The organism is Bacillus sp. HMSC036E02 (assembly GCF_001836235.1).
In the GTDB taxonomy this organism is placed as follows: domain Bacteria; phylum Bacillota; class Bacilli; order Bacillales; family Bacillaceae_G; genus Bacillus_A; species Bacillus_A cereus.
The window spans coordinates 10,761-68,431 of the sequence record NZ_KV827802.1 but is presented as its reverse complement, the minus strand read 5'-3'; the positions used below and the strand labels follow the sequence as shown (position 1 = coordinate 68,431).

Sequence of the window (57,671 nt, the reverse complement as noted above, 5' to 3'; positions counted from 1 at the left end):
TTCAAATATATGGATTACTATAGCTTTTTATGTGATAATTGCAATATCAATTATATATGCCATCTACAAGTATATTAGGAAAAAATTGACGAAAACAGAAATAGTACAGGAGAAAGAATTGGTTACAAAGCACACTGCGGTAAGAAGCATAAAGAATGAAAAAGTCATTCATCAGTTAGAACAGCCGTTACCGACAGATAAGATAAGAAAAACGTTAGTTGAATGGGAAAGAACATTACCATTTCATGAACAGAGAAGATCTTATGAAACGATGCAACAATGGTTAAAAAGAATTTGTAGAACAAGGGATATTATCTCGTTATATGAGTCTGTTCGTTATGGTGAAAAGACGTATACGGATTTAGATGTGGAAGAAATAATGAAGTGGGTAGAGGGAGATGGGAAGGTGGATACATAAATATTCACCTTTTCTTTTTTATATGGAAATTTGATTAACATGAATTATTTTCTTATATGAAACCGTATTTAAATAGATAAACAAAATTAACTTTATTTACTTATACTTCATTACATGTTAACCTATACTTAATTTTTATAAATTATAATTAATTTTTGATTTTTTAAGGGTGTGAAAATGTAATGAAATCGGTATTAAAAAGCATACTTATTTCCTTTGTTTTTTCAGCAGTAGGTATGTGTTGGTTACTGTACGTATTATTCAAAGGGGACGGAGACTGGTTATTGTCTTGGATAGGTGTATTAATGGCATATTTATCTTTATATACTTTAATAGATTTATATTGTAAAAATACATACGATAAAAAAATAAATAAATGGCTTATAAAAACAGCGGTGACTAGTTTTAGTTTTTCTGTATTAGGAATCTCATTTTGTATCATACATGAGCTATTAACACCATGGAGTCTTAGTTTAATGGTGTGGTATTGGTTGCTAATGTTAGTATTATTTTTAACAACTATAATATCATTAATCAGTTTAGTATTTGTTAATCGTAAAAATCACAATTTCACCGTTGGATATAGAATGCTCATACTTCTAAATGTATTTCTTACACTAGGACCAGTATTATGGCCGCTATTACTTTCTATTATTGGAAATGGTATGAATGCTAGTGCGGGCTGGTAAAAAGGAATATAAATTAGTTGTGTAAAGAATAGGATGAAAAGTTGATATAGAATTTTAAATGTTTAAGAGAACATGTTTACATAAAAAATAAAAACATGTTCTCTTTTTATTTGCATGCATAACTCTTCCTCAGTTTACCGTATTTAAATTTAAACGTAAGTATTTCGTAAGGAATGGATAAGAAAAAAGAGAGATTTATCATATAGGATGAAAGTATAGCTTGAATCAATCCGATATTAATGGAGGAGAGAAAGCCTTATGAAAAAATGTAATTCAATTAAGTTAGCAAGTTTTGCAGTTTTATTAGCGGGTACTGCTCTATTCACACCTGGCTTTACTGTGACTGCAGAGTCAACTCAAAATATTTCTAGTTCGTCACAAGTACATGATCAAAAGAATCGTAATGGCTGGAAACAAGTAATGCAGGAAACAGTACAGCTTGGTGCTGTAGGAATATTAGCTAAGGCGTCTAATAATGGAAAAACTAGTAGTTTTACTGCTGGCGTGGCGGACTTAAGTACAAAGAAACCGGTGAATTCGGATTATCGCTTTCGGATTGGCAGTGTGACGAAGTCGTTTACTGCCACGACTATTCTTCAATTAGTAGGAGAAAAGCGCTTACAACTTGACGATCCAATTGAAAAGTGGCTACCGGGTCTCGTGCAAGGAAATGGGTATGATGGTAATCAAATTACGATACGACAACTTTTGAATCATACAAGTGGTATCGCTGAATATTTAAAGTCAAAAGACGCGGACATAATGAATTCGAAAAAAACGTATACAGCAGAAGAAATAGTGAAAATAGGCCTTTCGCTGCCTCCAGATTTCTCGCCGGGTAAAGACTGGTTGTATTCAAACACAGGATACGTAATACTAGGAATGCTTATTGAAAAAATAACTGGAAATAGTTATGCGGAAGAAATCGAAAAGCGAATTATTGAACCTTTGGACCTATCAAATACGTTTTTACCAGGAAATTCACCCGTCATCCCAGGAAAGAATCATGCTCGTGGATATGTGAAAATGGAAGGAACAGGCGAGTTGAAAGATATTACGTATTATAATCCAAGTTTAGCTAATGCAGCTGGAGATATGATTTCTAATGCGGATGATTTAAATAAGTTCTTTTCATCTTTACTCGGTGGTAAGTTACTGAAGGAACGCGAGCTAAAAGAAATGCTTACTACAGTTCCTATAGAAGGAAAAGGGGTTGGTGACGCATACGGTCTTGGAATCTATGAGACTAAACTTCCAAACGGTGTTTCAGTTTGGGGGCATGGAGGAGGAATTCCTGGATTTACAACTTTTGCTGGGGGAGTAATTGGAGGCAAACATACATTGGCTATCAGTCTCAACTCTATAGGTGGGGTCGATATTGTTCCGCAGTTTAATAAAATGATGCAAATTGAATTTAATAAATAGATGAAAAGAAAGTGAATGGAATTTTGTTATAGTTATATTTAAAAGAGGTGCTTTTTTAAGTTCGCAACTATGGACAGTAGTTGCATTTATGATATGGCATCAAGTGTATTTCAAAGTGAAAATCAATCTTAATGCTTACGATAAAAATAAAAAGGATGTCAGTTACATGACATTCTTTTTATTTTGGATAAAAAAGGTATATAGTTCTGAAAATTGTTGTTTTTTAAATTATTAAATATAATAAAGGATATAGGGGCGCCAATAGGGGAGTTATGAATGGAAAATACTTTAGTTAGTTAATTATTTCTCGTTTTAATCAAAATGATTATGAGTTGATTTGGAGTTGAATACAATGGGAGAAAATCATTATAAATGGAGTAATAAACAATTACGAGAGCATGTTGAAGTAATAGATGGTAAAAGAAGTCCGCACATTTTATGTAAGAACGCAACTTATTTAAATTCCTATATGCGCGAGTGGATGCAAGCAAATATTTGGATCTATGATGACCGGATTGTTTATGTAGGGGAAAAGCTGCCAGTGCAACTGCATGAATGTGAAGTCATTGATTGTGATGGAAAGTATGTAGTTCCAAGTTACATAGAACCTCATGCACATCCATATCAATTATATAATCCTGAAACTTTAGCGAATCATGCGATGCAGTTTGGGACAACAACTTTTATTAATGATAATTTAACTTTATTTTTCACATTACAACGTGAAGAAGCATTTCGTTTATTAGATGAATTTGAAAAGATTCCAGCAAGTATGTATTGGTGGTGCCGTTTTGATGGACAGACTGAATTGCAAAACGGGGAAACTTTATTTAATCGTGAAGAAATAATAGAATGGCTTAAGCATAAAGCAGTTCTTCAAGGCGGCGAGCTAACAGCATGGCCAAAACTATTACATGGCGATGATGAAATGTTAACTTGGATGCAGGAAACGAAGCGATTGCAGAAGAAAGTAGAAGGACATTTTCCAGGTGCATCTGAAACGACTTTAGCGAAGTTAAAACTGTTAGGTACAGATTGTGATCATGAAGCGATGACAGGGCAGGAAGCTTTCACTCGTCTTATGCAAGGTTACACTGTTTCCCTAAGAAATTCTTCAATCCGCCCAGATTTAGAAGTTTTACTGAAAGAATTGTTGGAACTAGGCGTAAAGCAGTTTGATAGATTTATTCTTACGACAGACGGCTCACATCCTTCGTTTTATGAGAATGGAATGACAAACGTTATGATTTCTACCGCGATAAAACAAGGAGTGCCAGTAATAGATGCATACGATATGGCAAGTTATAATATTGCTCGCTATTATAATATGGAACATGTACATGGTTCGATTGCGACAGGTAGAATTGCTAATATCAATATTTTAGAAAGTAAAGAAAACCCAGTACCAATTAGTGTCCTTGCAAAGGGGAAATGGGTGAAGCGTGACGGTGTAAATACACATGAGGCATTACATATAGACTGGAGTAAACATAAAGTAACTCCATTATCATTAGATTGGTCAATTGAAAAAGAGGATATGATTTTCTCTAATAAAACGGGGATACACTTATTAAATAACGTTATTACAAAACCATACACTAGTGAAATCAATATAGACTGTGATGAATTGTCCACAGATCATGATGAATGTTTCCTTATGATGATTGCTCGTGATGGCAGTTGGCAAGTGAATATAGCTGTCAAAGGTTTTGCAAAAGAACTAGGTGGGCTTGCTAGCTCTTATTCTGGTACAGGTGACATCATTCTTATCGGAAAAAGAAAAGAAGATATGCTTACAGCTTTTCGTAGAGTAAAAGAGCTCGGTGGTGGAATGGTCATAGTAGAAAACAATGAAGTGTTACACGAAATAGCATTACCATTGCTCGGGATTATGTCTAATTTAAAAATGAGAGAATTAATACAGGAAGAGAAACAGATGGTGAAATTACTACAAGAGCGTGGCTACGCGTATGATGATCCAGCATTTACAATTTTATTCTTTTCTGCGACGCACTTGCCTTTTATACGAGTAACACCTATAGGATTATATGATGTGAAAAGTAGTAAGGTAGTTGCCCCGCCCGTGAATTTGATAAAGCAATATTAAAAAGAAAGATCCTATAAAAATTTTATTTTATAGGATCTTTCTTATTATTAGCATAAGAATATTGTAAGCCTCAAATGATATAGTATCTAAATCATTTGAGGTGATATGTAAATATGAAAAAAATATTTTACATTTTAAGCGTATTTATTCTGTGTGTATCGATACAACACGTTGTACATTCCCAATCAGATGCACCAGAGTTATCTTCGGATTGTCTCGAAGAAAGAAAAGTTAGAGATGAAAAGTATGTGAAGAATATAATACAGGACATTAAATCCACATTTAATTTAAATATTGATGAACATAGTTTTTGGGAAGTAAGTAAAAGAGATCTGGAGGCTGCTCATTTGATGTATGGTGGAAAGGAAAATGATTCTTATTATACTTCGCTAACTAAAATTTATGACAGTGGTGGATTTAGCGAACAGCCCAGCCTATTTGTGAGGGCGCAAGAAGCATTTTTACTTTATAAAGAAAAAGATAATATCAATGTAATGAAACGCCTAAAACTAGACGTTGAAAAAGGGGAATGGCTCGTTATAAAAACGAAAAAGAAGAAAGGGAAAAAAGTGAAATTTAAGCCGTTGCAATGTGAAAAAGATTATATGAAAAAGAGAAATGAATAACAAAATACTTATTCATGCTGTTTTTATTCAACGATATTTTGCTGTTGATTTGAAATAGAAAAAGGTAAACAAACATATTAGCTTTATGGAATATGTTTATTTACCTTTTTTTGAGAGATTTAATAATTGGGGATTATTTACTGCCTAATGAATTTATAACATTCAATGAATTTGTTCTTCATTAACATTAGATTTTGTGTCAAATGATTTATACATTGCCGAAACACCTATGTATATTTTATTCTACAGTATTTATAAAAGAATGTTGGCTATTCATAAGAAATATGATTGGCACGGTTTTTGCTTGTATTACATGTAAGGAAGGGAGATTGTATGTAAGGAATCTGTACTCGTAATAGTATAAAACAAGCTACTATTGCATTATTAATCATAGTTGTATTTATAGGGGAACTGTAAATACATACAAATAAGTGGTTTTTTTGATTTTAAAATTCTGAATTTTCATTTAAATAATTAGGGGGCAATGGTATGGTTAAATATTCGAAAATTTCTAAGTGGATTCTTGGTGTTGGACTAGTGACAATAACATGTAATGGTTTGCAAATTCAAGCAGAGACAAAAGAGAAAAACGTGAAGAACGTATTACAAATGGAGCCGGTAGGAATACAGAAATCTGTTAATGAATTGGCGCACCCTTCAAAAGTACAAGAAAATGCATCTTTTACAAAACGGTTAAAATTAGCGGATTTATCGCAGCGTCCACTAGCACCAACCGATAATATTAAACCGTTAGCTGAAGAAAAAAAGTATTCAATGGCTGAGTTAAATCAATTAAATAACAAACAATTAACTGATCTTCTTGTGACAATTAAATGGTATCAAATTCCGGAATTATTTCAGTTTAATAGTGATAGTCTTAAATTCTATCAAGATGATAGTCGAATGCAAGCAATTATTAATAAACTAGCAGAACAAGGACAAGCTTATACGCAAGATGATTCAAAAGGGATTGAAACATTAGTAGAAGCTCTACGTGCAGCGTTTTATTTAGGTTTTTACCATGATGAATTAAGCAAACTAAATGAGCGTAGCTACCATGATAAATGTTTACCAGCTTTAAAAACAATTGCAAAAAATCCAAATTTCAAACTTGGTACATCAGAACAAAATAAAGTAATTGCATCATATGGAAAATTAATTGGAAATGCATCAGCAGATGTTGAAACGGTTTTATATGCAGGTGAAATTTTTAAACAATATAACGATAATCTTGCAACTTTCATTGAAGACCGAACAAAAGGAGACGCTATATATGAGTTGATGAAGGGAATTGACTTTGATATTCAGACGGATATGTACACGACTGGAAAAGAGCCAAAAGATACGATGTGGTTTCGAAATATTGATAACTTTATTAATGAAATAAATCGTTTTGCACTACTTGGTACAGTAACAAATAAAAACGGATGGTTAATTAATAATGGAATTTACTATGCTGGCCGATTGGGCAAGCTTCATAGCACGCCCACAAAAGGACAACAAGTTGTTACAGATGCAATGCGAATTTATCCATATTTAGGAGAGCAATACTTTGTTGCGGCAGAACAAATTACTACAAATTATGGAGGAATAGATGCGAACGGCAAAACTGTAAATTTAGATCAAATTCGAGAAGAGGGGAAAAAGAAATATTTACCGAAAACGTATACGTTTGATGATGGTGCAATTGTCTTTAAAGCTGGGGATAAAGTTAGCGAAGAGAAAATTAAACGTCTATACTGGGCGGCAAAAGAGGTGCGTTCTCAATTTTATCGTACAGTTGGTAGCGATAAACCACTTGAAAGTGGACATGCTGATGATGTGTTAACGATGGTTATTTATAATAGCCCAGATGAGTATCAATTTAATCGTCAACTGTACGGATATGAAACGAATAATGGTGGGATTTATATTGAAGGGACAGGGACTTTCTTTACATATGAACGTACACCAGAGCAAAGTATTTATAGTCTGGAAGAATTGTTCCGCCATGAATTTACGCACTACTTACAGGGAAGGTACGAAGTTCAGGGATTATGGGGCCAAGGGGAAATGTATCAAAATGAACGTTTAACATGGTTTGAAGAAGGGAATGCAGAGTTCTTTGCAGGTGCAACGCGATTAGATAGTGTAGTACCACGAAAAAGTATAATTGGTGGGTTATCTAATGATCCTGCAAAACGTTATACAGCATCACAAACATTAAATGCGAAATATGGAACGTGGGATTTTTATAATTATTCGTTTGCACTGCAATCATATATGTATAATAAGCGCCCAGAAATGTTCGATAAAGTACATGATTTAATTCGCGCAAATGATGTTTCAAGTTACGATGAATACCGTGCTACATTAAGCAAAGATAATAAGTTAAATGAAGAATATCAATCTTATATGCAAATGCTTATTGATAATCGTGATAAGTATACAATTCCACAAGTATCAGATGAGTATTTAACTCAGCATGATCCAAAATCGCTTTCGGACGTTACTTCAGATATTACGAATGAAGCGAAATTAAAAGATGTGAAAGTAACAAAGAATAAATCACAATTCTTTAATACATTTACACTACAGGGGACATATACAGGAAGTGCGGCTAAAGGAGAAGTTGAGGACTGGAAAGTGATGAATGAAACAACAAATGATATGTTGAAACGTCTTTCAGGAAAAGAGTGGACTGGATATAAAACATTGACTGCTTATTTTGTAAATTACCGTGTAAATAATGCTGGGCAATTTGAATATGATGTTGTGTTTAGCGGAGTGAACACGGAAGAAGGTACGGCTGTAGAAAAAGAACCAAATAATTCATTTGAAACAGCAAACCCACTATCTTTGAATATTTTGTTAAGAGGAACCTTGAGCGATCAAGATCAGGGGGATAAATTTGTTATTGATGTAAAGGATCAAAAAGATTTACAAATTTCGGTTACGAACGAACAAAATCTTGGATTGAACTGGGTATTATATTCTGAATCAGATTTAAATAATTATGTAGCTTATGCAACAAAACGTGATGGGAACAAATTGCTTGGAAATTATAATGCAAAGCCAGGGAAATATTACTTAAGTGTATATAAGTATGGTGGTGGAACAGGGAATTATACGGTACAAGTAAAATAGTTTACTATAGTTTGTTTTGAAAGGCTACTTATTACATTTTTTAGCGAAATAAAGTATGTAATGTTAAACATTAAACTAATTCAACATATCCCTGTTCTAATTATAGAACAGGGATATGTTGGCTTTATATTTTTAAATTAAATAACCTCATTGGATTTTGATAAGAAAATAATTAATATACATCTGAATTCTCATTCGTAAAGCATGTTTTAATCTTCTTAATGCTCTTTCATTTTTGTCTCAATGCTTGTTTTCAAATCAGTTGATACTTGATTGAAATACCCCAAAACGATCTCCCTAATATCATCGGATATAACTTTCAAATCACTAGCTAAGTTTTCAGCGAGATATTCTTTTTCTATTGGCTGTAACTTCGTATAAAATTCACCAGCTTGTGTAAAGTCATCCTGTTTCGTTATAGAAGCTCTTTCAAGTTTACCTTCAACGTACCTTCCTTCACCGGTTGTAATTTGATTAGCAGGTGTCCAATCTTGCTGCTGGTTAATCGTTAATTTGCGAAATTCTGGACCAATTCTTCTTCTTTGTGAATCACTGTAAATGTTAGCGCGCCCTTGCAGCATTTTATCATCTGATAGTTCTGCACCATCCAGTAAATTAGAAGGAGAGAATGCGACTTTTTCTACTTGTTCCATAAAATTTTCAGGATTTTTATTTAATACCATTTTCCCGACTGGTAGGAGAGGATACGTCTGTTCATCCCATACTTTTGTGTCATCTAAAGGATCATAAGAAAGGTGCGCTTCATCTTTCGGATCCATGAGCTGGACGTATAAACCATACTCCACTGGTTTACCATTTTCAATAGCATCATATAAATCTTTCCCGCTATAATCAGGATTTTCGGCAGCTAGTTTAATTGCTTCTTTACTAGTAATGTACTGTACACCTTCAAACGGGTACCAATGATACTTTACATACTTTCGATTACCTTCCGCATTTCTCCATACATATGTATTAACACTATGTCCTGGAATGTGGCGAAGACTTTTGGCCGTACCATTATTAGAGTATAAACGGACAACAAAATGAATAGATTCAGGTGCTTTAGCGACAAAACTCCAAAATCTATTAGGGTCTATTAAGTTATTTTTAGGTGAAGGCAATAATGCTTGAATCGTTTCAGGGAAACGCATCGGATCACGGACAGAAAAAACAGGAATGTGATTACATAAAAGGTCAAAAATGCCTTCTTTTGTATAAAATTTTGTAGAAAAACCGCGTACATTTCTAGCGGTATCCGGTGTTCCTTTCGTACTAACAGCTAACGAAAATCGCACCATAACAGGAACTTTCTCATTAGAATTTTGTAAAAAACTTAATTTAGTATGTTCAGACATCGAATATATCGTTTGAAAATAACCGAACGCACCAAATCCTTTTACATGAACAGGTCTTTCTAAAATTTTTTCATGAATAAATTCTTGTAACGTCTCGTGAAGTACACTATCTTGCTCTAGAACAGGTCCACGTGAACCAACTGTTTGTGAGTGAAGGGTAGCTTGTTCATTACGTTCGCCTTTTTTATTAAAGTGATTCCCTAGTAAAGATTGCCCCTGTTTATCATAGTTTTCATTCATCGATATAGCCTCCAAATTTATTTCGTCTATTGTTACTAAATATGATTTTATAGTCTCGATTATGTATGACATACAAAGTTCAAAGCAGTAACATACCGCTAGATGAAAAAAACACATATGTAGTGGACCTGTTGAAATAGAAGAAATTATGGAAAAATGAATATCGGGAAGAGAAAGCACACGTTTTAATAAAAAATGTGGAAGAAAACCACTATTAAAATTTCAATCTTAAAACTTAATTTATAAACGATTATATAAAGAATGAATGTTAAAAAAGGAAAAATAACTAGGAGGAATTTAACATGTCGGATTGGTTTCAATTAGATAAAGAATATATGATGTCTACATATTGTCGTACAGAGGTTGCAATGGAAAGAGGAGAAGGATGTAAACTATATGATGTAGATGGTAAAGAGTATTTAGATTTATTTTCTGGCGTAGGAGTAAATGTATTAGGATACAATCATCCTAAAATTGTACAAACGACAATGGAACAAGTTACAAAATCGTTGCATCTGCCGTTTCATTTTTTAAATCCAGTTGCGATTGAATATGCAAAGAAATTAGTGGATTGCTCATTAAAAAACGGAAAGGTCTTTTTTACAAACTCTGGTACGGAAGCGACAGAAACAACTTTGAAATTAATTGATAAATATAGAGCTAATACGAATGAAGAACGTGAAGGAATTGTAGTGCTGAAGAATAGTTTCCATGGGCGTACGTTAGGGGCACTTCATTTTACGAGACAAGAAAGTGTATATCAAAATTTCCCTAAAACATCGATTCCTGTATATGAAGTAGAGCGCGAAAATATAGACCAATTAGAGGAGACTATTATTAAAGAAAAACCAATTGCGATTATGCTAGAGCCTGTTTTAGGAAGTGGAGGAATTTATCCTTTATCAAGTGAATATTTACATGGTGTTCAATATTTATGTGAAAAATATAATGTACTTCTTGTCGTTGATGAAGTTCAAAGTGGTATGGGTAGAACGGGAAAACTATTTGCTTATCAAAATTTTAATATTACACCAGATATTATTCAAATTGGTAAAGGAGCAGGAGGCGGGATACCGCTAGGAGGAATTATTGTAGGCAAAAAGTTATGTGATGTATTTTCACCAGGAGATCACGGGACAACGTTTGCTCATTCATCAATGGGAACGGCTTTAGGGTTAACGGTATTAAACACATTGATTGAAGATGGTTTAATGCACGAAGCGTATGAAACGTCACTATATTTAAATGATAAATTACAAGAAATTCAGAAAGAAAACTCTTATTATATTCAGGAAGTACGTCATGCTGGCATGATGTTTGGAATTAGTCTGAATGATACGAATGAAAATGTGAAGAAATTACAGGTTGAGCTAATGAATAAAGGAATGTTAGTCGATGTAACACAAGGGAATATTATTCGATTACTTCCGCCGTATATTATTACAAAAGAAGAAATTGATACATTTATTACTCAATTTATTACTTGTATGGATAAGGTTGCTACTGTAGTAAGTGCTTAAAAATTAAAAGCTATATTTTATATAAAGTGCACTCTAATTGTTGGGGATAGTTTACAATTGGGGTGCATTTTTTATAGTTGAATTTTGTAAAATACAGTCGTTTGTATATGATAACGGAAAAATAGAAGGAATTTCGTTATATTTGAGTGGTGAAGAAAAGGGAAAGTAAGTATAAAGATAGTAGATAAAGCGGGTGGTTTAAATAACTAATGATAGAACGTTTTGAAAATAATAGCATACGAATATATAAATAATAAGAATGAGGTGATATATTGGAAAATAATGATATTCAATTTACTTCTTTACAAATGAGAACGGATAAATATGGTTGGGCTAGTATTCAATATACAAATAAAAAGCAGGCTATCTTATATACTCGAAACGGAGGAGTAGAATGGGATGTTGTCAATCCTCTTAATTCAATTGTATTATGTGGGTATCCAATAAACGCTCGAAGCTCTTGGGCATATGGTTTAACAAAAAAGAATGACGATTTATTGCCAGCTATATTTTATACAGTTAATAGAGGAGAAAGGTGGAGTGAGTTTATTTTACCGGTTGAAGAAGATTGGGAGAAATCGACTGATGTTCAAGTACAATTGCATGCTACGAATATGGATAGTATATGGATTGTATTATCTAGAAAGCTTGCATCAAATAAATTTGAACATAATTTATACTATTTGAAAACGAAAGGGAAAGTTTGGAAAGTGATAAAAAATATAAGTATTAGTGATAGTATTTCAGGGATAACATTTATAAACGATCTAATTGGGTTTATTTCACTACAAAAACATTATGAAACATCAACGGTATTTAAAACAATAAATGGTGGGGAAAGTTGGCATCCTATAAAAGATATTCCAAGTCTTGAAGGAATTAATAATGGGACTGCTATGGCTTATAAAGCAATCTATAAAAATAACTTATTAGTAATACCAACTAAAATGAATGATGATGTATTTTTAATGAATTACTCATTTGATAAGGGGAATTCGTGGCATATTTCAAATAAAACAATAAATACTAGTAAAGTGGCTGTTTCGTTTTTTAGTTCCTATTATGGCTGGGTTATAAATAGTGAAAATGGGAGTGTGTATCAAATAATAAAAAAAGGAGCAAAATGGATTAAAGTATCAAGCAATCCATTATTAAAAAATGTATTTTGTTTGCATTTTTTTAATCGGCGTAAAGGTTGGGCGTGTAATAAAAAAGAAATATTTACTACAAAAGATCGCGGTATAACATGGAAAAAGGTAGTATATAAAATTAATAATATTGATAAATTTATTTAAAAAAGTCCTAAAGAAATTAGGACTTTTTTTGTTTTTTATGGTGAGAGTTGTAACAAACAATGATAAGAGAAAGGAGGTAAGTGCAGAACTTATATTTTTAAAAATAGACGGTTGTTTTTACACAGTATAATTCACTTTTGAATATGTTAATAAAGTAGCAAATTCATAGGAAATGGTAATACTTAATATTTTATGTCACATAATGTGTAAAGGGGGCGTGTAATGAAATCGTTAACGGTTATTATTTTGTACAGTGAAAGAGAGCAAATGTTAGAAGAGTCAATTCAATCTATATGGAAGTTAAATCCTCTTGAAATTATAATTTTCGTTCCTAACGATAGAAGTAATTTGTATGAAATAGCAAAGAAACATAAATGCCATATTGTTTTGATGGATAAATATAGTACGTATTATGATGGGTATGAAGCTTCTGTAAAGGCAGCAAAAGGAGATGTATTGTTATTTTTAGATAGTAATTTTTTATTATCTTCAACTGAAATGAAGAATTTTATTGAGCCAGTTGTTACAAATCAGGCGGATGTAGTATTAAACAAAATAGATAAATTTATAGAAGTTGGTAAATGTCCGAATATGGATATTGTTTGGAGAAAAATGTTAAATGAAATTTTAAGTCGACCAGATTTAAAAAGCAATTCAATACTTTCATTACCATATGCACTTACGAAAGAAGTAGTGGTAAACATCGGCTTTAATTATATGGAAGATATCGTTCTAGCTCATATGAACATAGTGAATCAAGGCTGGCGGATTAACAATCAATATGCAATAAGAACGTTATCTAAAGATGAAATGTTAGAAGAAGAAGGGTATTTATTTAAAAAAGAATTATTAGAAAATGAAAAAGAGAAAGTGGAAAAATATTTAATTGGTATATCCAAATGGATAGAGAAAAAGGGAAGAAGAGTAGGATTTACTGATGCAGGAAAAAGAAGAGATATTATTCAAAGATTAGGTGAAAGCAAGCAGTATCCTTCGTATCATCGAGGCTGGGGAATGCATTCTTCAATTTATAACGGGAAACAACTTTCTGTCATTATACCAGTACAAAATGAAGAAGAGACTATAGAACAAGTAATACTTGAGGCGAGAAAAATAGAACCACTAGAAATAATTGTCGTTGTAAATGGTTCGACAGATCAAACGGCTAATATTGCTAAAAGACTTGGTGTTACTATTATTGAATATAACGAACGACTTGGTCATAATGTTGGACGTGCTATTGGAGCGCTTGAAGCTACAGGAGATATTCTTTTATTTATTGATGGTGATTTTAGTGTTTCAGGAAGTAATTTGCATCATTTTACAAAAGCAGTTTCAGCTGGTGTAGACATAGCATTAAATGATTTGAATCCGATGTTACATCCTCCGTTTTATGTTGTAGACGTCGTAAAATATATGCTTAATTTAGCATATAATCGTCCAGAATTAAGCAATGGCTCATTAGTAGCAATTCCACATGCTATGAGTAGATCATGTTTAGATGCAATAGGCTGGGAAAGCTTACTATGCCCTAGTCTTGCACAAGTAAAAGCTATATTACAAGGGTATAGAGTAGAATGTGTACATTACGTTGATGTTGTAAAACCGAATAGAATTCGTTTAATGGAGAATGTAAGTCACAATGGACATCCTCCAGCAGTATTAAGAATAATTGGTGATCACGTTGAAGCTCTCTCTTACTTAATAGAACATCTTGAAATAGATGGAAAGGGTGATTAAACTGTTAGACCAGTACAAAAAAATTAACATTTCATATGAACAATTATGGCAAATGGATTTTCAAATTACAGAACCATTTATACTCAAGGTTGATTGGGATAAAGTAACGTATGAATTTTTAATTCGTATTAAGCCCGATGCTTCTAACACTATTGTTTTTGGATCCGGAGCAGGTGGGTTTCAAGAACAGCCAATTGGTCCACCTATTTTTCATCGACATTCTTGGATGGATGAATTTGAAGATACTGTTATATATTATAATGACCCTACGTTATATCTTGGAAAATTATCTTTAGGCTGGGGACAGGGAGAGTTAAATAGATTTTATTTACAAGATATAGCAAATATTTTAGAAATAGTATTTGTAAAGTTAAAAGTTGATTCGAAAAATGTGTTGTTTTATGGCAGTTCCGGGGGAGGATTTATGTCTTTAATTTTAGCTGGATTCGTTAAGGGCTCCACAGCTTTAATTAATAATCCTCAAACAAATTTATTAAAATGGATACCTGTACCAATAAATCTAGTTTTCGATTTGTCTTATCCAAATTTATCAAGAGAAGAAGTTGAGGAGAAATTTGGCGAAAGAATTAATGTTGTGAAATTTTTTAATCACATTAAATATGTACCGAATATTTATTTTTTGCAAAATTTCGCGTGTGAATTTGATGTGCAAAATCATTTGCTACCATTTATTTCCGAATTAGAGCAACTTGATAAAGACACGGAAGTAAATCAAATTATAATTGACTTATATTTTGATAAAAAAGCAGGACATGCAGCTGTAGGGAAGAGTGAAACAATTGAATATATAAAAAAAGTAAAACCTAATCAGACTGTAAAAGAAGAACAAAAAGAAGTGGACCTATCAGTCGTTATAGTTTTAGGAGAAGAAAAATCAAAATTGAATCAAATTTTAAATAAAGTGCAGCATATAAAACCAATAGAAATTATTATTGTAGCTGATGATAGAATGAGTGCGATACAATCTATACCAACATTTGTTGAAAGTAACGTTGTTGTGATTGAGGAGAAAAGTAAACGGAAAGCACCAGTTCATGGGGCAAAAATCGCCAATGGTGATGTAGTCTTATTTTTAGATGGGGAAGATGTTATTTTTTCGGTAGAATTAGAGCGATTTATAGAACCGATACTGAAAAAGGAACAGGATGTAATCTTAAATAACATAGACTCCGTATGTTTTGAAAAGATGAGAGTAGAATGGCCAAGTATTGCTATGGTGTATAGAAAAATAGTAAACGATGTATTGGGGCGTATGGATTTAAAATATGATTCGATGTTATCTATGCCATATGCTATTACTAAAAAAGCAATTGAAGACATTGGATATGATATCTTGCAGAACCCTATTCTGTCCCAAGTCACTCTTATTGAGAAAGGGTGGCGACTACAATCCTCGTCAGCCATCACTAACACCTCCTTGAATAATATGCCCGCAAACGAAACCTCTTTCTATAAAAATGAATTAACTAAATTAGAAGTATATGAGATTAAAGAAAATATAAAAGCTTTGGAGAGTTGGTTACAACGAAAAGATGATAGAGGTAACTATACAGATGGAGGAAGAAAAAGAGAAATTATAGAGCAGTTAAAAAAACAAAAGAATTATTCACGTTTCCATAAAGGATGGGGAATGAATTCATCAATTTATAATGGAAAACAGTTATCAATTATTATACCAGCACAAAATGAAGAAGCAACGATTAAAGAAGTTATTCTTGAGGCAAGAAAAATTGAACCGAAAGAAATAATTGTTGTCATTAATGGGTCAACAGATCAGACAGAAGTAATCGCTAAGCAATCAGGGGCAACAGTAATTGTTTATGAAGAAAGATTAGGGCATGATGTAGGACGGGCAATTGGTGCACAAGAAGCCACAGGGGATATACTTCTCTTTATTGATGCTGATTTTGCTATTCCAGCAAAAGATCTTCATCCGTTAACGCAAGCTGTTGCGGATGGTGTTGATATGGTTTTAAATGATTTAAATTTAAATCTTAGATTTCCTCTATATATTGTAAGTTTATATAAATATATTTTGAATATTGCTTGTAACCGTAAAGATTTAGGGGTAGGATCTACAATTGCTGTTCCCCATGCTATTAGTAGAAAATGTTTAGAGGGAATTGGCTGGGACACTCTTCACACAGCGTGTGTTGCACAAGTAAAGGCAATATTAGAAGGGTATAAAGTCGGATGTGTCCATTTTGTAGATGTAATGAAACCAAATCGTATTCGGCCACAAGAGCATTTTGCGACGATAGGACATCCACCAGCTGTATTGAGAATTGCTGGGGATCATTTAGAAGGACTTTCATATTTATTGAAGAATAAGGATTTTAAAGATTTATTTTAAAAGGTAAATTTGTCTATTGAATGAGTAACTTAAACATTTCATTTATGCAACTTGACGATATTTAGTATTGCAATGAAACTAAAATCAAAAATTTTTATTATTTTTAGCTCAGGTACAAGTGAAGAGCATGTTTCACTGACTGATAGTAAATGAACAAGTAACTAAAAGGTAAAGGCTTCTTTATATATGAAGAAGCTTTTATCTTTTTTATTTTAAGTATGGAAGGTAAAGGGTAAATAAAGTTGTATTTTTATTTTTGGATAAATAGACATTAGATATAAGAAAGAAGGGAATATTTTGTCTTGCATCAATAAAAGTTGTTTTAATATTTCTTTAGAAACTAAAGTCAATCCAAATGGTGGGGCAGAAATATTCGTAAGGTGCAATGATGAATGTTTATCTAATTTTAATGTAATACCGTTTATTATATGTGTTTCTATTTCAGTAAAGGATGATTTGAGTTTTTTAGTTGATTTAGATAGTTTAATAAAACGTTAATTGCCTATAAAACGAATAGTAAAATAGCATCTAATTTACAAGACTTAGTAAGAGAGTCGTGTCCGAATTTGATTAACTGCATATATTGTTAAAAGAAAGGAGGGAGAGTTATGGCATGTACTACGAATAATGTTTGTTTAGATGTGTGTCTTAAAATTACAATTACCCCTGGTAGTGGAATTGATGCAGTAGTCGATTGTGGAGGCACATGTGGGACAAGTCCTACTATTGTAATTAGTCCTAGTGGATCAATTGTTATTACTTTACCATTAGTTGCATGTTTCTCAATTGCACTAAAAGATGATTTAAGTGTTGACTCTTCATTAACAAGCCTCTATTTTCAAACTTCTTAAGAAAGATACAGAAATGAAAAGCCTGCCTGCTACTTTTCTTTTGATCTAATGTGAAAATAAAAAAGATGGTTACAACCATCTTTTTTATTTTGCTATATATTTAAAATAAATTCATATATTATTTGGTGGTAAGAATATACAATTAAAAGCATTCAGTGTTTCTTTTTTGTTCGATGAGGTAAGAAATTGCTTCTATATGATCACCAATGATTTGTTGCGTTGCTAATGAAAGGTAGCCTTCCTGCGAGAAGTGTTTTTCTGGTCGAACTCGATTTATCTTGTCAACGTCGATAGAATGAACATTTTGTACATGCAATCCTGCTAAAATTGTTTTAACTTGACTTAAGGTTGGTGAAAGAAGAGAAGCAAACCCAATTGTATCAATGCATTTTCGACTAAAAGCATGAGGGACAGCAGTTGTGGAGCCCATACCTAAATCTTTTCGATTACATGCTAAATTAACAACATGCTTACATGCAGTTACGATAGTATAAGGAACACGATACATGTAGTAGTGCTCTAATTTATTTAAAGCTAAATCGGTTCCATTTTGAACAGATTGTACAAATGGTAATAAATCAGAACTAGGAATTAAGAAATCACCATCAATAAATAATAATATATCACCTTTTGCAAAATATGCACCAACGGCACGTCCGGTATCAATGCCGAGTGCTTCTTTGTAAGTAATAACTGTTGCACCGCAATTCTTCGCCAATTCCTCTGTTTTATCTGTTGATCCATTAACAATAATGATGATTTCTAAAGGTTTTAATTTCTGCACCTCAAAAATGATAGATTCTATCGTTTTTTCTTCATTTTGAACAGGGATAATGATGGATAATTGTTTATTTCCATAAGTATTTGAATAAAACTCTTTACCTGTAATTATTTTGGATATAGCTCTTTGTTCGCCGTTTTGAAGTTCTAAAATAATATCCCGCCTTCGATTATTATCAGTATAGTTTCCTCTTGAATCTTGTAATATATTTACCCAATTTTCAATTGCTTCTAGGTGATAACGAATGAGTTGTTTTGAGGGGAAGGAGGGAATTTGCGGTATAGAAATTTTAAAATGATTGCTAATGCGAAAATTATTTTTAATAATTTTCATTTGTGCTAATATCGGATTTAATAAACTTTCTGGAGTAATTGCTTCAAGAATTTCCTTTGTTACCGCGTAGGGAGGAAATAATAGTGAGTTAACATGTAAATCTGGACGATGAAAGAAATGATTCGTAACTTGCTGCCAAATCATTTCTATAGTTGGCTTTTGCTTTTGATAAAAAAAATCATCTAAATTGTTTAATACTAAGTCAGCTGATTTATCTAGTAATGGTTGAAGAAATTGTTTAAGTAAGGAAGGGGGGATATTGTAATTTGCATCTAAAAATAAGAGGTACTTACCTTTTGCTTTTTTGGCACCAATTACATAACAATTATTTGATTCTGTCGGTTCTTCTAATGTGATAATTTTACAATTGTAAGATTGTGCAATATCAATGGAATCATCGATACATCCGTTAATAGTAAGGATAATTTCTAAAGGCTGTAGTTGTTCACAGGCTTTCAAAATTTCAGGTAAAACTTTTATGTTATGCTGTATACGAATAATAATAGAAATCGGATTTTTACACATAAGTAGTCTCCTTTTTAATCAGAGGTAGTTATTAATAAGGTTAGATAAAATAGGAGATATATATTTTATTATATACGTAACGACTATTTAGTTTTATCAGACTTAGAATTTTCATTACTTGAATTGGAACCTTTATTTATTCCAGACACGAGTAAATTATTGAGAACGCTAAGGTCTAATTGCATAGGGATTGAGTTTTCGGATGAAGTTTTCTCATTTTCTTTTTTTGTAGTTAATATAGTCTTTATATTTTTTATTTCTTTATATTGTTTTAAGGTAATGAAAAATCCAGAAATAATGAAGAGAAAAGAAACAGTAGTAAGTAAAAGTATTATTTCCAACATAAAAGAGCCTCCTTTAAAACTATAATAATATTATAGTTAAATGTAATAAAACAGAATTCGAGTTAATGAGTTCACTTTTTAAATATATGCAAATCTTAAGTAAAAGTTACTGATTTCTAAGTTAGAGGAAGCAATTATAGAAACGTTATAAATATAAATAAATGAAAGTTTCATTTGTAGTGTAAAGGTATATATTATATAAGCTAAACGTCATTTTATAACAAGTTAAACAGGGTTTAATTTTATATAAAAAGAGCATTTAATTGGACAAATAATTAATTATGTGAAATAATAATAACAGATAAGGAGACGTTGTTTTTCCTTAAGTGCTTCGAATTAATTTTATTCAATAAGAGAAGGTGTGCTTAAAGAAGTTAAATTAAATAAGGAGCTGTTTTATTATATGCAACAAAATAATGATTTAAATTTTGAACCTCAAGACGTTAATATTGTCAATCCTAAACAAGCCAGGAAAGCAGTAATTGCTACTGGTATAGGGAACGCAATGGAGTGGTTTGACTTCGGATTATACGCGTATTTAGCGGTAATTTTAAGTCAATTATTCTTCTCAGGTGTTGATAATAGTGGATTGCAACTTGTACTTACATTCGGTACATTTGCAGCAGCCTTTCTCGTTCGACCAATCGGAGGTGTATTCTTTGGTAGAATAGGAGATAAGTACGGCCGAAAAATCGTGTTAAGTACTACTATTATTTTAATGGCACTTTCTACATTATTCATCGCATTACTACCAACCTATGAACAAATTGGTGTATGGGCACCAATACTACTTTTAGTTGCCCGAATGATTCAAGGCTTCTCTACAGGCGGCGAATATTCAGGAGCAATGGTTTATATCGCAGAATCTTCTCCAGATAAAAAGCGTGGTATACTCGGTAGTGGTCTTGAAATTGGAACACTCTCAGGTTACATTGCTGCATCGGTAATTGTTACCATTTTGACGTTATTGTTAACAGATGAGCAAATGCTCAGCTGGGGATGGCGTATTCCGTTCTTAATAGCTGCACCAATTGGTTTGGTCGGTTTATACTTACGCCGTCATCTAGATGAATCTCCAATCTTTGAAGAGATGGAAAAAGCACAAGAGGAATCTGAAGACAATGAACAATTTTCATTTATGGATATTATTAAATATCACAAAAAAGACTTCTTATTAAGCACAGTAATTGTCGCCTTCTTTAATATTACAAATTATATGATTCTTTCGTATATTCCTTCTTATCTAACTCAAGTACTTAAAGTCGAAGAAACAACAGGCTTATTAATTATTTCTATTACGATGGCACTTATGATTCCACTAGCACTATATTTCGGTAAATTAAGTGATAAAATTGGTAATAAACGCGTTGTGCAAATTGGTTTACTTGGTTTAACTGTATTTGCAATTCCAGCATTTTTACTAATAGGTAACGGACATATTGCAGCTATATTTGCAGGTATTTTCGTACTAGGTTTCTTCTTAAGTGTATATGAAGGAACATTACCTTCATTATTACCATCACTCTTTTTCACTGATGTACGTTATCGAGCACTTTCGATCTCATTTAATATTTCTGTATCGATATTCGGTGGAACAACACCGCTCGTATGTTCATACTTAGTTCATGCAACTGGTAACCCGCTCGCACCGGCATTTTATTTAGCAGGTGTAAGTATTATTGGATTAGTTGTATTTAGTGTACTATTCGTTACGACTTCAGGGCGTGCGCTAAAAGGTTCATATCCTACAGTAGAAACGAAAAAAGAAGCACACCTAATCGCTAAAGAAGACCCTGAAGAAACACTTTGGTGGCATGAAGAGTCATTAGAAATTGAAGCAGGGAAGAATGCTTCCATTTAAAAAGCAACGTAGAAGTATAAAAAGACTCCTATGAATATAGGAGTCTTTTTGTTACGTTATTTCTTTCGTTTCTTCAAACTTTTCTGATAGGCATAAAGCTTATGAACCTCTTCCTTAAATTCATGCAGAAGTACAATGCTTTTACCATTTGAATAACGCACCGTGTTATAAGCATCTATAATAATATCACTTTGAATATTTACATCTTCTTTATCATTTATTCTTTCTAGCCAAGCCTCAACAGTTTCTCCCCGTTTTCTATTTAAAGGAGGGGTTAACTTACTCTCTAGCTTGAAAATTTCCTTCCGAATTTCGTTATGCGGCGGTTTATTTCGTTTAAAACGATTTTGGCTCATTCCTTCTTTATCAGTAATGATAGTAGATTCGAAGGCGGGCATATTTGGTAAACTTAAATGTTTTCGTTTTTTTACTATTTTCCAAACGACGTAAATAGCGATAGCTGTACAGACTATTATTGTAGCGCTATTTATGAGTATTGGATCAAAATCAGGAAATTTTTTTCCGTCTTCAATTTTGGGTTTTAAGAGATGTCCTTTATTTGCCCAAACATCTTCAGTATCTTTTAATTCCGCTGCTTTAATTAATGGCATTAAAGCATAGCCGACGCCTAATGCGACTACTTCCGTTATAAAACCAAAAATAAGTCGAATGAAAGGAAATACTTGAACAATTAATATACTCATTAAGCCAATCGTAATGATAGAAGCAAAACGTAATAGTTGTTGTTTGCGATTTGCCCCGGTTAACCAAAATGTAATCATAAGATGCAAGGCTAACATTAATAGTTTCCACAACGGTGGAAAGGGTGCATAAAATATAGCTGAAACGACAAACCATACAATACCACCTAAAGATTTTTGAACTGGATATCCAGGTCCGACCACATGTACGATAAAGAAAAATAGTGGTAATATGATTGTGCCAAAAAGAGAAAAAGGTAAAAATAAAGAGAAAAGAACGATTTGAAGAACTAAAAGTATTACAAATCCTGTTGTTTTTTTCTGCATAAATTTATGAATAAGAAATACTCCAATATAGCCTGTTGTTAAAAATATTGCAATACTAATTAGTTCATCTCTTTCTGTTAATAATGAAAGCAGGAGGAGCAGAATGAAATCATGAATGTGATATAGCCAAGTTTTCAACTGGTTCCACCATCCCTTCACTAGTAATGAGAAACGTTGGCTGCGAGAGAAGAGGGAGTTCATTTCTTTGTAAACCAATGTATATCATTGTAGACGATCGTTCTCTCTTTCTCTTTACATAATGAAGGAATCCTTGTTTCGGAAGTAACGTACTATCATCTGAAATACGGGCTAATTCTTCTAAAGCTTTTGCATATTGTGTTTGTCCTTCATTTAACGGTACATGTAATGCACCGCCTTCTGCTAATACACTAATAAACAATTCAAACGGAATTTGGTGCTTCGTTGTGTACTGGAAAATGTATGTTGCATATGAAATAAGTTCTTCTACATTATCTTTCCAACCAAATCCACGATCGGCAGCTAAAGAAAGACAAATCGTCCAACTATAATTTTTTACAGGTTCATATTGCTTCGCTTGTAATTGTTGCATTTTAGCAGATGCCTTCCAATGAATAGAGCGGAAAGACTCACGCTCATATCGCTTTACACCGATAATAGATGTTTCATCATTGTAAAAAGAAAAATTCGTTCGATAAAATCCATTCAAAAGTTGCTGAAGTTCTTGCAAACCTGCTACTTCTTTAGGAGAAGGATACACAATAATTTCAGTCCTTAATTTATCAAAAACAGGTAAATGTACAGTTAATAGATGAAATGGATCTTTTAATACACATTCAAACTGTTCAATTTGAAACACACCACGCTTCGTTGCGGTTAATGTTAAACCCCATTTTTGTGCCGAATGTGCAGGTTGTGAAAATGGGAAAGAGAATAATGTTTTTGATATTTGTTCAATGCCTTGCTCTTTATGCGGTATAAGGGACGAATTTAAATGAAAGTAACAAACACCATTAACGAGCGGTATGCTGGCTCCATTTTTTAAATGAATAAAAAACTGTCCAGATTCCTCAGGAAAAAGCCGTGTAGTTTGTTTCTCATTTATGATTTGAAACTTCTTCTCTATGAAAGCGACATATTTATAAATAAAAATCGCAAATATATAATAGAAGAAAAAGAGAAACATAAGCATTCGTTGCGGGAAAAAGAATGTGAAAAGTAACGCGATTGGAACGGTTAGTTGAATAATATGGAGTTGAAAAAATAAAGGCACAGTTACAACACGCTGTCCATTCATGCTTGCTCAATCTCCACAGGTACGTCAACTTCTTTTAAAATACTTTTCATAATATCATTTTTTGTCGTACGCAGGGCACCTTCCATTGATAAGACGATACGGTGATTCCAAACAGAAGGAACTAACAATTGTATATCTTCTGGTGTGCAATATTCTCTCCCATGTAAAAAGGCTAAAGCTTGAACAGCACGTACTAAAGCTAATGTGGCACGTGGGCTTACACCGTTAGCGATATAATCATGATTTCTTGTAGCATGAGCAAGTTTAATAATGTAATGTTCTAACGGTTCCGAAACAAATATTTCTTTTACTCGTTTTTGAGATTCTAAAATATCTTCTAATGAGATGACAGATGTGACACTTTCTAATGGTAAATCGTTCCGAAAACGTCGCATCATTTGTAGCTCATCTTCAGGAGTAGGATAACCGATTGAAATCGTCATTAAAAAGCGATCAAGCTGTGCATCTGGAAGAGGGAAAGTCCCTTGTGATTCAATTGGGTTTTGCGTCGCAATAACAAAGAACGGTTTCGGCAGAGGCGTAGATTGTTTTTCGAGCGTCACTTGTCGTTCTTCCATCGCTTCTAACAAACTCGACTGCGTTCTCGGCATTGCACGGTTAATTTCATCTGCCAGCAAAATGTTTGTCATAACTGGTCCAATTCTTAATTCGAATTCGCTTGTTTTTGGGTTGAAGTATTCAATACCTGTTATATCACTTGGAAGTACATCGGGGGTGAACTGAACGCGAGAAAAACTACCACCAATACTTTTGGAAATGGTTTTCGCCAGTAACGTTTTCCCAGTACCAGGCACGTCTTCGAGTAGTGCATGTCCATCAGCAAGAAGTGAAACGAGCAGTAGATCAATAACATTTTCTTTCCCAACAAACACAGATCCGATGTTTTCTTTCAATTTATTTATCATATGTACCATTCCTTTCATTATAAAAGAGCTAATATTTCTATATTTTAACAAATTATTCAGAAAATTTGTATGGTTTTTTAATTCAAAGAAATGGATATTTAATTATTAAATTACTCTTGCATATTTTGGAATATGATTATACAATATCGATATACGATGTATCGTAAGTCGATATATCATAAGGCGATGTATCGGAGGTAGTTATAATGAATGGGAAGGCGCAAAAATATATTCCGTTAACTGAGGCGACATATTACATATTGTTATCACTAGTGAAACCAATGCACGGATATGGAATTATGCAAATGGTAGAAGAGATGACAAATGGGGAAGTAAAGCTCGGTCCTGGTACTTTATACGGGAATACGACGAAATTACTTAAAGAAAAATTAATTGTTGAAGTTGCCTCTACAGATAGAAAGAAGTGCTATGAGTTAACGGCGTTTGGGAGAGAAGTGTTAGAGCTAGAATATAACAGATTGCAGAGATCTGTAAGGAATGGAAATAGTATATTAGGGGAGTGAATGGAAGATGGAGACAAAAAGGGTATTTAAATTTTTTACGGCATGGAATTTAGAAAAAGAAGAAGCTTTTTTACGAAAGATGCATCAGCAAGGTTGGGCATTACAAAAATATAATTTAATGTATACGTTTCAGAAAACTGAGCCAAAAGATGTAATATACAAAGCTGATTTTAGATTGGTTTATAGAGATTCGAAAGAACAACAACAAGAGTATTTCGAAATATACGAAATGTCAGGTTGGAAACGCGTAACAAGTTTCACAAGATGGAATTATTTTTGTAAAGAGGTAGAAGAGGTTAATGAATTGCCTGATATTTACTCAGAAAAAGAGACGAGGATACAAAAACTAAATGAATTATTGCTATTCCTTGTTATTATATCAGCAAGTATATTACCATCAATGTATAACCTATTTTTAAGCCCGATGGAATCAAGATTGCCAATGTGGGCGAAAGTTACGACAGGTCTTTCAGGTTGTATGTGGATGTACTTTTTTATAAGACTCTCTTGGAAAATCAAAAAATTAAAAAGTGAAATATTATAATAAAGAGTGGAGTTTAAAAGAAGTTGATGAGAGGGAAAACCGAGATCAACTTCTTTTGTTTCTATATAAACGTAATTTGCTCACTCTTTTTTACATAATAAAAACTATGCAATTAAGGTGTAGAACTACTAGTTAAGTATTAAAATCTTATAACCAAATAAAAATCATAAATGAATAAGAAATGATTCTTAATAATAAACCACTAGTTAAAATGATCCGAAATCCTAAATATTAATATTACTTGATGTATTGCCCTTTTTTGAATATTAGCAAAATAGTGCGAAGTTTAACATATAATAAGGAAGAAATCCATTTTTAATTAACTTATTAAACGAAAAAATCCCTTATAGAAAAATCTATTTCTATAAGGGATAATCATGTTTTTATTAGAAAGACTGATTTTGAGCAGGTTTAATAAATTGTTCTGGGTTTTCAACAAGCCCACATACAGCGCATTGGACACGGTATGTAGGTCCTTGATAGGCCATATGAAAAGCATTCATCGTTTCATTTGTGTATTCTTCTTCTACTTGACCAGTTTGTGGATTTAATTTGACTGGTTTTACTTGTTGCTCAAGAATATTAAAGCGGGTACGGTTTGTTTTACAACTTGGACATAGCATTGGTTCCATATGTATACACCTCCATTTGTATCATTTCTTAAAATCTTTAATTTTATGCAAGCAAAAAACTTTCTCAATATAAATAGGTGTTTAATGTATTTAAAATTCAGAAAAAATAAAATATAATAAAAGTACGAACTGGTTATGTCCAAACCAAATCTCCTGTTTTATGCCAATAAGCTGGGGGGCCGAGAAATCGGCCTCATTTTTTTGTGCTCGTTACTATAAGAAACAAGGTTTTTATGAGACATTTGTCGAAATTTTAGGGATGGATATAAAGGGGGATGTAAAATGAATTTGAAAATGAAGTACATCATTTTATATGTAGAAAAGTTTGAGGCATGTTTAAGGTTCTATAAAGATATTTTACAGTTACCTATAAAAGCAGAGCACGGAACATATATTGAATTTAATACTGGAACTACCATTTTAGCGATGAATACGCGGCAAGATGTGAAAGAATTAACAGGACTACCGCTTACAGAAGGTGAATTACAGTCTTCTCATTTCGAATTAGGATTCGTTGTTGAGAATGTACAAGAAACGATTGAGCAATTTAGAGAACAAGGAATCAAGATTTTAGTTGAACCTATTGTAAAACCGTGGGGACAAACAATTGCCTACATTGCTGATCCAGATGGAAATTATATTGAAATTTGCAGTTCATTAGAATAGAGGGAGAAAGAGAGATGGGATTTCCGAAACTAGAAACAGAACGTTTACGACTAAGAGAACTTACACTATTAGATGCAGAAACGCTGTTCCAATATTTCTCGAAAGAATCAGTTATACGTTATTTCGGAATGGATTCTTTTGAAAATATTGAGCAAGCGAAAACAACGATTCAAACGTTTAAAAATCGTTATGAAGAGGGCAGTGTATTTCGCTGGGGAATCGAGAAAAAAGGGACGGGCCAATTAATCGGAACGTGCGGATTTCATTTAATTAATAATCATCATAAACGAGCTGAAATTGGTTATGAATTAGACGATACATATTGGGGACAAGGGTATGCAACGGAAGCGTTACAGGCAATTTTAACTTACGGGTTTGAAACATTGCAACTTATTAGAGTTGCTGCTGTTGTATATGTAGAAAATAAAGCTTCTCAAAAATTATTAAGTAAAGCAGGATTTCAAGAAGAAGGATTACTTCGAAAACATATGATTCAAAATGGAGTTGCTCATGATACTATTTTATATTCTTTATTAAAAGAAGAGTGGAAGAAGTAATGAGTACAAACGAACTTATAACGATTATGAAGAAGCATAGGGAAAATAGATTCATTTTAGGTATAGATGGTTTAAGTCGATCTGGAAAAACAACATTCGTAGCCAATTTAAAAGAAAATATGAAACAAGAAGGCATTCCGTTTCATATTTTCCATATTGATGATCACATAGTGGAGCGTAATAAACGATATCATACTGGATATGAAGAATGGTACGAGTATTATTATTTACAATGGGACATTGAATGGCTAAGGCAGAAATTTTTTCAAAAGCTACAACATGAAACAAAATTGAAATTACCTTTCTTTCATGAAGAAACAGATATATGTGAAATGGAAAAAGTACAGATTCCTATTGTAGGGGTAATTGTTATTGAAGGAGTTTTTCTGCAGCGAAAAGAATGGAGAGATTTCTTTCATTATATGGTCTATTTGGACTGTCCAAGAGAGACAAGGTTTCTACGTGAGAGTGAGGAGACACAGAAAAACCTTTCAAAATTTGAAAACAGGTATTGGAAAGCAGAGGATTATTACTTAGAAACGGAATTGCCGAGGGATAGGGCGGATTTAGTCATCCAATGATTTGAAAATAGAAGGTGAATAGAATGAATATTTTATGGGATTTTGATGGGACGTTATTTGATACGTATCCTGCATATACAATGATGCTTTCTGAAATATTAGGTGACTTAGTAGAAAAACAAGAAATATACAACAACTTAAAAATATCATACTCTCATGCAATTCAGTATTATAATATTTCATGCGAGCAGGAAGAAAAGATTAAAGTTTTGAAGGGAAAATTCACGCCAAAAGATATGAAACCTTTTGCAGGTGTCGAAGAGGTTTTGAAATTTGCAGATAAAAATGTGATTATGACCCATAAACATAGGGCAGGAGTTATGGACATTTTAAAATATTACGGCTGGGAAAAATACTTTGTAGATATGGTTACAATTGACGATGGCTTTCCCCGAAAGCCCAACTCTTTAGCTTATAATCATTTACATAAAAAGCATAATATTGATTTAGCTATTGGAGATAGAGAATTAGATTTATTACCTGCAAAAGAATTAGGTATTTCAACATGTATGTTTCAAGGTAATTGTGATGTAGCGGATTATTCTTTATCACATTACTCGGAGTTTTTAAGGTAGTGAGTGATAGAGAGTTTTCTTTATAAAAGAAGTTATTAATAAAGACTGAATCTTTTATTTTAAAGGTACAGTCTTTATTTTTTAGAACTCTTTCATTTTATTCCGCATTAACGGGCAGCCTGATTGCTTCAACTAATAATCAGTGGAGGGTGAACAAAACCTCCACTGATTAAAGTTTCACTTTATTTTCTGTATATAATAATTACTAGAGATTAAAGGATAATCGTCCATCTTTATTAAGGAAGTGGCCAGTTTATTTTAACTAAATTATGGTTATTCATGTTAATATGAACTCATAGCTATATAGAAGGGGTGGGGTTAGTATGAAAACTGAAATAGTTCCTAAAAAGAAGTACAGTATAATAAGCTATGCATCTTTACTCATCGGCATTTTGTGTTTTCTATTCGTTTTTATAACGCCAACAAGGATAGCCAATGCAGGTAATATAGTTGGGGATTATATTACAATTGCCCTGACAGGTGTAGGTATCATGCTTTCAATAATCACAATGACGAAAAGAACAGAGAAGAAGGGAATTGCTATTCTTTCATTAATACTGTCCTCATCATTTTTTATATTTTGGATCATAGCAATTATCCTATTGTTTACTGGTCAAATTAGTTTTGCGCCGTAATGTGTAATAAAAAGAGTCCTTCTCGTATGATATCGGGTTCAGTTACGGGAGAGAAAATATAAAATAACACACAAATTAGGGATGTAAATCACATATGATTTAGCACCCTTTTTTTATTGTTATTATAGTGTTTAAGCACTTTTATATAGTTAAATAGTGTTCTAAATAAAAAGATAAATGGAAAATTTATGTTAAAATAGTTGTAGAGATTATGAAAAAATGTTCTTAAACTAACAGTCAGGTTACTTTAAGAAGGTTTTTTCAAAGGAAATGGTAAATATCATATTTTGAAGGGGTGATTGCAGTGGAGTAAGTGATTTTTTTAATCTTAGTTAAATACTTTGAAGGAAGGCATTTATAACTATGAATACAAAACTAATAATAGTAGAAGGGTTACCTGGATTTGGAAAATCAACCACTGCAAAGCTAATAAATGAAATTCTAAGCCAAAATAAAATTGAGGTTGAACTATTTTTAGAAGGAAATTTGAACCACCCAGCCGACTATGATGGTGTATCTTGTTTTAATAAATTTGAGTTCGATAGATTATTATCTAACAGTGGGGATTTTAAAGAAGTGCTCCTTAAGAAAGTTCTAAAAAAAGGAAGCAATTATTTATTACCATACAGAAAGATAAAAAATGAGTTTGGTGACCAGTTTTCGGACGAATTATTTAACATTATTTTAAAAAATGATATATACGAATTACCATTCGATAAAAATGTTGAATTAATTGCTGACAAATGGAATGACTTTGCTGAAACCGCTCTAGAAGACAATAAGGTTTATATCTTTGAATGTTGTTTCATACAAAATCCATTAACTATTGGGATGATTAAATATGGTGAACAACAAGAAAAAATAATAAATTATGTAATGAAAGTTGCAAAAATCATAGAGAATTTAAATCCAATGTTATTGTATATAGAACAAGATAATCTTGAATTTTCATTTAGGAAGGCGTTAAAAGAAAGAACTCCAGAATGGTCCACAGGAATTATTGACTATTACACTAACCAAGGCTATGGGAAAGAACATAACCATTCAGGTGTAGAAGGAGCGATAAAAGTTCTTGAAGCTAGAAGGAATTTAGAATTAGAAATATTCGATATGTTAAAAATGAAAAAAGAAAAAATCAATAATACAAAATATGAAATTGACTCATATAGGTCAATGTTAAAAGATAAGTTAGCCATACAAATGGTGAAATAGCTTTTTACACTAACTGGTGCTTTAGTTGAAGAAGGAAATAAAAACGCTCTGAATATCTTCTGAGCGTTTTAGTTTGTTATTCCTAATGGTTATTAGCATTTTTCTCTTCCTACACTGAACCCATTACTCATATGAAGGACTCTTTTTACTCGGTATCTTCAGGTTGATATTCTAAAATATCCCCCGGTTGGCATTCTAATGCTTTACATATTGCTTCTAAAGTTGAAAAACGGACTGCTTTTGCTTTTCCATTTTTCAAGATAGAAAGGTTAGCCATTGTAATTCCAACCTTCTCCGAAAGTTCTGTTACACTCATTTTTCTTTTTGCTAACATTACATCAATATTAATAATAATTGCCATATTATTCACCTCAGACCGTTAAATCATTTTCTGATTTTATATCTATAGCATCTTTTAATAGTCTTTGGAGAACGGCAGCAAAGACCGCGATTACCATTGAAGAAAAAATCATAATCATTCCGATAATAATAATGCCAGGGGCATCATCTCTCTCTGCCACGAGATAAAAAAGTGGCATACCTAATACATATAATACACTAATTGCCAATGCGCTGTACTTAATATTTTTTAAAGCTTGAACAGATAGCTCTGAGAATGCGTTATTTTTATCAATATAGTTTAAAAGCTTAAATGTTTGGTACAGTGCGAAGTAATAAGGTAGTGCTGTTGCGTATAAATTGATAAATACAAGATATTTAATATATGCAATATCTGGATATAATTCTGCGGCAAAATTTCCTATTTTAGGGACTAAAAAAATGCACATAGCAAGAACGGGGATTCCGATTAGAATTACAACGGTCTTTAAAAAGAGTGTGGATCCTTGTTTCATAAAAAGCACCTCATTTATTTAATATCTTATTAATTTAACATGAAATTTATTGTTTAACAATAAATTTTTATTTCTTTTAATCGAGGATTTATTGTTAAACAAGTAATTAATGAAAAGGATGTTAAATCTTTTTTATAAGATAAATGATACATATCGATATTTAATTAAAGAAAGAGAAAGTAACTATTGTTAGCTTTATGAGAATTGGGAACTAATAAAACATATGTAGGTTTTGGTATGGAAAAGGAAATAAGGTGTATTGAAATGAATGCAAAGTTTATGGAGGAACAATCATGTTGAATTATGGTGTGAAGATGAAAAAGTTACTATTAGTGGGAGCTATAATAGTAAGCATATTAAGTACGGAAAGTATGATGAATTATCATGCGGCCAAAGCTAAGGTGAAAAAAGTAGAACACCAGCCTAAAAATATAATTATGATGGTTATGGACGGAACGAGTTCAACGGCGACAACATTGGCTCGCTGGTATAAAGGGGCACCGCTTACGTTAGATCAAATTGTAACAGGAGGTGTTCGTACGTTTTCGGCGGAATCAGCTATTACAGACTCAGCGCCAGCAGCAACAGCTTTAGCAACTGGAAATAAATCGAATTCAGGATATGTAGGTATATTACCTTCTATTGTAAGTTCGCCTAGCTTACAGCCAATAAAAGAAGAAGAAAAGTTACGGCCGGTCGCAAACGTATTAGAAGGCGCAAAATGTACTGGTCGTGCAACTGGCATTGTTGCTACATCTGAAATTCAGCATGCTACTCCGGCCGGATTCTCTGCTCACCATGTCAATCGCAAACATTTTGACGTAATTGCGAAGCAGCAAGTATATCAAAATATAGATGTCGTATTAGGCGGGGGAAAAGCGGCGCTGTTACCTATGAAAAGTAATGGAATCCGAAAAGATGGTGAAAATTTAGTAAAGGTGATTCAAGACAAAGGATACGATTTCGTTGAAACGAAAGATGCGTTATTGAACTCCAAATCTAATAAAATTTGGGGCTCTTTCTCACATCATGCTCTTGCGTTTGATATGGATCGTATAGCAACAAATCCAGAACAACCAACACTTTCTCAAATGACAGAAAAAGCAATTCAAACATTATCAAAAGATAAAGATGGCTTCTTTTTATTCGTAGAAGGTAGTAAGCCTGATTGGGCAGCTCATGCTAATGATCCAATTGGGATGATTAGTGATGTATTAGCATTTGATGAAGCGGTAGCAAAGGCGTTACAATTTGCGAAGAAAGATGGGGATACGATGCTCATCGCTTTAACTGATCATGGTAACAGCGGCATCTCTATAGGGAATAGGAATACGACAAAAGGATACAATACTACACCGGTTTCTGTATACATTGATCCATTGAAAAAGGCGAAAATGACACTTGAAGGAACTATAAATAAACTGAAATCTGATTTATCAAATGTAGAAGATGTAGCTAAACTATACGGTTTGGATAATCTAACTCATGATGAAAAAGAACAATTAAAAGTGGCAAAAAAGAAAATGGATGTAGGACGAATTTTTACTACATTATTGGCTAATCGTGCAAATATCGGCTTTACGACAGGAGGACATACAGGTGAGGATGTATTCTTACATTCTTATGGACCTCAAAAACCAGAAGGCTTAATCCAAAATACAGACATTGCGAAGACGATGGCGAAAGCGATGGGCTTTAACTTAGAAGAAGTAACGAATAAAATATTTTTAGAGAGTGAACAAGCCTTTAAGAAAATCGGTGCAACTGTAACAGCCGACAAAACCGAAGGAGCAAACCCGTTACTCGTAGTAAAACATAATAAAGTAGAAGCACAATTATTTGGTAACAAAAATATAATTCGTATCAATGGTAAAGGGTATGAATTAAGAAGTATTATTGTAGAGAGTAATGGAAAGTACTATGTACCAGAAGAAGCAATTCAACTATTTGTAAAGCATTCTCGTTAAAAAATTGCCAACCAGTTAAGCTAACTGGTGGCAATTTTTTGTGTTTATTCTAAATATAAGGGCTCGAATTGTTTTGTAATTTTTTTATATGAGACTTGTATAAATGTTAAAGGGAAATTATATTTTTTTCTTACATTAAAAAATTTCATTTTGTAGAATAAGAAGTTATACATATAGTAAAGTCTAATGTGTTATCAATTAATATTTACGAAAAATATATTAATACTTTAGAATTTCTTTAATGTTCATTATTTTTTATTTAAGGTTATCCGTTATATTTATAATATGTTTATTTCAATTTATTGTATTGAAGCTCAGTTTTATATAATTATAAAGCAATCATCAAAATAAAATCTCCACTAGAGTAAATTTATTATTTTTTTGTGGAAATTATTATGCAGCTAAGAAAACTGTAGTTTATTGAATTAGAAATATATTAGAATTTACTTGAAGAAAGAGAGAGGGAATAAAATGAATATAGTGCACTTACGTCCTAAACAGCGGTCTAAGTATCGCATTATGCTAGGGAAGTGGTATTACTCTACAAAGAGGTACATTCAGTGGTTGGCAGATGGAAAAACATATGCAAAAAGGTTCCAACAAGAAAAGCTACCTTGTACAGCAATTCAGCACCGAACGATATTACTTCGTAAGCTCAAAGATGTAGATATGTGGTATCAACAGAATAAGGTTGTTAATTTGAAAATTGCTGTTAAAAAACTAAATGGTATCGTCATTAGACCGGGAGAAACATTTTCTTACTGGCGTTTAATAGGTAAGCCAACGAGGAAAAAAGGGTATGTAGAAGGTATGGTATTACATTACGGATCTTTTCAAACAGGTATTGGAGGAGGTCTTTGTCAGCTTTCGAATTTAATATATTGGATGACTTTACATACACCACTGACAGTAACAGAACGATATCGTCATAGCTTTGATGTCTTTCCTGACTCTAGGCGCACTCAACCGTTTGGGAGTGGGGCGACTTGTTCCTATAACTATTTGGATTTACAAATTAAAAATGAAACGGACCAACTGTATCAACTTCACCTTTATATGACAGATGAACATTTAGTTGGTGAATGGAGAACAGTCTATCCGCAACTTTATCAATATGAAGTGTATGAGAAAGAACACTCAATTCAACCTGCATACTGGGGCGGTTATATACGACATAATGTGATTCAACGTAAAGTATATAATCAACAGAAACAGTTAATAGAAGATCAATATGTAACAGAGAATCACGCTATAATGATGTACGAACCACTATTAGCTTGTAATAATGAGAATAGTGAGTAATATGGTAATCCATAGATTAAATAGTATAGAAAATATTTAATTCTTATTTTTATTAAAAAAGTATGAATCCCAGATTTACTGGATTTTGATTGTAACTAAGAACATATAAAAGTTCACTGTTATTTATAGGAGAGTCTGTTTGTTTTTATATCTTATGTATTTCACCCTGCATAAAAAAATATTTCTCAACATTTTATTTGTTGAAAAAGATTGAATATTCGTATTATAACGAATATTATGTTGTTATCGGCAAAAAACGATAATTTGCAGACACTGGGGAGGAAATACATTGAAAAAGAAAAAGAAATTAAAACCATTAGCGGTATTAACAACAGCAGCAGTACTAAGTAGTACGTTTGCTTTTGGAGGTCACGCAGCGTATGCTGAGACATCAACATCATCTCTACCAATAGATGAGCACTTAATACCGGAGGAGCGTTTGGCTGAAGCGCTAAAACAACGGGGGGTAATTGATCAATCTGCATCACAAGCTGAGACTTCAAAGGCTGTCGAAAAATATGTTGAGAAAAAGAAAGGGGAAAACCCTGGGAAAGAAATCTTAACAGGAGATAGTCTTACGCAAGAAGCCTCTGACTTTATGAAAAAAGTAAAAGATGCAAAAATGAGGGAAAATGAACAGGCGCAGCAGCCTGAAGTAGGCCCAGTAGCTGGACAAGGTGCAGCATTGAACCCTGGGAAATTAAATGGAAAAGTACCTACTACATCAGCGAAGCAAGAAGAATACAATGGAGCTGTTCGAAAAGATAAAGTACTTGTTTTACTTGTAGAATTTAGCGATTTTAAGCATAACAATATTGATCAAGAGCCAGGATACATGTATTCTAAGGACTTTAATCGTGAACATTATCAAAAAATGTTATTTGGTGATGAACCATTTACTTTATTTGATGGATCGAAAATTAACACATTTAAGCAATATTATGAAGAACAATCTGGTGGTAGCTATACAGTTGATGGGACTGTAACAGAATGGCTTACTGTTCCAGGAAAAGCATCAGATTATGGTGCTGATGCGGGTACTGGGCATGATAACAAGGGGCCTTTAGGACCAAAAGATTTTGTGAAAGAAGCATTAAAAGCAGCGGTAGCAAAAGGAATCAATTTAGCAGACTATGACCAATTTGATCAATACGATCAAGATGGTGATGGAAATAAAAATGAGCCAGATGGCATTATTGATCATTTAATGGTTGTACATGCTGGCGTTGGTCAAGAAGCTGGCGGCGGTAAATTGAAAGATGATGCGATTTGGTCACATCGTTCAAAACTAGGTTCAAAACCATATGCAATTGATGGCACGAAATCTTCTGTTTCGAACTGGGGCGGAAAGATGGCTGCATATGATTATACAATCGAGCCTGAAGACGGAGCAGTTGGTGTGTTTGCACATGAGTATGGCCATGATTTAGGCTTACCAGATGAATATGATACAAAGTACTCAGGACAAGGTGAACCTGTTGAGTCATGGTCTATTATGAGTGGTGGTAGCTGGGCTGGAAAAATTGCAGGAACAGAGCCAACGAGTTTCTCGCCACAAAATAAAGAGTTTTTCCAAAAGAATATGAAGGGGAACTGGGCGAATATTCTTGAAGTAGATTATGACAAACTTAGCAAAGGAATCGGTGTTGCAACATATGTAGATCAAAGTACTACAAAATCTAAACGACCTGGAATTGTTCGTGTTAACTTGCCGGACAAAGATATAAAAAATATCGAATCAGCGTTTGGTAAGAAGTTCTATTACAGTACAAAAGGAAATGACATTCATACAACACTTGAGACACCAGTATTTGACTTAACAAATGCAAAGGATGCTAAGTTCGATTATAAGGCATTTTACGAACTTGAAGCGAAGTATGATTTCCTTGACGTATATGCGATTGCAGAAGATGGAACGAAGACACGCATTGATAGAATGGGCGAAAAAGATATAAAAGGCGGCGCGGATACAACTGATGGTAAGTGGGTTGATAAATCATACGATTTAAGCCAATTCAAAGGAAAAAAAGTAAAACTGCAATTTGAGTACTTAACAGATATTGCAGTAGCTTATAAAGGATTTGCGTTAGATAATGCAGCCTTAACTGTAGATGGAAAAGTTGTTTTCTCTGATGATGCAGAAGGTCAGCCTGCAATGACGTTAAAAGGCTTTACTGTGTCTAACGGATTTGAACAGAAAAAACATAATTACTATGTAGAGTGGAGAAATTACGCTGGTTCTGACACTGCGTTACAATATGCACGTGGCCCAGTATTTAATACAGGAATGGTTGTATGGTATGCGGATCAAAGCTTTACAGATAACTGGGTAGGCGTTCATCCAGGTGAAGGGTTCTTAGGAGTAGTAGATTCTCATCCAGAGGCAATTGTAGGGACATTAAACGGACAACCTACTGTGAAGAGCAGTACGCGTTATCAAATTGCCGATGCGGCATTCTCATTTGATCAAACACCAGCATGGAAAGTAAATTCACCAACACGCGGTATCTTTGATTATAAAGGATTACCAGGAGTGGCAAAATTTGATGATTCTAAGCAATACATCAACAGCGTTATTCCTGATGCAGGACGTAAGTTACCGAAGCTAGGACTGAAGTTTGAAGTGGTAGGCCAAGCTGAAGACAAGTCTGCAGGTGCAGTTTGGCTTCATCGATAAAATAAGGTGAAAAGAAGAGAAGCTGCGATAAGTCGGTGAAACTGACTGATTGCAGCTTTTTTCTTCTTGTGAAAAAACTCGCTGTTTTTTATGTACTTATTGGAAAAATATGAAGTTTCTTTGATACATAAAATGCTCCGTCTGTCCAATTATAGAAGCTATTTTGGACGTAAGAAATTTGTAAGTAATGAGTAAGAAAAAAGAGATTTTCATAGTATAAAATATTTATTATAGCTACTTTTAACACCTGATACTAATAGTGTGCTATAATATGAATTAGCAACAAAAAGGAAAGGAATTAGAACAATGACCTTAGAAAATACTAAAAATTTAAAAAAACAAGTTGCTCCTTTTGAAAAATCAACGATTAAAAAAAGTGTTTGGCAACTGATCAACACAATCGTGCCATTTATTATTTTATGGTACCTTGCTTATAAAAGTTTGTCAGTTTCTTATTGGTTAACATTAGTTCCAGCACTGTTAGCCGCTGGATTTATGACAAGGATTTTCATTATTTTTCATGATTGTACCCATTATTCATTCTTTAAAAGTCGACGTGCAAATAGAATAGTTGGAACGTGTATGGGCGTTTTAACATTATTCCCATTTGATCAGTGGGGGCATGAGCATTCTATTCACCACGCTACGAGTGGTAATTTGGATAAGAGGGGTACAGGGGATATTTGGACGCTTACAGTAGATGAATATGTAGCAGCACCATTTAGACTCCGTTTAGCATATCGTTTATATCGCAATCCATTCGTTATGTTTGGGTTAGGCCCGATTTATGTTTTCTTGCTTAAAAATAGATTTAACCGAAAAGGTGCTAGAAAAAAAGAACGTATGAACACTTATTTAACGAATATTTTAATCGTTGCTATTGTAGGAATGCTTTGCTGGGCAATTGGATGGCAATCGTTTCTTTTAGTACATGGTTCTATATTTTTAATAGCAGGTTCAATAGGGATTTGGCTGTTTTACGTACAGCACACATTCGAGGATTCTTATTTTGAAGAAGATAAAGAATGGGAATATGTGAAAGCGGCAGTGGAGGGAAGTTCTTTTTATAAACTTCCAAAAATTTTGCAATTTCTAACGGGTAATATTGGATTTCATCATGTTCACCATTTAAGTCCAAGAGTACCTAACTATAAACTAGAAGAGGCACACAACAATACCCTTCCTTTAAAAAATGTACCAACAATTACGCTTGCTACAAGCTTGCGTTCACTCCGTTTCCGTCTTTGGGATGAGAAAAGTAACAATTTTGTTAGCTTTAAAGATGTCAAAAATATAATTAAAAATAATGTTTCTGTTCGGGTGAAATCTGAACTATAATTGCATCGTATATAAAATTCCCCTTAATCATTTTCGATTTAAGGGGAGTTTTTGTTTAAAGATTAGATGCCAGATAAGAAGAAAAATTAAATGTTTCAAATTGTAATGGAAGCAGATTAGGAATTGCTAGTACGTAAGTACAAATACAAGATGACAATAAATGCATTATGTTAACAATTGGAGTTATCATGAATTTTCCATTACGATAACTGTTCATAAATCCGACGAAAATTAATAGCAAAAGGGGGATCGTACAACAGTATATCTAAAAAATTAGAAAAGACTTGGACGGAAATTTCATTCATTTTTCTTGGTGTTCCGCATTCCATACACTTAAATAGGATGCATATTCTAATTCATCTGGATTGTCATGTAACATAGAAATGAATTCTAATTTATTTCTATCACAATCTAGAAAGTATACACTTGCAGCGGGCATCCACCTTTGGACAATTGGCTCTTGATTTCCTTTTCCTTGACTTCCTATCACTTCTATTCCACGCTCTTCTAACCACGCTTTAGAAGTCATTAAAAACTCTAAATTTACACCAAAAGCAAAATGTCTCAGCTCAAAGTCTTCGATATTATTTACTTCCCATAGTCCAAGCATTTGTTTTTTATTTTCTCCGACCCAAAAGAAAGCCACTCTTCTTTTGGAGAGTTTTCTTGCTAACGTTAATCCTAGCTTGTTTTGATAGAAATTTATCGCTTTTTCTAAATTTCTTACATGTAAATGAGTTTCGTATATGTTCTGTATCATTATGATCATTCCTTTCTTTCTTGATAACTACCAGTTGAGTAATGAATGTAATTCTAATAATGTACAGCTATATCTGATATACCTATTTATTATTATATCGAAATTGAAATACGATAAATCCAACTGAGGTAGCAAGTTCAAATGAAAATTTTACTACTTTTGTAGGAGAAGAGAAAAATCCATTAAATTCAGGTGAACTCATATTTAAATAATAAAAAAAGACAACACATGAAGTGAAACGCCACGTGTTGTCTTTTTTGTATCGTACAATATTAAGAAGTTTCGCTAATTTTAGTTTCACTTTGAGTGTTAGTTGCAATTCTTTTCTTAACTTTAAAGTGATAGTAAGTATAGCAAAAGATGATAAATGGTACAGTACAATAAATGCCTAGTCTTTGATCTGGGATAAAGATAAGACTTACTAATATAATGCCATACAATCCAAAACCAAGAATTGGTACAAGGGGATAGAGTGGAGTTCTGAACTTCAAATCGTCTAATTTTCCACCTTCAGCTAAATAGTGTTTGCGGAAAAAGAATTGAGAAACACAAATTGACATCCAAACAATAATTGTTATGACTCCAGAAATGGAAATTAACCATAAGTAAACCGTTTCAGCAGCTACGACGCTTGTTAAAAGAGAAAAAGCAGAAATAGCTATTGTCATGATTAAAGCGTTGAGAGGAATCCCACGTGATGATAATTTCTTTAAAAATGCTGGAGCCATTTCGTTTTTTGATAAAGACCAAAGCATGCGAGTAGCAGCGTATAGTCCTGAGTTTGCAACAGAAAGAACAGCAGTAAGAATAACAAAGTTCATAATATCAGCTGCATATGGAATACCGATATTATCAAAAACAGCAACGAATGGGCTCTTTGTGAGTCCTGCTTCTTCCCAAGGAATTAAAGCAACAAGAACAAAGATTGCTAAGACGAAGAAAAACATTGTGCGCCATATAATATTTCTAATAGAACGAGGTAAAGTTTTTGCTGGATCTTCGCTTTCACCTGCTGCGATTCCGACAAGCTCTGTACCTTGGAAGGAATAATTGACTGTAACCATTGTTAATAGAATAGCTGCAAGTCCATTCGGAAATAAACCACCATGATTTACGAAATTTGAAAGGAGTGGAGCTGGTTCGTCGCCTTTTAAATCAATAAAGCCGAACATAGCGGCGCCACCAAGAATTATAAAAGCTATAATGGCAGATACTTTTATACTTGAAAACCAAAATTCTGTTTCTGCATAACTACGAGCAGATAATGCGTTAATAGTAAAGATTGTAACGCCAAATATTAAACACCAAACCCAAACAGGAATATCAGGAAACCAGCGCTGCATTGTAATACCGGCAGTTGTAAATTCAAGACCGGTCGTATTCGCCCAGCTTAACCAATACAACCATCCGATTGTAAAGCCAGTTGCAGGATTGATGAATTTAGTGGCATATTCCTGGAAAGAACCCGAAACAGGCATGGCTACAGCGAGTTCACCAAGACATAGCATAACGAAATACATTAATAATCCACCGGCCATAAAGGCAAGTACGGATCCACCAGGTCCAGCTTGACTTATAATAAAGCCAGATCCGTTAAATAACCCCGTTCCAATCACACCACCGAGTGCAATCATGAATAAGTGTCTACTTTTCATCGTACGTTTTAATTCATTGTTTGTATTGTTTACTTGCGCCATTGTTTTCCTCACTTTCGTAGTTGATAGAATAAAGTTTGATGTTTTTCCGTATTATGGAATGTATTCCGTGATGTGAAATCTTGTTATAATTTTCAGATGATTAAAAAGAAAAGTCAATATTTTTTTGTTTGCGTTTTCAATTCGTTGTTAGTGATATATTTTTATTGTTAGAAAATTAAATAAATAGATTGATTTCATTTCGAATGTTTGCTAAATTGATAGTTAATTAAGCGTACTAACATATTACGAGTAAAGTTGAGGCGAGTTATGGTACAGTCCATTGATCGAGCGATAAGTATTATTAAATTATTGAATTCTACAAATGAAAAAGAGTATTGGGCTATTTCTGATATAGCTGATGGAACACATCTCCCGGTTAGTACAGTACATAGGTTACTTAACTCTCTAATGGAGCATGGGTTAGTTACACAAATACCAGAGACAAAACAGTACAAAATTGGACCAATGTGGATGGAAATAGGGTTGCGTCAATTGGAGAAGGTAGACTATAGATCTGTTGCAAGAGAAGTGATGAAACGTTTGGCTGCTGAAGTGGAAGAAAGTGTCTATTTGAATATTCCAAACGGAACACATTCTATTATCATTGAAAGAATTGATAGTCCTTTAAAAATTCGAGTTATTGATAATCTAGGAGAACAAATTCCACTTTCAATTGGTGCTGCAAATAAAACGATGCTTGCCAATATGAAAACGAATGAAATGGAACATATTGTAGAGTATTTACTTCCTTCATTACCAGAACAAAAGCAAATTCTTCTTAATCAAATAAAGCAAATAAAAAATGAAGGATATGCTGTCAGTTATGGTGAAAAAACAGAAGGGACAGCTTCAGTAGCTGCACCTATTATCGGATTTAATCATAAAGTAGTAGGAGCATTAAGTGTTGGGTTAATTAGTCATCGTATTAATGATGATCGACTATCTTTTCTTATTAGCAAGGTAAAACAAGCAGCTCATGAAATATCAATAAAAATCGGCAGTACATCAGAACTATAATTTTGATAGCTGTCGTCATTTTTTATTCATATACTGGAATTAGTTTTCATAATGCGGAAAAATAGGGGGATTTATATGTCAAAGTGGCAATCAAAAGAACAATTGATTCAATTATTAAGCAGTCTTGTTGAAATTCCTAGTATTACCGGTTCAGAAGCTGAAGTAATATTGCCAGACTTTGTTGTGGAACAATTATCTGAATTACAGTATTTCAAAGAAAACCCGCATCATTTACAAAAAAATCCGACAGGGGACGGACGATATTTTGTTACAGCACTAGTAAAGAAAAAAGATAGTACAAAAAATACTGTAATTCTAGTAAGTCACTTTGATGTTGTAGATGTACAAGATTACGGAGTGTGGAAAGAAGATGCATTTAATCCTAAAAAGTTAACATCCATGTTTTATTCTCATAAAGATGAACTTCCAGACCATGTGCGTGAAGATATAGAACATGGGGAATGGCTGTTTGGTAGAGGAACAATGGATATGAAATGCGGTCTAGCATTACAAATGGCAATGATTGAACAAGCATGTGAAGGAAGATTCGATGGGAATGTTCTTTTATTGGCTGTACCAGATGAAGAAGTGAATTCTGTAGGGATGAGGGCCGCTGTTCCGAGACTATTAGATTTAGCAAGAGAGCATAATTTAGATTATAAAACGGTCTTAAACTCAGAGCCTATGTTTTCAAGACATCCTGGTGACCAAAATAAGTATATTTACACTGGCTCTATTGGTAAAGTGTTACCTGGTTTTCTTTGCTATGGAAAAGAGACACATGTAGGTGAACCTTTTGCAGGCTTAAATGGGAGTTATATGGCTTCATTAATAACAGCAGAATTAGAGTTAAACACAGACCTTTGTGATATTGTAGAAGGGGAAGCGAGTCCTCCGCCAACTAACTTACTTCAAAGGGACTTGAAGGAGGATTATTCTGTACAAATTCCGCATCGTGCAGTTACATTATTTAATTTGTTTTTATTAGAAAAATCAATGACAGATGTAGTTTCATTGTTACGTCAAAAAGTAACGAAAGTAGCAGAGAAAATAGAAGAGTCGTATGAAAAACATGCATATCGTTTTTCTAAATATAATCCATTTATACCACCTAATCTCAAAGTAAATGTATTAACTTATGAAGAGCTTATCACATATGCAATTGAGCAACATGGACGAGAAAAAATAGATCATATTCAATCTAATATTATAAAAAATAGAGGAGATAAAGATGATCGTGCGGTAACGATTGATTTAGTAGATAAATTAGCGATTTTATGTAAAGAAAAGGCACCGATGATTGTACTTTTCTTCGCTCCGCCGTACTATCCAGCTGTGAGTTCACGCAACAATCCTTTAATAAAAGAGGTAGTTGTAGAAATGGAAAAGTATGCACATTACAATCATAAAATTACATTTGAAAACCAAAATTATTTTGGGGGGATTTCAGATTTAAGCTATGTAGGCTTGCAGTATCCACTGGATTCAATGAGTTCGCTTGTAGACAATATGCCATTATGGGATAAAGGCTATTCAATTCCGCTTCAGGAATTAGAAGAGTTTGATGTTCCAGTATTAAATATGGGACCGGTAGGAAAAGATGCACATCAATGGACAGAACGTCTAGATGTAAACTACGCATTTGAAACACTATTAGATATGTTACCGAAATGCATTGAAAAATTATTAGTTTCTAATAAAATTACACAATCATAGTAGGGAATAGGTAAGGGATAAAACAGAACCTTTAAAGAAGAGTCAAATAAAATTATTTTAATATAATTAAAAAGTAGAACGGCCAAGCTCAATTTTATATGAGTTTGGCCGTTTATCATGTAGTGAATTTTTAATTAAAAGTATATGAATTCATAGCTAACGTAATCTCTTTTATAGTTTTATTTTTTAGTTTGACCAGATAGTTCAACAGACTTTTGCGTACAACGCTGCATAGCTGAAATAATCGCTGTTCGTAATCCTTTTTCCTCTAATGTCGCTACAGCTTCTATTGTCGTTCCGCCAGGAGAACAAACCATATCTTTCAATTCACCTGGATGTATTCCTGTTTCTAGTACCATTTTTGCAGAGCCTAACACAGCTTGAGCAGCGAATTTATATGCTTGATTTCTTGGCATACCATCTAGTACAGCAGCATCTGCCATCGCTTCTATAATCATATATACATAAGCTGGTGAAGAACCACTTACGGATGTGACAACATCCATTAATTTTTCACTTACGATCTCTGTTTGACCAAAACTATTGAAAATGTTTAGTACATCTTCTAAATCTTTTTCTGTAACCATTTCATTAGGGCATAATGCAGACATTCCTTCTCCAACAAGAGCAGGAGTATTAGGCATTACTCTTACAACCTTTACTTTTTTATTAAAGGCATTTTCAGTACTTTCAATACTTTTTCCAGCAGCGATCGTAACGATGATAGCATCGTTTTTGATTACTTCTTTTATTTCATTAATTATTGATGAATATAGGTCTGGTTTGATTGATAAAATTAAAATATCAGCATTTTTAGCTACTTTATTGTTGTCGGTAGTTGTAGTTAGCCCATATTTTTCACTAGCATTTTTTAAATTAGCAGTGTTTAAATCTGAACAAATAATTTGATTTGAAGACACTATATTTTTGTTTATCATTCCGCCAATCATAGCCATTCCCATATTTCCGCAACCGATGAATCCAATTTGTTTATCCATAATAACTCAATCTTGCTCCTTTTATAATCAATTATATCGGTTTGATATTATTTTCTTAGAATAAGAATAACATCCCTGTGCAATATAAAGAAACATTCTAAGAGAATATATTCCTTTTTGCAACACTAAAAGACAAAAATTAATTATATTCGACATTATGTAAATATATACACTATAATGTAAGGTTTTATGTTTATGAATATGAGTTAAACTTATATCATTTTGTATTTTCATTCAGTAGGGCGATAATTTCATACAAATAACTTGTGGCTCTATTTATTTTTAAAAATACCTCTTGACACCGAATCGAACTATATCGCATAATATAAAAAAATTAGATTGAAAATCGTTGAAGGGAATTAGTACATATGTCTTCTTGCGAAAGAGAGTGGAATTCACCGGCTGAAAGATTCCTCGTATAGAATATATCGAACCTATCCCTGAGTCTTAAATGAAAGTTTAGGCGTTCGCCTGCGTTATAGGCACCAAGTGGATATCTATGTATATCAATTAAGGTGGTACCGCGGAACAATGACCGTTTCGTCCTTTTTATTTTATTAAGGGCGAAGCGGTCATTTTTATTTTGCTCTTAAATACTTCAGTGCAGCATTGATGAGAATAGATATAGTTACAAAGTGAATGAAGTGTAATTTATAAAAAAACTTTGATTTTAGACTTGGGGGATAAAAAAGTGAAAAAACAACGAATTGTTGTAAAGATTGGGAGTAGTTCCTTGGCAGATAGTCATGGAGGCATCTCTACAGAACAGCTTTCAGATCACGTTGCCGCATTGGCTCGGTTGAAAGAAGATGGGCACGAGGTTGTGTTAATTACATCTGGAGCCGTCGCTGCAGGTTTTTCAGCGCTAGGATATCCTAGCAGACCTGTAACGATTAAAGGGAAACAGGCTGCAGCAGCTGTCGGACAAAGTTTGTTAATGCAGGCGTACACGGAGGAATTCCGTAAATATGGCATCGTTACTGCGCAACTTTTGCTGACGAGAAGTGATTTTTCTAGAAAAGAACAATATAGTAATGCTTACGCTACGTTAGGAGAATTATTAAACCGTTCCGCTCTTCCAATTATTAATGAAAATGATTCCATCTCTTTAGAGGAGCTAACGTTCGGTGATAATGATATGCTGTCAGCTTTAGTAAGCGGGCTTGTTTCGGCGGATATGCTTATGATCTTTACGGATGTGAACGGGTTATATGACAAAAATCCTCAGAAAAATGCGGATGCAAAAAAATATTATTTTCTTCCTGAAGTTACGGAAGAAATTTCTTCTCTTGCAGGAGATGCAGGCTCAAAACTTGGGACTGGCGGTATGAAATCAAAAATCGATGCTGCAAAGACAGCACTCTCTCTTGGTGTGAGTGTATTTATCGGAACAGGACGTGGACAGGAAAAGTTTGTAGATGTTTTGAAGGGTAAGGGTGATGGAACGTATGTTGGTAATGCTCCTCAAAAAGAAATGAAGATGAACAAGCAATGGATTGCCTTGCATTCGCTTGTTAGCGGACAAATTGAAGTAGATGCTGGGGCAGCTACTGCCATCATTCAGCATGGGAAGAGTTTACTTCCAGCTGGTGTTACGAATGTATCAGGATTTTTCCAAGTGGGTGAAGTTGTAGAGGTTGTAACGCAACAAGGGCGCGTAATAGGAAAAGGACAATGCACATATAGTGCAGAGGAACTAAGAGATGTAAAAGGTATGCAAAGCCAAGATATTCAAGTAAGAGGCGAGAGACATAGTTATGAAGTCATCCATAGGGATCATTGGGTTTCACTTTAAAAAGGAGGAAATAAAAATGAATGAAGTGTTGGCAAAGGGGATAAAAGCAAAAGAGGTTGCTAGAGAACTTGTGCTTAAAACTACAGATCAAAAAAATGAAGCACTTGCTGCAATTGCTAATCAGCTGATAGTAGAAACAGCTTATATTTTAGAAGAAAACAAACGGGATATTGAAGAAGGTAAGGAGAAAGGATTTTCTCATTCAATCCTTGATCGCCTTTTGCTGAATGAACAGCGAATTGTTGATATGACAGAGGGTATTAAGCAGTTAATTGAATTACGTGATCCTGTAGGAGAATGTGTAAGTGCATGGGAACGACCAAATGGACTATCTATTCAGGAGATGCGCGTACCACTTGGTGTTGTCGGAATGATTTATGAGGCAAGACCGAATGTAACTGTTGATGCTGCTACAATTTGTTTAAAAACAGGAAACGCAGTAATACTACGTGGTAGTTCTTCTGCTATTCATTCTAACAAAGCCATCGTTAGCGTTATTCACCGGGCGCTTAAGCAGACTAGCTTGCCTTCAGAAAGTGTACAGCTCATAGAAGATACAACGAGAGATAGTGCAAAACAGTTGTTTACATTGAACGAGTACTTGGATGTTCTTATACCAAGAGGCGGTAAACAATTAATTGATACAGTAGTGAGAGAAGCGTCTGTTCCAGTACTTGAAACAGGTGCGGGAAATTGTCATATATTCATTGATGAAACAGCAGATAAACAAATGGCGTTTAATATTATTATAAACGCAAAAACACAGCGTCCATCTGTATGTAATGCAATTGAGACAATTGTACTTCATGAGAATTGGGCAGAGCAATATGGTAGCGAGTTGTTTTCTTCATTGAAGGAAAGAGGAGTGGAGCTACGTGGTGATAATAAAGCAGTGGCGATTGATCCTTCTATCTTACTTGCGACAGAAGAAGACTGGGAAACTGAGTTTTTATCTCTCACACTAGCAGTGAAAGTGGTTTCCACTGTTGAAGAAGCGATTCATCATATAAATACGTATGGATCTATGCATTCTGAAGCGATTATTACTGAAAACGAGGAAAACGTCAGCAAGTTTTTTACTTCTGTAGATGCCGCGGCACTTTATCATAATGCATCGACTCGTTTTACAGATGGATCCGAATTTGGATTCGGAGCGGAAATTGGTATCAGTACACAAAAGTTACACGTAAGAGGACCAATGGGGCTTCCAGCATTAACTTCTACAAAATATGTGATTCGTGGAAATGGGCAAATTCGAAAATAATAATAAAAGACACTCAATTGGCTTGGGTGTCTTTTATTATAAAAATTATTTACCATACAAATAGCCCAACGAGCATAGCACTTAATAAAGAAACAGCCATCCCGCTAACAAGAAGCTTCCAAACATTTTTACCGATGACTGATGATTTTTCTCCGCCAAATAATGAATTGTAAGTTCCGTAAATCATACCTACTGTACTAAAGTTAGCAAAAGAAGCTAGAAATGTCGTTGCAACCGCAACCGTATGCGGTTGTAGCGACTTTAAGTTTGATTTTAAATCCATCATTGCAACAAATTCATTCGTCGTTATTTTGATCCCCATTAATTCAGCTACATACATAGCATCACTGCCTGATAAACCGAGTAAAAATGCAAAAGGACTAAAGATAATGGAGAAGATTTTTTGAATTGTTAACCCTGTTACAAAAAATCCTAAAATCCCATTTAAACATGCTGTTAAAGCTACATAACCAATTACCATAGCTAAAATAACGATAACCATATTCATCCCAACTAACATACTGTTTGAAATAGTAGAAAAGAAATCCTTTTTTTCATGTTTTGAAGGTGTGTAAACAACGTCTTCTTCTTTCGAAACTTCCACAGGATTTAATACATTGGCTAAAATTAATGCGTTAATACAGTTTAATGGGATTGCGCTGAAAATATATGTTGCTGGCACCATTGATAAATAAGCGCCAAGAATGGATCCGCTAACGCTACTCATACTCATAATTCCAAAAGTTAATAATCGATTTTCTTTTAACACAGATAATTGATCACGAACAACCGCAAGTGCTTCGGTGTTTCCTAAAAACATCATTTGAATCGAAAAGAAACTTTCTAACTTTGGTAAACGAGAAATCTTTGAAATAACTGCACCTACTTTATCAATAATCCAAGTTAAGATTCCGAAATAAGATAGAATATCGAAAAAAGTAATAACAAAAATGATAGGAAGTAACGCACTAAAGAAGAAATCAATGTGCTGGCTTTCCATAGCTGAAGGAAATGCAAATCGAATACCTTCATTCGCACATGCTAGTAGCCAACTGAAAAATGACGCAATTTTATTAATGATAATACTGCCGAGCTTTGTGCCTAACATAAACCATGTAATAAAAAGCTCCAATAGGATGAGAATTACAATTGGTCTCCATTTTATATGTTTTTTATTAGGCGAACATAAGAAAACGATTAATATGACAACGAAAATCCCTAACATATTCAATATGAAATACATGTCAACAACTCCTTGAGGCTTATTATTTGTATATAAAAAAGCCTCTATTCTTCCAAATTTGGATTATGATCAGAAGTTATGAAGAGGGTAAATGATGTTTGGGATTCACGTATTTTAATTTGCTTTATTTTGAGCAATCGCAGTAATTATCGAACAATTAGTTGTTTTCAATTGTTTTGTTGGATATTAAACGTATGCGATTTTAAACATCGTTTATCCCGGATTAACGGGCAGTAAGACTTTTACCTCAAAATTCAGGGAAAGCAAAGAAGTGAAGTGGGGATGGGCTGCCCGCAAAATCCCGATTGGTAAGAGATGATTAAAATTTCACTTTATAAATAAGAACGGTGAGTTGGCCATGAACCTTGAAGTTTCCGAAGCTGTATAATTTGTCCTGTATGATAAGCATCATGCAAAAGGATATTCATATATTGTTGCCAAACTGGTAGAGAAGGACTTAGTTGATCTAGTTCTGCTTCTTGAAGGGCGGTTAATGAAGATTGTAAGGCATCATGTACTTGAAGCGTTCGCTTTTCTCTTCAATAAACCTTCTCTATAGTTGAACAAGAGAGTGAAATACAACGTATAATTGAGCCATTAAAAAATCTCATTTTTAATATGATATTTAATAATCAAGGCTTTCATTGAGTCAGAATGAAAAGAGTATAAACCTTTTTCTGTTTGCTCATTGATTAAAGTTTTTTTAAATTTGCAAAACGGTTCTAAAAATATGGAAGGTAAAATTCGATAAAAATAGAATATGTTATATAGCAAACAAGGAGGGGATAAAAATGGAGGTCTATCACATAACGAGCAGAAAAAGGGAAACATACAACGTTCAGGTGAAATATTCGATACTTTTCGAATGTGCACTTGGCATTGCAGCGATTACTCATAAAAGGTTAATTGATACTCTTGAAAAGAGTCAAAATGAATGGGAAGAAATTAAGAAAGCATTAACAGAAGAAATGAGAGAACACTTACATTTTGTAGAAGAACATAATACGTGGAAAGCATTACTCCAGTTATTGTATGAAGAGGATTTTCAAGATTTATCGCAGTTTAATTTTAAAATTGATTCATTTTCAGAAGAAGATTTGAAATTTATATGTTTACCGTATTTAGGAGAGAAGTATGAAGAGAAAAGACGTTTAGCTGCAACGGGAGTTGTATGTGCAATACACGAACTAAAGGAACTAACAGATAATCATCAGTTTTTTTCTACTTATATTAGCTTTATATGTAATGTAGATGTACAAGTGCTGAAATCGCATTTAATCGCTGTTATGACAGGTTGGTATGAGAGTGTTATTAAAAGAGAGGAAGAACAAATACTTTCTATATTAAAACGAGATTATGAAGCGAAAAATGAAATGAATAAAAAGATGAAGCCGGAAGAGTTTGTCGAGTGGGCGACTGGCGGAGTGAACTATATGCCAGAGCCAAGTGTTCATCACGTACTTCTTATTCCGCAAATGACGTACAGACCGTGGAATATTGAAGCAGATATTGATGATACGAAAGTATTTCATTATCCAGTTGCGAATGAAAGTATTCATCCTGAAGATCCGTATGAACCGAATTATTTTTTAGTTCAAAAACATAAGGCTCTTGGAGATGAAGCGAGATTGCGAATTGTAAAAATGTTGTTTGAAAAAGAACGTACATTACAGGAAATAACGGAAAGATTGCAACTCGGTAAATCGACTGTACACCATCATTTGAAATTGTTACGTGCAGCGAAGTTAGTTGATATACATGACGGAAAATATGTATTAAGAAAGAAAGCAGTACAGTCTTTAGCGAAAGAATTAGATATGTTTTTGAATAGATAATTAACAACGAGAATGTACATAAAGGGAGGAATATAAAAGAAAAGTTGGTGTGTGAAATTGAAAAATATATTGAAAAATCGTTCGTTCTTTTTTATGTGGATTGGTAGTGCAATCTCTGAATTAGGAGGGGCTTTCGGAACGTTATGTAATTCAATTCTAGTATATGAGTTAACAGGATCGGAAATGGCTTTAAGTAGTATGTGGCTATTATATTTCATCCCATCACTCATACTGCAATTAATAAGTGGTCCATTTATTGATAAATGGAGCCGGAAGTGGATTATGATTTTTTCACAATGGATACGGGCGTCCGTATTCTTATTACCTTTGGTGATGCTAGTTACAGGTAGTATAGAAGTTTGGCACATTTATGTTGTTCAAATTGTAGTGGGACTTATTACACCTCTTTATACACCTGCAAGTCAAGCAATTACACCGAGCATTGTAAGTCAAGGACAACTTCAAGACGCAAATGCGTATATTGATGGAATGACTCGTCTCATGATGTTTCTTGCGCCAGTATTGGGCGGAGTAGTCATTCATTTCATTGGAACAGAACTTACATTATCTTTCGTATGTATTTGTCTATTTGTTAGTGGTGCTTTCTTACTTTATATAAAAGAAAAGAGAACTACAACAGATATACGAAAAACGTGGCTAGAACAATTTCTTCAAGGTTTTACATATTTTTTTACAAAACCAATCATCGTTTGGCTCGGTATATTTCTTACTTTCGTGCAGTTTGGAGTAGGGGTAACGATGGTCACAAATCTTCCTTATATAAAAGACGAGCTGTTAGCGGGATATGCAGAGTACGGCTATTTTATGGCAGGTTTTCCACTTGGCTACGTAATTGGCTCAGTATTAGTCGGAAAAGTAACATATAAAAGCCGGCGTATACTTATGCTTGGGGGATTGTTTATAGGGGGACTCACATACATTTCGCTAGGGTTCAATCATAGTATTATCATTGCAATACTAATTGAAGTAATAGCAGGGATTTGTATTGCATTTTTCAATGTTCATAACACAACAATATGCCAACAAATCGTCCCAAATAATATGATAGGACAAGTATTTTCAGTGCGTTTATTTTTCATACGATCCGCTATGCCATTAGGTGTGTTAGTAGGGGGAATATTGAGTGAAATGTGGGGAGTAAGAGCGCTATATGTAATTATCGGTGCAATTATATGTGTCACCTCTTTAATAGGAATGTTACTTCCATATTTCAAATTTTTAGATGAGGCGATAGAAAAGAAATCAGCATAATTCAAAAAATTAAAACTTTACAATTGAAAATAATTATCATAATCAATTATAATAGAAGAATACTAGTATTCGTATTACAAAGAGGGAGTGGGATATATGTTTATCGAAACGAAAACATTTACAGTAAAAGAAGGTACATCAAATATAGTTGTAGAACGTTTTACTGGAGAAGGTATAATTGAAAAATTTGAAGGCTTTATCGACTTGAGCGTTCTTGTGAAAAAAGTAAGACGAGGAGACGAAGAAGTAGTCGTTATGATTCGCTGGGAATCTGAAGAAGCATGGAAAAACTGGGAAACAAGTGAAGAACACTTAGCTGGACATAGAGCGGGCCGTGGTAAACCAAAACCAGATCATATTATTAATGTGGATCATGCGGTTTATTATGTGAAATCATCGAAATCGGCTTATCAACGTTTCAAAGCTTAATAGTAATCATCAAGAGTAATCATTTGAAGGTGTATAGAATTTAAGTATGTACCATATTAGAAGACGGATTAAGAAAGTTTCACTGTAAAGTAAAAAAGACAGACTAATAAATAGTCTGTCTTTTTTACTTTAATTCTTCACATCATCATAAAGTTCAAGTGCCTCTTTCACATTCAATCCATTTTTTACAATGCCATGTATTGCTTGAATCATCGCAGCTGGATGCTCGGATTGCCATATGTTTCGGCCCATGTCTACTCCAATTGCGCCTTCTTGCAGCGCATTGTACGTAATGTTTAATGCGTCTTCAATTGAATCTAGTTTTGGGCCGCCCGCGATGACGACTGGGGCAGGGCATGTGCTCGTTATTTTTTCGAATCCTTCGCAGTAATACGTTTTAATAATATCAGCACCCATTTCAACACATACGCGGGAAGCAAGTGCTAGAAAGCGAGCTTCACGTTTTTGTAATTCTTTTGCGACTGCGGTAATGCCGAGTACAGGTAGGCCGTAATCGTGAGCTTCAGAGACTACATTTGCGAGATTCGAAACAGTTTGTGTTTCATAGACTGATCCGACAAAAACAGAAACGCCAACGCCAATTGCGTTTTGCTTCACTGCTTCTTTCACAGGTGTAACAATTGTTTCATTCGCTAAATCTTTACCGACGACAGTAGCGCCGCCAGATACACGCATAACCATCGGTGTGCTGCAGTTTTCAGGAATGCAGGAGCTAAGTACACCGCGCGTTAAAAAGAGGGAGTCTGTATAAGGAAGTAAGTTTTTTACTGTTTCAAGTGGTTGTTCTAGTCCGTGAATTGGTCCTAAGAAATAACCGTGATCTATTGCTAACATAACCGCTCTACCATCAGGTAAAATTGTATTTAATCGATTTTTAAATCCCCAAGTCATTCCAAATCACTCCTTCGTTAATGTTGGATTTTCCGTTTGTACCGTATCTTTATTTGGTAAATGTGGTGACTTAATAAAAACAGCTTTAAAAGGTTTGTCAGAATGGTTAATAAGATAGTGAGATTCATGAGGACGAACTTGCAGGACATCACCTTGTTTAATTGGAACTCTTTCATTATTCACATAGAAATCTATTTCACCTTCTAATGCATAAAAGACCTCTTCGCACGTCGTATGATAATGGTTTTGAAACTCCTGGCCCGGTTGAATGACAACAAGGCCAAGATCAATATTTGGACCTTGTATTAAATATTTCGGCCCGTTATCACCGAAGCGATAGGAGAAGTCATTTTCATTCGCTTTTAACATACAGTTCACTCCTTTATGTAATGTGTTACAGTGCACCAGGCGCAATCCACATATGTGAGGTGAGCCCTTTATCAGCTAAAGCGAGCTGACTGTCATATACAGTTTTCCATGTTTCATAGAACTCTTTATATAGTTCGTGATTTTCAGTAACTGGTTCGAATGTTTGCTCCCACTGTACAAACTCTTCGGCAGTTTCTTCCATAGATGAATATATGCCAGCACCAACTCCAGCAGCAATCGCAGTTCCTAAAGCAGCTGCTTCTTTCACAACAGGTACTTTTACAGGAATACCGAGTACGTCTGATAGAATTTGTGGCCATAGTTTTCCTTTAGCGGCACCGCCAGCAAAAATAACTTCAGAAGGGAATGTGCCAGTTAGATTTTTTATTAATTTTAAGTTTCCAAGTGTAATGAAGGCTGCATTTTCTTCAATAGCACGAAACATTTCCTTTTTTCCGCATTTGTCAGCGTCTAAACTTAAATTTAAAAAAGAAGGTGCGGCATGACGCCAAGAAATGTAGTTCATAACGTTTGAAAAAGTAGGGATAATGCCATGTGAACCGACAGGTACGTCTTTCGCTTGTTCTTCTAGTAATTCATAAGCATCTACACCGAGTTTATCAGCAAGTTTCTTTTCTTCTTGGCAAAAAGCGTCTCGAAACCAGCGCATAACGAGACCTGGGAAAAAGGCGATTGTTTCATATTGCCATAGGTTCGGAACGACGTGACAATTTACTCGAATCGCAGCATGTGGATCTGTTATTGGCTCAGTAACATTCACTTCTTGTTGCCAAAAGCTACCCCCGCATATTAACGTTTGATTCGGTTTCACGATTCCTGTTCCGAGCGATGCCATTTGAGCATCTCCCCCCCCGGCGACGACAGGAATCCCTTCACGTAATCCAGTTAATGCTGCACACTCTTTTGTAACGTTGCCAATTACTGTACCAGCTTCATTTACTGTTGGTGAAAATGGCAAAGATAGACCGCACTCCTTAGCGACATCGTTATCCCACACTCTATTTTGTAAGTCAAAAATACCTGACGTGCATCCGTTTGAGGGATCAATTTGCAGTACGCCGCTTAGTTTATATAAAATCCAATCGTTTAACATTGTAAAAGAGTAAATATTATTATAGACGTCGGGTTCATGTTTTTTTATCCAGAGTAGGCGTGGTAAAGCACCTAATGAAAAAGTTTGACCAGACTTTGCATATAAATCTTTTTCAAGATGTGACCGAATTTCTTTTAATTCACTAACTTCGACGGATGCACGGCCATCAACATTTGCACATGCCCATATTTCTTGCCCATGTTTATCATATAAAACAAAACCTTCTCGCATACTTGTAGCGCCAATAGCTTGAATAGAAGAGGGAAGTATATTACTTTTTTGCAGAACTTCTTTCGTACACTGTTGTACAAGTTGCCAGTTTTCTTTTACATCAAAATTCATAGAACCGGGGTAACGAGGATCAGTTTTATGAACCCATTCCTTTTGGCTTACTGCAATTTGATTGCCATGTAAATCAAAAAGAACAGCTCGAATGCTTCCTGTACCAGCATCGAAAGCTAATAAAGTAGACATTAAGAATCACCTTCCTTTCTTAATAAGGAGAGCGCAGTTTCTTCATCAGTAATTAATGTATGAATAAAATTCCCTTTTAAAGCCCCATAAATGGCATCTATCTTTTGAGTACCTCCAGCCACACCAATGACATGCTTCATGTTGCGAAGAATCGTAAGTGGTGTGCCAATTAGACGATTATGATGCGAGAGCTCTAATAACTCACCATTCGTATTATAAAACTGTCCTAAAATATCGCCCGCCCCGTTTTGACTTCGAATATATGTCATTTCACGTAGCGTTAATTTTTCTTCTTTTACAATTGTAGCGTCTTGAGATAATCCCCCAATACCGACAACAGCCGTATGAGCAAGTGAAGCGACTTGAAGCATATCTTTTACACTCGGTTCTGATAGAATACTTTGTGCCATTTCGGTTGTAGACGCTAGAAACGGCGTAGGGATAATGTGAAGTTCGCCTTGCATGTAGTGTAAATAGTTTTGTTTTCTCGGGAGATAGTGATTTACCCCGCCTGTTAGCGTTACGATTGAAAGGTTGATAGAACTTTCAAAATGAATGTTTTCTAGCATTTTACTTATCGTTTCACCCCAGCCGATGCCGAGTAAATCCCCTTGTTGGAGATGAGTCTCTAAATATTGTGCAGCGGCTTTTCCGAGAGAAGTAGCATAATTGTTTATTGGAGTAGGGATAATGAAAGCATCTTTTAAGTGGAACTTTTTCATTAAGTCACGTTCAATGCTCAAGCAATGCAAACCGGTTCCTTTTACGTGAAATGTAACGATACCTTCACTGCGTGCCTTATCTAATAACCGGACGACTTTATTTCTTGAAATATGAAGAAGTGACGCGATCTCCTGTTGTGTTAATTGGTCTTTATAATAGTACCAAGCTACTTTAGTTAATAAATTTTCTTCAAAGTTCAGCTGAGTCATACTCTTCATCCCTTTCAACAATTGACCACAGCTTAAACATATGTACCATATATTTTGTTTATTCCAGTTGGAACGATTAATAGTACGTAGAAAAAAGTGTTCTAGATATAAAAAAAGGAATATACAATGCTACAAAACAAGTAGAACAAATAATCATTTTCTCAAAAAATGTTCTGGGTAAAGGCAGGTGACATCATGTGGAGAATGTGCCCTTATTACAAGTGAAGAAAATGAGTAAGGCGTTTTCGAATCAACTTGTGCTAAAGGAAGTGAACTTACAAGTAGAGCATGGTGATATATACGCTTTAGTTGGTGGAAATGGCGCCGGGAAATCGACATTAATGAAAATATTAACGGGGTTATATTCGTATGATGATGGAGAGATGTATGTAAAAGGAAAGAAGCAACAGTTTTCAAATCCATCAGAAGCACACCGAAAAGGTATTTATTTAATACCGCAAGAACCACTCATTTTTCCGCATATGACTATTGAAGAAAATATATGTATCGGGTTAAAAGAAAAGAAAAAGAAACTAAAAGTCCAGATTCAGCAATTGATTAGCAGCTTAGGATGGGATATTGACCTTAATAAACTAGGAGGAACATTATCGATTGCGCAACAACAGTTAGTAGAAATCGTTAGAGGATTAATAAGAGAAGCTGAGATTCTTATTCTAGATGAGCCAACATCGACATTAACAACACACGAAATTAAGAGTCTTTTTGTGTTGATGAAAAGTTTACAAGAAAAAGGAATTGGGATGATTTATATTACGCATCGTTTTCCAGAAATCTTTGAAATTGCCAACAAAGTAGCAATACTACGTGATGGAATGGTTGTAAGCCAAGGTGATGTATGTGACTATACATATGACATGCTGATGGAGGGACTATTGCCAAAAGGATATAAACAGAAAGAGAAAATAGAAGTAGTTCA

At 33.9% G+C, this 57,671-nt stretch carries 49 protein-coding genes, 2 pseudogenes and 1 other annotated feature (1 of these 52 only partly in view); of the genes and pseudogenes, 33 read left to right on the top strand and 18 right to left on the bottom strand.

Annotated elements, in window-relative coordinates; genetic code table 11:
- The 6 genes from HMPREF2590_RS01315 to colA form a co-directional block, all read left to right on the top strand.
- A protein-coding gene (locus HMPREF2590_RS01315) for a hypothetical protein (protein WP_050821925.1) crosses the window boundary here: on the top strand, positions 1-418 show its 3' portion. The gene continues 323 nt to the left of window position 1, outside the view; 418 of the gene's 741 nt are visible here — the last part of the coding sequence; the start codon falls outside the window, past its left edge; the stop codon is at positions 416-418.
- 182 nt (positions 419-600) lie between these two features.
- Entirely contained in the window at positions 601-1,107 is a 507-nt protein-coding gene (locus HMPREF2590_RS01310) for a DUF3902 family protein (protein ID WP_000843833.1), read from the top strand.
- Between the two features lie 258 nt (positions 1,108-1,365).
- Complete coding sequence (locus HMPREF2590_RS01305) at positions 1,366-2,532, top strand: serine hydrolase domain-containing protein (RefSeq protein WP_000710633.1); 1,167 nt, start codon at positions 1,366-1,368, stop codon at positions 2,530-2,532.
- 352 nt (positions 2,533-2,884) lie between these two features.
- Positions 2,885-4,639, top strand: a complete 1,755-nt coding sequence (locus HMPREF2590_RS01300; protein ID WP_044584583.1) for an adenine deaminase C-terminal domain-containing protein — start codon at positions 2,885-2,887, stop codon at positions 4,637-4,639.
- 113 nt (positions 4,640-4,752) lie between these two features.
- A complete protein-coding gene (locus tag HMPREF2590_RS01295) occupies positions 4,753-5,265 on the top strand; it encodes a hypothetical protein (RefSeq protein WP_000719378.1) in 513 nt (170 codons plus the stop codon).
- Positions 5,266-5,754: 489 nt separating this feature from the next.
- The gene (gene colA, locus HMPREF2590_RS01290; protein ID WP_050821924.1) at positions 5,755-8,391 is read left to right on the top strand and encodes a collagenase ColA; all 2,637 of its coding nucleotides are present in this window, start codon (positions 5,755-5,757) and stop codon (positions 8,389-8,391) included.
- A 218-nt stretch (positions 8,392-8,609) separates the two neighbouring features.
- Here colA and HMPREF2590_RS01285 read toward each other — a convergent pair whose 3' ends face one another.
- Positions 8,610-9,989, bottom strand: a complete 1,380-nt coding sequence (locus HMPREF2590_RS01285) for a catalase (protein ID WP_050821923.1) — start codon at positions 9,987-9,989, stop codon at positions 8,610-8,612.
- Between the two features lie 302 nt (positions 9,990-10,291).
- On the opposite strand from HMPREF2590_RS01285, the gene HMPREF2590_RS01280 reads away from it, so the two are divergent.
- The 6 genes from HMPREF2590_RS01280 to HMPREF2590_RS01250 all read left to right on the top strand — a co-directional run bounded on the left by HMPREF2590_RS01280 (position 10,292) and on the right by HMPREF2590_RS01250 (position 17,769).
- Entirely contained in the window at positions 10,292-11,509 is a 1,218-nt protein-coding gene (locus tag HMPREF2590_RS01280) for an aspartate aminotransferase family protein (RefSeq protein WP_050821922.1), read from the top strand.
- Between the two features lie 272 nt (positions 11,510-11,781).
- The gene (locus HMPREF2590_RS01275; RefSeq protein ID WP_050821921.1) at positions 11,782-12,804 is read left to right on the top strand and encodes a hypothetical protein; all 1,023 of its coding nucleotides are present in this window, start codon (positions 11,782-11,784) and stop codon (positions 12,802-12,804) included.
- 222 nt (positions 12,805-13,026) lie between these two features.
- Positions 13,027-14,544: a glycosyltransferase gene (locus HMPREF2590_RS01270; RefSeq protein ID WP_000839316.1), complete on the top strand. Its 1,518-nt coding sequence runs from the start codon at positions 13,027-13,029 to the stop codon at positions 14,542-14,544.
- 52 nt (positions 14,545-14,596) lie between these two features.
- On the top strand, positions 14,597-16,918 hold the full coding sequence (locus HMPREF2590_RS28395) for a glycosyltransferase family 2 protein (protein ID WP_141520233.1): 2,322 nt from the start codon (positions 14,597-14,599) through the stop codon (positions 16,916-16,918).
- A 297-nt stretch (positions 16,919-17,215) separates the two neighbouring features.
- Positions 17,216-17,416, top strand: coding sequence for a hypothetical protein (locus HMPREF2590_RS30600; protein ID WP_002103272.1), 201 nt, complete (start codon positions 17,216-17,218; stop codon positions 17,414-17,416).
- Positions 17,417-17,526: 110 nt separating this feature from the next.
- A complete protein-coding gene (locus HMPREF2590_RS01250; RefSeq protein ID WP_000752474.1) occupies positions 17,527-17,769 on the top strand; it encodes a hypothetical protein in 243 nt (80 codons plus the stop codon).
- Positions 17,770-17,911: 142 nt separating this feature from the next.
- On the opposite strand, the gene HMPREF2590_RS01245 is transcribed toward HMPREF2590_RS01250, so the two are convergent.
- Together HMPREF2590_RS01245 and HMPREF2590_RS01240 are read right to left on the bottom strand one after the other, a co-directional pair.
- Positions 17,912-19,408, bottom strand: coding sequence for a glycosyltransferase family 2 protein (locus HMPREF2590_RS01245; RefSeq protein ID WP_000335248.1), 1,497 nt, complete (start codon positions 19,406-19,408; stop codon positions 17,912-17,914).
- 83 nt (positions 19,409-19,491) lie between these two features.
- On the bottom strand, positions 19,492-19,752 hold the full coding sequence (locus HMPREF2590_RS01240) for a hypothetical protein (RefSeq protein ID WP_070861275.1): 261 nt from the start codon (positions 19,750-19,752) through the stop codon (positions 19,492-19,494).
- 403 nt (positions 19,753-20,155) lie between these two features.
- Here HMPREF2590_RS01240 and HMPREF2590_RS01235 point away from each other — a divergent pair, with 403 nt between their 5' ends.
- Positions 20,156-21,613: an MFS transporter gene (locus tag HMPREF2590_RS01235; protein ID WP_001186925.1), complete on the top strand. Its 1,458-nt coding sequence runs from the start codon at positions 20,156-20,158 to the stop codon at positions 21,611-21,613.
- Positions 21,614-21,669: 56 nt separating this feature from the next.
- Here HMPREF2590_RS01235 and HMPREF2590_RS01230 read toward each other — a convergent pair whose 3' ends face one another.
- The 3 genes from HMPREF2590_RS01230 to HMPREF2590_RS01220 are packed head-to-tail and all read right to left on the bottom strand — an operon-like array spanning position 21,670 to position 24,843.
- Positions 21,670-22,779: a DUF4018 domain-containing protein gene (locus HMPREF2590_RS01230; RefSeq protein ID WP_000860483.1), complete on the bottom strand. Its 1,110-nt coding sequence runs from the start codon at positions 22,777-22,779 to the stop codon at positions 21,670-21,672.
- A complete protein-coding gene (locus tag HMPREF2590_RS01225) occupies positions 22,751-23,917 on the bottom strand; it encodes a DUF58 domain-containing protein (protein WP_001014391.1) in 1,167 nt (388 codons plus the stop codon). The genes HMPREF2590_RS01230 and HMPREF2590_RS01225 overlap by 29 nt, the downstream gene beginning before the upstream one ends.
- Positions 23,914-24,843 carry an AAA family ATPase gene (locus HMPREF2590_RS01220; protein ID WP_000608776.1) on the bottom strand — a complete coding sequence of 310 codons (930 nt, stop codon included), beginning with the start codon at positions 24,841-24,843 and terminating at the stop codon, positions 23,914-23,916. Before HMPREF2590_RS01220 ends, HMPREF2590_RS01225 begins: the two co-directional genes overlap by 4 nt.
- A gap of 206 nt (positions 24,844-25,049) precedes the next feature.
- Between HMPREF2590_RS01220 and HMPREF2590_RS01215 the strand changes: the two genes are divergently transcribed.
- Together HMPREF2590_RS01215 and HMPREF2590_RS01210 are read left to right on the top strand one after the other, a co-directional pair.
- Entirely contained in the window at positions 25,050-25,367 is a 318-nt protein-coding gene (locus tag HMPREF2590_RS01215) for a PadR family transcriptional regulator (protein ID WP_001013433.1), read from the top strand.
- A gap of 7 nt (positions 25,368-25,374) precedes the next feature.
- Positions 25,375-25,911 carry a DUF2812 domain-containing protein gene (locus HMPREF2590_RS01210; RefSeq protein ID WP_000448684.1) on the top strand — a complete coding sequence of 179 codons (537 nt, stop codon included), beginning with the start codon at positions 25,375-25,377 and terminating at the stop codon, positions 25,909-25,911.
- A 386-nt stretch (positions 25,912-26,297) separates the two neighbouring features.
- On the opposite strand, the gene HMPREF2590_RS01205 is transcribed toward HMPREF2590_RS01210, so the two are convergent.
- Positions 26,298-26,543 (bottom strand): hypothetical protein, encoded by a 246-nt coding sequence (locus HMPREF2590_RS01205; RefSeq protein WP_000433609.1) that lies wholly within the window; start codon positions 26,541-26,543, stop codon positions 26,298-26,300.
- A gap of 282 nt (positions 26,544-26,825) precedes the next feature.
- On the opposite strand from HMPREF2590_RS01205, the gene HMPREF2590_RS01200 reads away from it, so the two are divergent.
- The 6 genes and pseudogenes from HMPREF2590_RS01200 to HMPREF2590_RS01175 all read left to right on the top strand — a co-directional run bounded on the left by HMPREF2590_RS01200 (position 26,826) and on the right by HMPREF2590_RS01175 (position 30,769).
- Positions 26,826-27,209, top strand: coding sequence for a VOC family protein (locus HMPREF2590_RS01200; protein WP_001049847.1), 384 nt, complete (start codon positions 26,826-26,828; stop codon positions 27,207-27,209).
- 14 nt (positions 27,210-27,223) lie between these two features.
- Positions 27,224-27,766: a GNAT family N-acetyltransferase gene (locus HMPREF2590_RS01195; RefSeq protein ID WP_000506676.1), complete on the top strand. Its 543-nt coding sequence runs from the start codon at positions 27,224-27,226 to the stop codon at positions 27,764-27,766.
- The gene (locus HMPREF2590_RS01190; protein ID WP_000106112.1) at positions 27,766-28,347 is read left to right on the top strand and encodes a kinase; all 582 of its coding nucleotides are present in this window, start codon (positions 27,766-27,768) and stop codon (positions 28,345-28,347) included. Before HMPREF2590_RS01195 ends, HMPREF2590_RS01190 begins: the two co-directional genes overlap by 1 nt.
- A gap of 23 nt (positions 28,348-28,370) precedes the next feature.
- A pseudogene (locus HMPREF2590_RS01185) lies at positions 28,371-28,948 on the top strand (HAD-IA family hydrolase).
- Positions 28,949-29,245: 297 nt separating this feature from the next.
- A complete protein-coding gene (locus tag HMPREF2590_RS01180) occupies positions 29,246-29,557 on the top strand; it encodes a hypothetical protein (protein ID WP_000845547.1) in 312 nt (103 codons plus the stop codon).
- 363 nt (positions 29,558-29,920) lie between these two features.
- Positions 29,921-30,769 (top strand): P-loop NTPase family protein, encoded by an 849-nt coding sequence (locus HMPREF2590_RS01175; RefSeq protein ID WP_050821919.1) that lies wholly within the window; start codon positions 29,921-29,923, stop codon positions 30,767-30,769.
- Positions 30,770-30,914: 145 nt separating this feature from the next.
- On the opposite strand, the gene HMPREF2590_RS01170 is transcribed toward HMPREF2590_RS01175, so the two are convergent.
- Both HMPREF2590_RS01170 and HMPREF2590_RS01165 read right to left on the bottom strand, forming a co-directional pair.
- Positions 30,915-31,130, bottom strand: a complete 216-nt coding sequence (locus HMPREF2590_RS01170; protein ID WP_000974619.1) for a helix-turn-helix domain-containing protein — start codon at positions 31,128-31,130, stop codon at positions 30,915-30,917.
- 10 nt (positions 31,131-31,140) lie between these two features.
- Positions 31,141-31,623, bottom strand: a complete 483-nt coding sequence (locus tag HMPREF2590_RS01165) for a DUF2975 domain-containing protein (protein WP_000809124.1) — start codon at positions 31,621-31,623, stop codon at positions 31,141-31,143.
- Between the two features lie 293 nt (positions 31,624-31,916).
- On the opposite strand from HMPREF2590_RS01165, the gene HMPREF2590_RS01160 reads away from it, so the two are divergent.
- The 4 genes from HMPREF2590_RS01160 to desA all read left to right on the top strand — a co-directional run bounded on the left by HMPREF2590_RS01160 (position 31,917) and on the right by desA (position 38,907).
- On the top strand, positions 31,917-33,590 hold the full coding sequence (locus HMPREF2590_RS01160) for an alkaline phosphatase (RefSeq protein WP_050821918.1): 1,674 nt from the start codon (positions 31,917-31,919) through the stop codon (positions 33,588-33,590).
- A 471-nt stretch (positions 33,591-34,061) separates the two neighbouring features.
- Complete coding sequence (locus HMPREF2590_RS01155; RefSeq protein ID WP_009327106.1) at positions 34,062-34,892, top strand: VanW family protein; 831 nt, start codon at positions 34,062-34,064, stop codon at positions 34,890-34,892.
- A gap of 289 nt (positions 34,893-35,181) precedes the next feature.
- Positions 35,182-37,569, top strand: a complete 2,388-nt coding sequence (locus HMPREF2590_RS01150) for an immune inhibitor A domain-containing protein (protein ID WP_050821917.1) — start codon at positions 35,182-35,184, stop codon at positions 37,567-37,569.
- A gap of 306 nt (positions 37,570-37,875) precedes the next feature.
- A complete protein-coding gene (desA, locus tag HMPREF2590_RS01145) occupies positions 37,876-38,907 on the top strand; it encodes a Delta(5) desaturase DesA (protein WP_000171499.1) in 1,032 nt (343 codons plus the stop codon).
- Positions 38,908-39,208: 301 nt separating this feature from the next.
- On the opposite strand, the gene HMPREF2590_RS01140 is transcribed toward desA, so the two are convergent.
- A complete protein-coding gene (locus tag HMPREF2590_RS01140) occupies positions 39,209-39,667 on the bottom strand; it encodes a VOC family protein (protein WP_000615639.1) in 459 nt (152 codons plus the stop codon).
- A gap of 272 nt (positions 39,668-39,939) precedes the next feature.
- Positions 39,940-41,364, bottom strand: coding sequence for an amino acid permease (locus tag HMPREF2590_RS01135; protein ID WP_000079967.1), 1,425 nt, complete (start codon positions 41,362-41,364; stop codon positions 39,940-39,942).
- A gap of 267 nt (positions 41,365-41,631) precedes the next feature.
- Between HMPREF2590_RS01135 and HMPREF2590_RS01130 the strand changes: the two genes are divergently transcribed.
- On the top strand, positions 41,632-42,381 hold the full coding sequence (locus HMPREF2590_RS01130; RefSeq protein ID WP_000250745.1) for an IclR family transcriptional regulator: 750 nt from the start codon (positions 41,632-41,634) through the stop codon (positions 42,379-42,381).
- 51 nt (positions 42,382-42,432) lie between these two features.
- Complete coding sequence (locus HMPREF2590_RS01125) at positions 42,433-44,097, top strand: M20/M25/M40 family metallo-hydrolase (RefSeq protein ID WP_139883962.1); 1,665 nt, start codon at positions 42,433-42,435, stop codon at positions 44,095-44,097.
- Between the two features lie 179 nt (positions 44,098-44,276).
- On the opposite strand, the gene proC is transcribed toward HMPREF2590_RS01125, so the two are convergent.
- A complete protein-coding gene (proC, locus tag HMPREF2590_RS01120) occupies positions 44,277-45,095 on the bottom strand; it encodes a pyrroline-5-carboxylate reductase (protein WP_000360729.1) in 819 nt (272 codons plus the stop codon).
- A gap of 340 nt (positions 45,096-45,435) precedes the next feature.
- Positions 45,436-45,646 (top strand) — a binding site (T-box leader).
- A gap of 140 nt (positions 45,647-45,786) precedes the next feature.
- Between proC and proB the strand changes: the two genes are divergently transcribed.
- Positions 45,787-46,890, top strand: a complete 1,104-nt coding sequence (gene proB / locus HMPREF2590_RS01115) for a glutamate 5-kinase (RefSeq protein ID WP_000744736.1) — start codon at positions 45,787-45,789, stop codon at positions 46,888-46,890.
- A gap of 16 nt (positions 46,891-46,906) precedes the next feature.
- Positions 46,907-48,154, top strand: coding sequence for a glutamate-5-semialdehyde dehydrogenase (locus HMPREF2590_RS01110; RefSeq protein WP_050821916.1), 1,248 nt, complete (start codon positions 46,907-46,909; stop codon positions 48,152-48,154).
- Positions 48,155-48,203: 49 nt separating this feature from the next.
- Here the strand turns inward: HMPREF2590_RS01110 and HMPREF2590_RS01105 are convergent, their stop codons facing one another.
- A complete protein-coding gene (locus tag HMPREF2590_RS01105) occupies positions 48,204-49,397 on the bottom strand; it encodes a NupC/NupG family nucleoside CNT transporter (RefSeq protein WP_000273603.1) in 1,194 nt (397 codons plus the stop codon).
- Positions 49,398-49,729: 332 nt separating this feature from the next.
- Positions 49,730-49,930 (bottom strand): annotated as a pseudogene (locus HMPREF2590_RS01100) (DinB family protein); the annotation flags it as partial.
- A gap of 258 nt (positions 49,931-50,188) precedes the next feature.
- Here HMPREF2590_RS01100 and HMPREF2590_RS01095 point away from each other — a divergent pair.
- From HMPREF2590_RS01095 to hmoA, 3 genes are all read left to right on the top strand, one after another.
- Positions 50,189-51,232 carry an ArsR/SmtB family transcription factor gene (locus HMPREF2590_RS01095; RefSeq protein ID WP_050821915.1) on the top strand — a complete coding sequence of 348 codons (1,044 nt, stop codon included), beginning with the start codon at positions 50,189-50,191 and terminating at the stop codon, positions 51,230-51,232.
- Between the two features lie 51 nt (positions 51,233-51,283).
- Entirely contained in the window at positions 51,284-52,504 is a 1,221-nt protein-coding gene (locus HMPREF2590_RS01090; RefSeq protein ID WP_076774946.1) for an MFS transporter, read from the top strand.
- A gap of 96 nt (positions 52,505-52,600) precedes the next feature.
- Entirely contained in the window at positions 52,601-52,933 is a 333-nt protein-coding gene (gene hmoA / locus HMPREF2590_RS01085) for a heme-degrading monooxygenase HmoA (protein WP_000469499.1), read from the top strand.
- Positions 52,934-53,062: 129 nt separating this feature from the next.
- Here the strand turns inward: hmoA and lsrF are convergent, their stop codons facing one another.
- The 4 genes from lsrF to HMPREF2590_RS01065 are packed head-to-tail and all read right to left on the bottom strand — an operon-like array spanning position 53,063 to position 56,752.
- Complete coding sequence (gene lsrF, locus HMPREF2590_RS01080; protein ID WP_050821914.1) at positions 53,063-53,845, bottom strand: 3-hydroxy-5-phosphonooxypentane-2,4-dione thiolase; 783 nt, start codon at positions 53,843-53,845, stop codon at positions 53,063-53,065.
- Between the two features lie 6 nt (positions 53,846-53,851).
- Entirely contained in the window at positions 53,852-54,214 is a 363-nt protein-coding gene (locus HMPREF2590_RS01075) for a cupin domain-containing protein (protein ID WP_000909986.1), read from the bottom strand.
- A gap of 25 nt (positions 54,215-54,239) precedes the next feature.
- Entirely contained in the window at positions 54,240-55,802 is a 1,563-nt protein-coding gene (gene lsrK / locus HMPREF2590_RS01070) for an autoinducer-2 kinase (protein ID WP_050821913.1), read from the bottom strand.
- A complete protein-coding gene (locus HMPREF2590_RS01065; protein WP_141520247.1) occupies positions 55,802-56,752 on the bottom strand; it encodes a sugar-binding transcriptional regulator in 951 nt (316 codons plus the stop codon). Before HMPREF2590_RS01065 ends, lsrK begins: the two co-directional genes overlap by 1 nt.
- A 179-nt stretch (positions 56,753-56,931) precedes the next feature.
- On the opposite strand from HMPREF2590_RS01065, the gene HMPREF2590_RS01060 reads away from it, so the two are divergent.
- Positions 56,932-57,671, top strand: a 740-nt coding sequence (locus HMPREF2590_RS01060) for an ATP-binding cassette domain-containing protein (protein WP_070861273.1), incomplete at its 3' end; no start/stop codon positions are given.

What these genes read in the sequence shown, in the direction of transcription:
- HMPREF2590_RS01310 (WP_000843833.1), top strand. Translation starts at nt 601, where the DNA reads ATGAAATCGGTATTAAAAAGCATACTTATTTCCTTTGTTTTTTCAGCA.
- HMPREF2590_RS01305 (WP_000710633.1), top strand. Translation starts at nt 1,366, where the DNA reads ATGAAAAAATGTAATTCAATTAAGTTAGCAAGTTTTGCAGTTTTATTA.
- HMPREF2590_RS01300 (WP_044584583.1), top strand. Translation starts at nt 2,885, where the DNA reads ATGGGAGAAAATCATTATAAATGGAGTAATAAACAATTACGAGAGCAT.
- HMPREF2590_RS01295 (WP_000719378.1), top strand. Translation starts at nt 4,753, where the DNA reads ATGAAAAAAATATTTTACATTTTAAGCGTATTTATTCTGTGTGTATCG.
- colA (WP_050821924.1), top strand. Translation starts at nt 5,755, where the DNA reads ATGGTTAAATATTCGAAAATTTCTAAGTGGATTCTTGGTGTTGGACTA.
- HMPREF2590_RS01285 (WP_050821923.1), bottom strand. Translation starts at nt 9,989, where the DNA reads ATGAATGAAAACTATGATAAACAGGGGCAATCTTTACTAGGGAATCAC.
- HMPREF2590_RS01280 (WP_050821922.1), top strand. Translation starts at nt 10,292, where the DNA reads ATGTCGGATTGGTTTCAATTAGATAAAGAATATATGATGTCTACATAT.
- HMPREF2590_RS01270 (WP_000839316.1), top strand. Translation starts at nt 13,027, where the DNA reads ATGAAATCGTTAACGGTTATTATTTTGTACAGTGAAAGAGAGCAAATG.
- HMPREF2590_RS28395 (WP_141520233.1), top strand. Translation starts at nt 14,597, where the DNA reads ATGGATTTTCAAATTACAGAACCATTTATACTCAAGGTTGATTGGGAT.
- HMPREF2590_RS01250 (WP_000752474.1), top strand. Translation starts at nt 17,527, where the DNA reads ATGGCATGTACTACGAATAATGTTTGTTTAGATGTGTGTCTTAAAATT.
- HMPREF2590_RS01245 (WP_000335248.1), bottom strand. Translation starts at nt 19,408, where the DNA reads ATGTGTAAAAATCCGATTTCTATTATTATTCGTATACAGCATAACATA.
- HMPREF2590_RS01240 (WP_070861275.1), bottom strand. Translation starts at nt 19,752, where the DNA reads ATGTTGGAAATAATACTTTTACTTACTACTGTTTCTTTTCTCTTCATT.
- HMPREF2590_RS01235 (WP_001186925.1), top strand. Translation starts at nt 20,156, where the DNA reads ATGCAACAAAATAATGATTTAAATTTTGAACCTCAAGACGTTAATATT.
- HMPREF2590_RS01225 (WP_001014391.1), bottom strand. Translation starts at nt 23,917, where the DNA reads ATGAATGGACAGCGTGTTGTAACTGTGCCTTTATTTTTTCAACTCCAT.
- HMPREF2590_RS01220 (WP_000608776.1), bottom strand. Translation starts at nt 24,843, where the DNA reads ATGATAAATAAATTGAAAGAAAACATCGGATCTGTGTTTGTTGGGAAA.
- HMPREF2590_RS01215 (WP_001013433.1), top strand. Translation starts at nt 25,050, where the DNA reads ATGAATGGGAAGGCGCAAAAATATATTCCGTTAACTGAGGCGACATAT.
- HMPREF2590_RS01210 (WP_000448684.1), top strand. Translation starts at nt 25,375, where the DNA reads ATGGAGACAAAAAGGGTATTTAAATTTTTTACGGCATGGAATTTAGAA.
- HMPREF2590_RS01205 (WP_000433609.1), bottom strand. Translation starts at nt 26,543, where the DNA reads ATGGAACCAATGCTATGTCCAAGTTGTAAAACAAACCGTACCCGCTTT.
- HMPREF2590_RS01200 (WP_001049847.1), top strand. Translation starts at nt 26,826, where the DNA reads ATGAATTTGAAAATGAAGTACATCATTTTATATGTAGAAAAGTTTGAG.
- HMPREF2590_RS01195 (WP_000506676.1), top strand. Translation starts at nt 27,224, where the DNA reads ATGGGATTTCCGAAACTAGAAACAGAACGTTTACGACTAAGAGAACTT.
- HMPREF2590_RS01190 (WP_000106112.1), top strand. Translation starts at nt 27,766, where the DNA reads ATGAGTACAAACGAACTTATAACGATTATGAAGAAGCATAGGGAAAAT.
- HMPREF2590_RS01180 (WP_000845547.1), top strand. Translation starts at nt 29,246, where the DNA reads ATGAAAACTGAAATAGTTCCTAAAAAGAAGTACAGTATAATAAGCTAT.
- HMPREF2590_RS01175 (WP_050821919.1), top strand. Translation starts at nt 29,921, where the DNA reads ATGAATACAAAACTAATAATAGTAGAAGGGTTACCTGGATTTGGAAAA.
- HMPREF2590_RS01170 (WP_000974619.1), bottom strand. Translation starts at nt 31,130, where the DNA reads ATGGCAATTATTATTAATATTGATGTAATGTTAGCAAAAAGAAAAATG.
- HMPREF2590_RS01165 (WP_000809124.1), bottom strand. Translation starts at nt 31,623, where the DNA reads ATGAAACAAGGATCCACACTCTTTTTAAAGACCGTTGTAATTCTAATC.
- HMPREF2590_RS01160 (WP_050821918.1), top strand. Translation starts at nt 31,917, where the DNA reads ATGTTGAATTATGGTGTGAAGATGAAAAAGTTACTATTAGTGGGAGCT.
- HMPREF2590_RS01155 (WP_009327106.1), top strand. Translation starts at nt 34,062, where the DNA reads ATGAATATAGTGCACTTACGTCCTAAACAGCGGTCTAAGTATCGCATT.
- desA (WP_000171499.1), top strand. Translation starts at nt 37,876, where the DNA reads ATGACCTTAGAAAATACTAAAAATTTAAAAAAACAAGTTGCTCCTTTT.
- HMPREF2590_RS01140 (WP_000615639.1), bottom strand. Translation starts at nt 39,667, where the DNA reads ATGATACAGAACATATACGAAACTCATTTACATGTAAGAAATTTAGAA.
- HMPREF2590_RS01135 (WP_000079967.1), bottom strand. Translation starts at nt 41,364, where the DNA reads ATGGCGCAAGTAAACAATACAAACAATGAATTAAAACGTACGATGAAA.
- HMPREF2590_RS01130 (WP_000250745.1), top strand. Translation starts at nt 41,632, where the DNA reads ATGGTACAGTCCATTGATCGAGCGATAAGTATTATTAAATTATTGAAT.
- HMPREF2590_RS01125 (WP_139883962.1), top strand. Translation starts at nt 42,433, where the DNA reads ATGCGGAAAAATAGGGGGATTTATATGTCAAAGTGGCAATCAAAAGAA.
- proC (WP_000360729.1), bottom strand. Translation starts at nt 45,095, where the DNA reads ATGGATAAACAAATTGGATTCATCGGTTGCGGAAATATGGGAATGGCT.
- HMPREF2590_RS01110 (WP_050821916.1), top strand. Translation starts at nt 46,907, where the DNA reads ATGAATGAAGTGTTGGCAAAGGGGATAAAAGCAAAAGAGGTTGCTAGA.
- HMPREF2590_RS01105 (WP_000273603.1), bottom strand. Translation starts at nt 49,397, where the DNA reads ATGTATTTCATATTGAATATGTTAGGGATTTTCGTTGTCATATTAATC.
- HMPREF2590_RS01095 (WP_050821915.1), top strand. Translation starts at nt 50,189, where the DNA reads ATGGAGGTCTATCACATAACGAGCAGAAAAAGGGAAACATACAACGTT.
- hmoA (WP_000469499.1), top strand. Translation starts at nt 52,601, where the DNA reads ATGTTTATCGAAACGAAAACATTTACAGTAAAAGAAGGTACATCAAAT.
- lsrF (WP_050821914.1), bottom strand. Translation starts at nt 53,845, where the DNA reads ATGACTTGGGGATTTAAAAATCGATTAAATACAATTTTACCTGATGGT.
- HMPREF2590_RS01075 (WP_000909986.1), bottom strand. Translation starts at nt 54,214, where the DNA reads ATGTTAAAAGCGAATGAAAATGACTTCTCCTATCGCTTCGGTGATAAC.
- lsrK (WP_050821913.1), bottom strand. Translation starts at nt 55,802, where the DNA reads ATGTCTACTTTATTAGCTTTCGATGCTGGTACAGGAAGCATTCGAGCT.